The organism is Paraburkholderia sp. GAS38 (assembly GCF_050434965.1).
GTDB lineage: Bacteria > Pseudomonadota > Gammaproteobacteria > Burkholderiales > Burkholderiaceae > Paraburkholderia > Paraburkholderia phenazinium_A.
On the sequence record NZ_JBNDJO010000001.1, the window covers coordinates 344,668 to 402,338 of the forward strand.

Here is a 57,671-nt window from a genome sequence, read left to right on the forward strand (position 1 = left end):
TGCGCAGGCATCGCGACGCGCGGCCGGCCCGCTGAAGTGGCGACGATCGTCGCGTGTCTGCGCGCGCAGACGCTGCCGCCCACGTCGATCATCGTTGCCTGCACGAGTCCCGACGATATCGGCACGCTGCAAGAGGCCGACGACCTGCGCATCGTGTACGTCAAACCGGGCCTGACGCGTCAGCGCAACGCGATTCTTGATCTGATGCCGGCAGAGACCGACTACGTCGCATTCTTCGATGACGATTTCGTTGCGCACCCGGACTGGCTGCGCGAGGCGGCCAATGCCTTCCATGCCGATGCTGCGATCGCGTGTGTCACAGGCCATGTCGTCGCGGACGGCATTCTCGGCCCCGGCCTTACGGTCGACGACGCGCGGCGTGAGCTCGCCACGGCGCAGCCGGGACGTCACGGCTGGATCCACGACGGCTACAGTCCCTACGGCTGCAACATGGCGTTTCGCGCGTCGGCGGTCGAGGGGTTGCGCTTCGACGAGCGGCTCGTGCTGTACGGCTGGCTCGAGGATCGTGACTTCGGTGCGCGCGTCGCGCAGGCGAGAGGCCGGCTCGTGAAGCTGGGCAGCGCGCTCGGTGTCCATCTCGGCGTGAAGCGCGCGCGTGTGCCGGGCCGCCGTCTCGGCTATTCGCAAGTGATGAATCCCGTCTACATGATGCGCAAAGGCACGATGTCGCGCGGCGAAGCGTGCGTGCAGATCCTGCGCAATGTGGCCGCCAACGTCTCGAAGTCGATCTCCCCGGAGACGTATATCGACAGACGCGGCCGGCTCGCCGGCAATCTGATCGCGTTCGGCGACGTGCTGCGTGGACGCCGCACACCAGAACGCGCGGCGCGGCTGTGAGCCACGCCCGCGTATGACACCCGCTAACCTGACTGCGATTCCCACGGGGACACGATGAATTCGACGGACCACCGCGCCATGCCGCCGCTCGTCCCCGACACAATGCGCGTGCCCAACTGGCCGTCACGGGCGCGCGAGCGGCACGCGCCGAGCGTCGCACTCATCAACGTCAAATACAGTCCGAATCTCGGTGACGGTCTTCTGTCGGAATGTCTCGAAGCGGAGCTGGCCAGCGTGTTGCCGGCGCTGGCGATTCGCGTGATCGATCTTGCCGGCCGCACGGAATATGACCCGGGTACGCGCTCGCGCAAGTCGGTGCTGACGCTGATGCACCACAGCCCGCGTGTCGTGCGTCACGCGATCGCGCAATCCGTGCTCGGCTCCAAACTGCACATGCATCTGCGCCCGCACTGGCGCGCCGCGCTGCGCGGCGTCGATGCGGTGATCGTCGGCGGGGGCAACCTGCTAAGCGACGCGGATCTCAACTTTCCGCTCAAGCTCGATGCGGTGATGGCGGAGGTACGCAGTCTGGGGCTGCCGGCGGCGGTATTTGGCGTCGGTGCATCCGACAACTGGACGCTGCGTGGAGAAGCCTTGTTTCGACGTGCATTCGGCGGACCGGCGCTGTTCCATGCGTCGGTGCGCGAACCGCGCTCGGCCGAGATCTGGCGGCAGCGGCTGAGTCCCGCCGGGATCCCGCCGGCGCAGATCGTGCACGATCCCGGTCAACTGGTGTCGCGGCATGTCGCGCGCAGTCGCGCGCCCGATAGGACGGGCACGTACATTGGCCTCGGCATCACGCATCCGATCGCCCTCAAGTACCACGGCGGCAACACGCATGTCTCCGCCGCCGCGCAGGCGGCGTGGTACAGCGCGCTCGTGCGGGCGGGCAGCGCGCGCGGCTGGCGCTTCGTCGTATTCGCAAACGGCAGTCCGGAGGACGAAGCGTTTCTCGCCGAACTGCGTCCCGCGCTTGCCGCGGCGGCAGGGCGGGAGCAGGTCACGTTCGCGCCGCGCGCCGCAACGCCGGCGGATCTCGCGCGACTGATCTCGTCGTTCGATCTGCTGATGGCTCACCGGCTGCACGCGAACATCGCGGCATTTTCGTATGGCATCCCGCAGATCGGCTTCGCGTGGGACGTCAAGCTCGAGACGTTTCTGGCCCAGGTTGGGCGACGGCATTGTCTGTGCCGGGTGGGCGCCGACCCGATCGATTCCGTCGTCGCTCTGGCCGTCCAGCAGCTCGGCGAGGGCGTCGATGCGCGCATGCATCGCACCGTGCTCGCCGAAGCGCGCGCGCATGTCGCCGATCTGGCTAACGCGCTCACCACGGCCGTAGCGCCGGCGCGATGCACGGACCGGATCGCGCAGGTCGCGCTGGAGGTGCGCGCATGACTGCGACGCCGCCGGAGCGGCTCGTGATCGTCAACGACGCGTCGATCGCGCACGGCGGCGCGACGGCGCTTGCCTTACTCGAGGCGCGTCTGATGCGGGAACGTGGCATCGAAGTCACGTATATCGCCGGTGACGATGCCGCCAATCCCGAGTTCGAGGCGCATGGCATTGCGACTGCCGGGCTCGGGCGAGCGCGGTTGTTGCAGGCCGGAGCGGCCGCACTGCGTGAGGGTGTGTACAACATGGGCACCGTGAGGATGCTAAACGGCTGGATGGATCGACACGACACACCCGGCACCGTCTACCACGTGCATGGCTGGAGCCAGATCCTGTCGCCTTCGCTGTTCGCGGCGCTAAGCCGCGTGCGCGAGCGGACGGTGATCACCGCCCACGATTTTTTCCTCGTCTGCCCGAACGGGGCCTTTGCCGACTATCGGGCGGGCACGGTATGCACGCGTGTGCCGCTTGGCGTCTCGTGCATGACACGGCATTGCGACAAGCGGCATTACGTCCACAAGCTGTGGCGGATGGCGCGGCAGGCCGTGCAAGCGCAGACGCTGCGCTTCGATCCGGCCGGCCCGCGGGTGCTGATGGTGCATGCCGCGATGCGCGAACCGCTCGAGCGCGGCGGCATTCCCGCAGCCTGCCTGCAGACCGTGCCGAATCCGGTCACACCCTGGAGCGATACGCGTATCGCCGCGGAACACAACGGCGAATTCGTCTTCGTCGGACGTCTCGCCCCCGAGAAAGGTCCGGACCTTGCCGCGGCCGCCGCGCGGCGGGCCCGCGCGCGGCTCGTGGTGATCGGCGACGGCCCGATGATGCCGGCGCTGCGCGCCGCTTATCCGGAGGTCACGTTCTGCGGCAGGCTCGCGCCGGAGGAGGTCGCGCGGCGCGTGCGGTCCGCGCGGGCGCTGTTGATGCCGTCGCGCTACCCCGAGCCATACGGGCTGGTGGCGGCGGAAGCGATGTGGAGCGGCCTGCCGGTGATCGCTTCCCGATCGGCGCTGCTGGCGGCGGATATCGTCGGCAGCGGGGCGGGGGAGGTATGCGACCCGATCGACGAAATAGCGTTTGCCGGCGCGATTGCCCGTATCGCCCGGGACGACGATGCGACGCGGGCGATGAGCCTGGCCGGGCACAGCGCGACGCGTCATGTGGGGCTTTCGCCGGATGCGTGGGCCACGCGGCTGATCGCGGTCTTTGCAGACTGCGGTCACCCCAGCAGGGAACTGGGTGAATCGATGGATGCTGGGGTGAGCGGTGAACCCGTTCAATCCCTTTAGGGGAAGCACGCGATGGAGCGGATCTTCAGGCTGGCTAAAAGCTTGTACCTGGCGGTGTTCACGATAGTCGCCTATCGAGCCATGCGCCGCGAACAAGGCGACCGGTCGAATGAGCGGTCGCCCGGATCCATCAAGATCGTCTGCCGGTACGGCTTGAAGAATGGCCTGACGAACGGAGCCCTCTACAACGGTCTGGCGCTGGAGACACTCGGATACGAGGTGGAGCAGCCCGACGTCACGTTGGCGATGCGAAATCCGTTCAAAAGAATCTTCTGCAAGAAAGGCGGCCTGTTCGTGTTCCATTGTGCGGCACCGCAGTTCCTGCTGCTCGCCTGGCCGCTGCGGCGCCTCCTGCGCAGCGGGAAGCTGATTGGTTATTTCGCGTGGGAACTTGCTGAACCGCCTGGGAACTGGCCGAAATACGAAGACCTTTGGGACGAGATCTGGACGCCGAGCCGGTTTTCGGCGCAGAGCCTGGCCAAGCTGTATGCCTGTCCGATTCGTGTCGTGCCTCATGTGTTGTTGAAGAACCGTAGCCCACGGCGATGGCGCAAGGATGAAGAGCCTTTGACCTTCCTGACCATGGCCGATGCGCGCTCAAGTCTTGCGCGTAAAAATCCGCGCGCCGTTGTTGCTGCGTTTCTTGAGGCCTTCCCGACCGAAGACGACGTGTCGCTTGTGATCAAGCTTCAGGCCAACCCGTCGTCCGAAGAAGTGAACGTGCTTCTCGCTGAAGTGGAGGGTGACGCGCGGGTCCGGGTCATCCAGGAGACGATGACGCGAACCGACGTCGACCGGTTGTTTTCGGGCGCCCACGTGTATGTTTCGCTGCACCGCGCCGAGGGGTTTGGGTTGCCGCTTCTGGAAGCTCGCCTGTTCGGACTGGCGACGCTCGCTACCGCCTGGTCGGGCAACCTCGATTTCATGAGCGAAGAGAACAGCGTCCTGATTCCCTACGAGCTCGCCACCATGCGCGACGAAGGTGGCGTCTACGGAGAGGTGACGTGGGCGAACCCCGATGTGGGTGCTGCAGCGCTTGCCATGCGCCGGTTTTATGAGGACCCGGCGCATCTCGCCGAGGTCGCAAAGGCCGGCTGGGAGGCCAGCAGTCCCGAGCGACAATTGGCTCGCCTCGCCGAGGCCCTGAGGACGCCTCCTCTCGACCCGCTCGCACTGAACGTAGCGGCGTGATGCAGACGAGACAGCGAGCGGATGTTGACGGCGCGGAGGTGTCGAGTTGAATCAGCTTGAACGGGTTGTGTGCGTCGTGTCGAGCGTCGCCGCGATGGCTTGCGGATCGGCCGCAGCCGCGGATCAGACCATGAGTGTGGACAGATTCGTAGAGGGCATTGCGGTCAACACCCACATCCATTACACGGACGGCGCCTACGCCAATGTGAAGAACGTGAAGGACGATCTGGTCTGGCTCGGCGTGCGCCATGTTCGGGATGCGGCGCCTGGAGGCGCGGCGCCCCTGTCTGCGTATGCCGACCTGGCCAGTGCCGGTATCCGGTTCGATTTTATCGTCCGGGAGGAGACGGCCCGCTCGCTCGCGCAGATCAAGGCCGTCGCGACGGCGTCGCCCGGCAGCGTCGACGCAGTGGAGGGATATAACGAAATCGATAACTGGCCGATCGCCTATGACGGTCTTAAAGGCGACGCGGCAGGTCTGGCGGCGCAGAAGGCAATCTATGCCTTTGTGCATGGCGATGCCGCCTTGAGCGGCGTTGCAGTCTACGACCTGACCGGATACGACCTCGCGTCGGTCACGACCCGAACCGGCTCGGCCGACTACGCCAATGTGCATGTGTATCCGCAGAACGGAGCGCAGCCCGGCTACACCGCCAACGCCGACTCATGGATAAAAAAGGGCACCCGGGCCATTCAGGGATTTGCTCTGCCGTTGGTCATCACCGAGTTCGGCTATTTCACCTTGCCGCAGAGCGGCTGGTACCAGATTGGCGTTGATGAGGATAGCCAGGCAAAGGGCATCCTGAACGGCCTGTTCGATGCGGCTATCTCGGGGGTGTCCAGAACCTACCTCTACGAACTGCTGGATGAAAAGCCGGACCCGCGCCAGGTCGACGCGGGTATGCACTACGGTTTGTTCACGTTCGACAACCGGGCGAAACCGGCTGCAATCGCGCTGCACAATCTCGTGGCGATATTGAAGGCAAACGGCAATACCGCCTCGAACCAGATGGACGAGGAGGGCAGGCGTTTTACCGTTTCGGATCTGCCGCCCTCCGGCAGAAGTGTGTACCTGCGCAAGGCCGACGGAACATCCATCCTCGCCTTGTGGAACGAAGTGCCGTTTTGGGACCGGGCCAGCGGGAAACCGGCGCTCTCGATGTCCGCACCGGTTCGTGTCGATCTGGGCGGCATGGCTGCGCGCGTGGACCTCTACGACCCGACGCGCGGCACGGCGCCCTGTCAAACGGAGCGCAACGTGAAACAGCTCCGGGTCGACGTTCCCGACCACCCCGTCTTGCTGGAAGTGACCTTCCCGAACTAGCTGCGGATCTTTTACGCATTGCCCACGGTCAGACAGCGGCAAGACCGTTGGTATATGCTGTCACCTCGCGTCGCCAACCGGCACAACCGGAACCACCGGAGCCCCACGAACGACGCCGGCTTTAGTTTTTCTATTGCCTTGCCATCAAATAAACCTATTTCCGCCTTAACTTCCCAGACACTACCATTGAAGCCCATTGCACGAAGTCGAGGCGCAGCCGGGTAGCTGAGCGCTCACGATCACAGGAGGAAGCACATGTCGACCGAAGCGAAATGTCCGTTCAACCACACCTCCGGCGACGGTACGTCGAACCGGGACTGGTGGCCTAAACAACTGAATCTGAAACTCCTGCATCAGCACTCGTCGCTGTCGGATCCGATGGGCGAGGGCTTCAACTACACCGAAGAATTCAACAGTCTCGACCTCGCCGCCGTGAAGAAGGACCTGCTGGCGGTGATGACCGACTCGCAGCCCTGGTGGCCGGCGGACTTCGGTCACTACGGGCCGTTTTTTATCCGTATGGCATGGCACAGCGCCGGCACGTATCGCACCGGCGACGGCCGCGGCGGCGCCGGTGCCGGCCAGCAGCGTTTCGCGCCGCTCAATAGCTGGCCCGACAACGTCAGCCTCGACAAGGCCCGCCGGCTGATCTGGCCGGTCAAGCAGAAGTACGGCCGCAAGATCTCGTGGGCCGATCTGATCATTCTCACCGGCAACGTCGCGCTGGAATCGATGGGCTTCAAGACCTTTGGATTCGCCGGCGGCCGCCCGGACGTCTGGGAGCCGGAAGAAGACGTCTACTGGGGCACCGAAACCACGTGGCTGGGCGGCGACAAACGCTATTCGGGCGTGCGCGACCTCGAAAACCCGCTCGCTGCCGTGCAGATGGGCCTGATCTACGTCAACCCGGAAGGCCCGAACGGCAACCCGGATCCGCTCGCGGCCGCGGTGGACATTCGCGAGACCTTTGCGCGCATGGCCATGAACGACGAAGAGACGGTCGCGCTGATCGCGGGTGGTCACACCTTCGGCAAGACCCATGGCGCCGGTCCTGCGACCCACGTGGGACCGGAACCGGAAGCGGCGCCCATCGAGCAGCAGGGCCTCGGCTGGAAGAGCAGCTTCGGCACGGGCTCGGGCGGCGACGCCATCTCCAGCGGCCTGGAAGTCACGTGGACCAGCACGCCGACGCAGTGGGGCGGCGAGTTCTTCAAGAACCTGTTCGGCTACGAATGGGAGCTGACGAAGAGCCCGGCCGGCGCGCATCAATGGAAGCCGAAGGGCGAGGCAGGAGCTGGGGCGATCCCGGATGCGCACGACGCCTCGAAGCGCCATGCGCCCTCCATGCTGACAACGGATCTCTCGCTACGCTTCGATCCCGCTTACGAGAAAATTTCAAGGCGCTTCTACGAGCATCCGGAGCAGTTCGCCGATGCGTTTGCGCGGGCGTGGTTCAAATTGACGCACCGCGACATGGGTCCGCGCGCCCGTTATCTCGGCCCGGAAGTGCCGGCCGAAGAACTGATCTGGCAAGACCCGATTCCCGCGGTCGATCATGCACTGGTCGACGCGCAGGACGTTGCCGCGCTCAAGGCGAAGATTCTGGCGTCGGGGCTGTCGGTCTCGCAACTGGTGTCGACGGCGTGGGCGTCGGCTTCCACCTTCCGTGGCTCGGACAAGCGTGGCGGCGCAGACGGTGCGCGCATTCGCCTCGCGCCGCAGAAGGACTGGGAGGTCAACCAGCCGGCTCAACTGGCGACGGTGCTGGAAACGCTCGAACGGATTCAGCGCGAATTCAACGGTGCGCAGTCCGGCGGCAAGAAGATTTCGCTTGCCGATCTGATCGTGCTGGCGGGCAGCGCGGGTGTCGAGCAGGCCGCGAAAAACGCCGGTCATAACGTCACGGTGCCGTTCGCACCGGGCCGCATGGATGCGTCGCAGGCGCAAACCGATGTGGACGCTTTCGCCGTACTCGAACCGATCGCCGATGGCTTCCGCAACTACCTCAAGGGACCGCTCGCCGTGTCGGCCGAGGCCTTGCTGGTGGACAAGGCGCAACTGTTGACGCTGACCGGGCCGGAACTGACCGCGCTGGTGGGCGGCCTGCGCGTGCTCAATACCAACTATGGGCAGAGCCAGCACGGTGTGTTGACTCAACGTCCGCAAGCGCTGACCAACGACTTCTTCATCAACCTGCTCGACATGGGCACGGAGTGGAAGCCGGTGTCGGAGGCCAAGGACGTGTTCGAAGGCCATGATCGCGCGACCGGCAAAGTGAAGTGGACCGGCACGCGTGTCGATCTGATCTTCGGCTCGCACTCGCAACTGCGGGCGCTCGCCGAAGTCTATGGCAGCGCGGATGCACAGGAAAAGTTTGTGCATGACTTCGTCGCGGCCTGGGTCAAGGTGATGAATCTCGATCGCTTCGATCTTGCCTGAGCGCAGACGCCGGACCTTGAAGGTTTGAGGTTGCAGCAGAACGGACGAACGGCCGGTCGCGAGACCGGCCGTTTTTCGTTCGCGCGTTTTTGCTGACCGCATGAGCCGATAACGCAAACGCTATCGGCTCATGCGGTTTCGACATTGGAGCCGCGCCGTCCCCATCCGTACACTTGTCGTTCAGTGCCTGCAGAAGAGCAGCGTGTCGCGCAACGCAACCGCATGCACGACACCCACGACAACGATGAATGGCCGCCACAGGCCATCTGGACGGAGACACACGTTGGACAAAGACACCTTTGCCGCATCGGCTGCGGCGGCGCAGCCCGCCCGCTTCAATTACCGCTGGCATGTCCTGCTCTGGCTGCTGGTAGGCGGCATCATCAACTACATGGACCGCGCCAGCCTGTCGATCGCCGCGCCCGGCATGATTCACGAACTCGGCCTGACGCGCACGCAGATCGGGCTGCTCGGCAGCGTGTTCGCGTGGACCTATGCCGTGATGCAATTGCCGGCGGGCTGGGTGATCGACCGTTTCGGCGCCAGGCGGGCCTACGCGCTCGGCATGATCTGGTGGAGCGTCGCCACGTGGCTGACCGGCGTGGTCGGTTCGATCTCCGCCTTGCTGGTGATGCGCGCCCTGCTCGCGGTGGGCGAGGCGCCGTGCTGGCCGACCTCGGCGAAAATCACCGCCGCATGGTTCCCTGCCAAGGAACGCGGCTTTGCGACGGGCGTATGGGATTCGTCGTCGAAGTGGGGGCCGGCGCTCGCGCCCGCCATGCTCGTCGCGCTGATGATCGCGTTCGGCTGGCGTTCGCTGTTTCATGTGACGGGCGCGGTCGGCATCGCGTTTGCCTTGCTGTTCCTGCTGCTGTATCGCAACCCGGTGGACAGCAAACGCCTCTCGAAGGAAGAGTTCGCCTATATCGAAGCGGGCGGCGGCGGTCACGAACGCTCGCTGACCACCTCGACGCTGCGCTGGCGCTCGCTGTTCACCCGGCGCAGCGTGTGGGGCATGATTCTCGGCTACTTCTGCACGATCTGGCTGTGGAATATCTTCCTCGTGTTCTTGCCGCTGTATCTGCTCGACCGTTTTCACATCTCGTTCACGCAGCTTGGCGTGGTGGCGGGCATTCCCTGGGCTGGCGGCGCGATCGGCGAAATCGCGGTCGGTTATCTGGCGAAGAAGATGGTCGATCGCCAGCTTGCCTCGCCGATCGACGCCAAGCGGTTGTTGATTGCGTGCTGCGCGGCCGGCGCGGCGGTGTGCGCGATCGCGCTGCCGTTCACCCAGGCGCTCAGCGTGACGCTCGTGCTGTTCACCGTGGGCCTCGCCTTCATTGCCGCCGTGGTCGGTTCGGCATGGGCGCTGGCGGCGGATATCGCGCCGTCGTCGATGGTGGCGTCGGTGAGTGCGATACAAAATTTCGGCGGCTATTTCGGTGGGGCATTTTCGCCCGTCGTGGCGGGCTTTATCGTCGACCGCACGGGTTCCTATGCGCTCGCCTTTATCTCGGGCGGCATCATCGCCGGATGCGCGGCGCTGTTCTACTGGTTCATGGCCCGTCAACCGATCCGCGAGGATGCCGCGGCGCCGGCTGGCTGACGCAGGCGAGTACAGGCAAAGGCGGGCAAAGGCGGGCAAAGGCGGACGCAAGCACGGGCAAACGCGCGCGGGCATCGGCATTCACTCAACGACCTCCGCGTCGTTTATGCTTCTGCTTGCCCCTTTCCACTGGAGATCCGTTTTGCCCAACTGGCCGCGCCTGGTCCTGATGAGCGTCCTCATCCTTTTCCTGCCGGTCTCCGCTCACGCGGAGCGATGCTGGCTGGTCGGGTGCGCCGGCAACATCGGCTACCTCTACATTCCCGACAGTCAAATCGCCCTGCAGCAGGACACCGGCTTTGTCACGGTCAACTCGGTTCGCTACAAGGTGGATCCGGCGGGCAAGCTTCTGCGCGAATACGGACTGCCGGCGCTCGGCTCTGTGATTACGCTCAATAGTTCGGCGGTGCTGCTGCCGTACAAGGCGATGGGCGACGCGTCCGTTCTCAAGGAGATCGCCCGCTGGCCGTACGACTACGACGCGCAAGCGAAAACCGCGTCGCTCTACCAGTACAGGATCGACGAAGCGCTCGGCAGTGCCATGCGTGGCGGCGCGACGCTCCAGGTGCTGGGTTATGTCGGCGATCGCGCCTGGGGCTATTCGCATCTGTTTGCGCTCGTCATGGTGAAGTCCGACTGAATGCCGCGGCGAAGTGCTTCGCCGCACTCGCCGCCGATATGGTTTATCTATCGGTGTCATAGGTAAGCCCGTCTTCCACTGCGAATTCACGCTCCGCCATCCGCATCCGCCGGTCTTCATGGCACGCCTGGAGCTTCGCGCCTTCCCACATGCATTTCGCGACGCCTGCCGCCGACTGGTCGCAAACGGCTGGAGAGCAGGGCGCCGATGCGCGAATATTCGTCTGTCGCAAGAAATTGAGGTCCGGCTCCAGCCAGCAAGGGGCTGCCAAAGGTGACCACCAGACTTTAGACGGTTTCGAAAAAAGCCTGGAATAAACCCTAAGGCCTCGTGTTCGCCCTGATGTAGACGCAGTACGGGGCGCGCAGTGAAAAGCCGGAACCGGACTGTTTATCCCCAGCCAGAAGACGGTTTCCACCGTCAGGTTAATTTAATTTTATTAAGGAATCTTAATCATGTCGAAAATGCTCGCAGGTCTCGCTCTCGCCGCTGTCACCCTTGGCGCTCCGGTTCTCAGCTTCGCCCAGTCGAATGCGCCTCTCACGCGTGCAGAAGTGCGTGCCGATCTGGTTCGTGTCGAACAGGCCGGCTACACCCCGTCTGCTAACGACCTGAACTACCCGGCCGACATCCAGGCCGCTGAAGCGAAGATCGCTGCGCAGGACGATTCGCAACTGACCAGCCAGGCAGTCGGCGGCGTCGCCCCGAACGGTAGCTCGGCATCGGGCACGGCATCGCATACGGCGATGCGCACCAGCGCCGGCTGTGTCGGTCCGGTCAGCTTCTGCAACATCTTCTTCGGTAGCTAAGTGATGCACGAGGGGGTCTGCGCCACGCGTTGTCTTGTGTGGGACCCCCAATCGTTCCTGTTGCAGAGGTAGACGGCTTGATAGACGAGTGCGCCGCGCAATCCTGTGTGGTTACCGGTCAAGCCAGCTACTTTTTGAATTTCACCCCCTTTCCCGTTTGATGGAGTTTCACCGTGAAGATCTCGCCTATCGCCGCATCGATTCTTTCCTTGTCCGCTTGCCTGTTCGCATCCACTGGTGCGATGGCGCAGGATACTCAGTCTGCTGCCGCCCCGATCAAAAACATCGTGCTGGTACACGGCGCATGGGTGGATGGTGCGGGCTGGAAGCCGGTCTACGACATCCTCACCAAAGACGGCTACCACGTCACCATGGTGCAGGAACCGTTGACCTCGCTGGACGACGACGTCGCCGCCACCAAACGCGTGATCGACCTGCAGGACGGCCCGGCCATTCTCGTGGCGCACAGCTACGGCGGCTCGATCATCACCGAAGCCGGTGTCGATCCGAAGGTGGCCGGCCTGGTGTATGTCGCGGCGCATGCGCCGGCTGTCGGCGAAGACGAGTCGGACCTGGGCAAGCAATACCCGAGCTACACCTCGAAGCAGCCGGGCGCCATCAAGAAGACCGACGACGGCTACACGTATCTGAATCCGGCGGATTTCCCGAAGGATTTCGCGGCCGACCTGCCGGTCAAGCAAGCGCAGTTCGAAGCGCAGTCGCAGATCCTGACGGCAGCGAAGGTCTTCTCGCAACCGATGTCGGTCGCGGCGTGGACCACCAAGCCGAGCTGGGGCATCGTGGCCGCCGACGACAAGATCATCAACCCGGATCTCGAACGCTTCTACTACCAGCGCGCGCATAGCCACACCACGGTGCTGGCCGGCGCGAGCCACTCGGTCTACGAATCGCGTCCGAAGGAAGTGGCGGCAGTGATCGAAGACGCGGCGAAGCACGCGCAACAGTAATACGCCGAAGAGTGGTCAAGGGCGCGCCCGTGGAGAAGGGCGCGTTCGTGTGACGGCCCGGAACCGGGGGCCGACGCATCGGCATGCCGGAAGTGAGCGGGCGGTTCGAGCGCAGTCCTGAGCAGACCAGTACCGTTAATACTAGTATGTCTGCTGGACTGGATGCGGAGCGTGCTACCCCGTAGCATCGCCCATGGCCGTCCCAGCGCAACGGAAACAACCGAAGCAACCTGAGGCAACACCGAACGTTGCGCCGGACCATGCAGCGGCTCGCGCTCCGTGAATGCCGCCAGAGGTCCATTGATCCACGGCCACCGTCTACTCCGGATCGAAACATGGCGAACCCGCAAGAAAGCGTCGCACAAGCCTCCACGCCGCCGTCGCAAGACGGCGCGACTCATTGGAAGCGCAACCTGTTTGTCTGCGTCTTCGGCTCGTTTACCACCATCGTGGCGATGACCTTGCTGCTGCCGTTTCTGCCGCTCTACGTGGAAGAACTGGGCGTCAAGAACCACGCGGCGATCGTGCAGTGGTCCGGTGTCGCGTACGGCGCGACTTTTCTGTCCGCCGCGTTCACCGCGCCGTTGTGGGGTAAGCTCGGCGACCGTTACGGCCGCAAGTTGATGCTGATTCGCGCCAGCCTTGGCATGGCCGTCGCCATGTCGCTGATCGGCATGGCGCACAACGTCTGGCAACTGGTGGCATTGCGCCTGCTCGCGGGGCTGCTCGGCGGCTACGCGTCGGGGTCCACCGTGCTGGTCGCCACCCAGACGCCGAAGGCGCGCTGCGGTTGGGCGCTGGGCATTTTGTCGTCGGGGATCATGGCCGGCAATCTCGCGGGGCCTCTGATTGGCGGTTCGTTGCCGCCGCTCATCGGCGTGCGGGCCACTTTTTTCGCAGCCGGCGCATTCATTTTCATCGCGTTTCTCGCCACGGCGTTCCTGCTCAAGGAAGATCCGCACCGCGTCGTGAAGAAGCGCGACGCGCAGCACGTCGATTGGCAAGCCATCCCGGACCGACGGCCGATCGTCGCCATGCTCGTCACCGGCGCGCTGCTGATGGTGGCGAACATGTCCATCGAACCGATCATCACCGTGTTCGTCGCGCAGATCGTCGAGGTGCGCCAGGTGACCTTCGTGGCGGGGCTCGTCATGTCCGCGGCGGCGCTCGGCAGCATCCTCTCGGCGTCGCGTCTCGGACGGCTGGCCGACCGGATCGGTCATTGGAATGTGATCGTCGGCTGTCTGGCGGCCTCGGCCGTGCTGCTGATTCCGCAAGCGTTCGTGACGGCGGGCTGGCAACTTGTCGCGCTGAGATTTCTCATGGGCATGGCGCTCGGCGGTCTCTTGCCGTGTGTCGCCAGTGTCATCCGGCACAGCGTGCCGCAGCACATCGCCGGGAAAATGCTCGGCTATTCCACCTCCTCCCAGTACGCCGGTCAGGTGCTCGGCCCGTTGCTGGGCGGTTTTGTTGGCGGACACTTCGGCATGCGCGCGGTGTTCCTCGGGACCTGTGTGCTGATGGCGATCGGCGCGATCTACAACCATATCAACCGGAGCGTGGTCGGCCGCAGCAGCGTCGCGCTTTAAGCGTCGAACGACAGGCTGCGCCGACGGTTTTCACGCTGTGCCGGCAATGCCCCCTCCCTGAAATCTCACCGCATCGTCTCGGACTGCTTAATTCAACTGATGCGGCGGCAAACCTGCTCACGGAGAGTGAACAGGTTTGCCGCCACTGCTTCTTGAAATAGCGTGCGCCATGTGCTTTTATAAGATCTAACTCACATACTTTGAACGGCGTGTGAGCCGGGGACTTCGCAAAATAGCGTATCAACGCCATCGTATTGCTAATCGTAAGCATCTAAGAACGACTCGCCAATAAGGATGAGGTTAGCCAATGAGTACGATAAACAAGGGGATATCCGTTGTTGCGTGCGTGCTTCTGTCCGGATGCGGAACGTTGCTGTCCGGGTTGAATGCGGCCAGTTCGAATCTGGTCAGCGCCGAGCCGTTGAAGATAGACCAGACGGCCCTTCAGACGGCGGAGGTGTGCACGGATACGGGTGCGAGTACTTGCCGAAAGAATTTCATTCGAGGCGTGGTGCTCGATTCGATGATGAAGTGTCAGAAATTCGCCAATCAGCTGGTACTGACCGAAAATACGGTGAATACCTCGGGCGATATAGCGACGACCATCCTGACCGCGCTAGGCACGGTCTTTACGCCGATAACGACGATTCATGCCATGACCGCCGGCGCGACCGTGGTGAGCGGCAGCAAGTCCGCCATCAACGCCAATATCTACGCCAAGGCGTCGATCAGCAGCATGCAGTCGGCACTTGATAAGGTGTACACACAACCGATGCTCGCGTATATCACCGCCCTGAAGAATGCGGGCAGCGACTCCGCCATCGACGTGGGAAGCGAAGTGCTGAATGTGCAAATGCTCCATGGGAATTGCGCGCTTGCCGAGGCGGAGATTTTCATCAACGGGACAGTGAGCAGTGCCTCGCCCCAGACCGTCAACCTCGTACCTGGCGTGATGCCCGCATCGGGCGTTCAGGCCGCCGCAGCGGCAGGCGGATGACGCGATGAAGCAACCGATACGACCAACCGACTCTGACCAATCCGAGACTCCATGAACGCAATCGCACCGGGCGGAACACCCATTGAACATGTGTTTGTGCTGATGCTGGAGAACCGGTCGTTCGATCATCTGTTTGCGCTGTCGGGCATACCGGGTATCGTCGCGGCGACTTCCGGCAATACCAACAGCTATAACGGCACGACCTACGCGTTCGGCGGCGGGGCGCCCGACCCCATGCCCACCGACCCCGGACACGAGTTCACGGACGTACTCGAACAGCTTTGCGGCGCGGGCGTGCCGTTCACCAAAGGCGCGGCGTATCCGCCTGTCCTGAACGGCGGCTTCGCCTCGAACTACGCGACGAGCCACACGGAAGGCGCGCCGCCGCCGGCGGCCAGCGTGGGCGCGATCATGCAGGGCGTCGACACCGCCGCGCAGTCGCCTGCCATGTACCGGTTGGCGACTGAATTCGCGCTATGCGACGGCTGGCGTGCGTCGCTGCCTGGTCCGACCTGGCCGAACCGGTTTTTCCTGCACGGCGCGTCCTCGGCCGGCCTGGACCATTCGCCGACCTCAGCGGAGATGGCGGCATGGGAGCCTTTGGGTGGCTTCGCCTACCCGAACGGTTCCATCTTCGACGCACTGGGCAAAGGCAACTACCGTCTCTATCAGGACGACTCGGGCCTGCTGTGTGGACGGGTGCCGCAAGTGGCGTCTATCAAGGGCATTGGTTTCTTCGACGTCGACGGCCTGTCGCACTTCGGGGCCGACCTCAACGCCGGCTACACCGCCCGCTACACCTTCATCGAACCTTCCTATGGGAACATCGTCCAGAGTACCTACGAGGGCGGTACCTCGCAGCATCCCATGGACCGTCTGGCGGCCGGCGACCAGCTCGTGGCCCGCGTCTACAACGCGATCCGCAATTCGCCGTTGTGGCAGAGCAGCCTGCTCGTGATCCTGTACGACGAGCATGGCGGCTTTTACGACTCCGTCGAACCCGGCGAAGCAGCGCGGCCGAACGACAACGCGCCTGCGACGCTGAACGCGAATGGATTCCTGTTCGACGTCTACGGCGTGCGCGTCCCGGCCATCGTGGTGTCGCCGTGGGTCAGGCAAGGCGTGATCGACCATACCGTGTACGACCATAGCTCCGTGCTCGCGACTCTCGAGCGCCTGTTCGACATCCCGCCACTGACCGACCGCGACCGTAACGCGACGGACCTGCTGTCGCTGATTTCGACGACTTGCCGCGTCGACTGCCCGGAGACCCTCTGACCATGGCCCGACAAATCCCACCGGATAACCGCCATCTCCGCGACAACGAGCCTTTGCGCGACGGCACCAGCCTGATGGCCTTCCTGCACGTGCTGAAAAAAGCCCATATCGAGCTGGATGGCCACGCTCAGGCCCATCAGCGTTTCCAGCGGGTGACGACACGCGGCGAAGCGCGGCAATACATCGAGGACCTGATGCCGCCACTGCTGGCCGAGCGTGACCGGCAAAGACGGGCGCGGCGCTAGCAGTCGTTCGGGATGGGGATTCAGGATCTGGAGCACGTCGGCCCGCTCGCCGACGTGCTCCAGCAGGAGGGCTATCGGGCGCTGGCGTCGTGGGCGCCTTCATCGCCGTGATGCGGGAGTTTGTGCGAGACCTCGTCGAGCTTGTCGCCGAGCACGCGCCGCACGACCACGTAGAACACGGGGATCAGCAGCAGCCCGAGGAAGGTCGCGAACAGCATGCCGCCGATCACGCCCGTGCCGATTTCGTGCCGCGACGAAGCCCCCGCGCCGGTCGAAATCACCAGCGGGAAGACACCCAGAATGAAGGCCATCGAGGTCATCAGGATCGGGCGCAGCCGCAGCTTGCCGGCGCTCAGCACGGCGTCGTAGAGCGTCATGCCCTTGGCCTGTCCCTCCACCGCGAACTCCACGATCAGGATCGCGTTCTTCGCCGCAAGGCCGATCACCGTCACGAGACCGATCTTGAAGTAAATGTCGTTAGGAATGCCGCGCATCAGGCAGAACGCCAGCATGCCGAGCATGCCCAGGGGCACCACGAGCAGGACGGCGACCGGGATCGACCAGCTCTCGTACAGTGCGGCAAGACATAGGAACACCACCACGATCGACAGGATCATCAGCAGCGTCGCCGAATTGCCGGCCAGAATTTCCTGGTACGACTGACCTGTCCAGTCCGCGGCGAAACCCGATGGCAGCGCGGTGTCGACGATATGCTGCAGGGTCTTCATGGCCTCGCCGGTCGAATAGCCCGGCGCCGGGTTGCCGACGATCTCGATGGCGGAGTAGCCGTTATAGCGCGGCAACGCGACCGGACCCACATCCCAGTGCGTCTTCACGACGCTGGACAGGGGGACCATGTTGTACGGACTGAGCGAGGTATTGCTCGCGGAGGGATTGACGGTGGTCAGATAGCCGCTGGTGTTGGTGGTATCGGCGTATGAGCTGGCCGCGCCGGTCGAGGCGCTGCTGATTCCGCTCGGCGTATAGATGTGCTGGAACGCATCCACGCCCATCCGGTAGGGCGCGTCGGCCTGCAGATACACCCGCTTGACACGCCCCCCATAGGTGAACTGATTCACATAGTACGGGGCCAGCTCCATCTGGATGGCGTTGTAGACATCGGTCAGCGAGAGCCCCATGGCCTGCGCGTGTACGCGATCGACGGACATCTCCAGTTGCGGTGCATCGGGCAACGAATTGGGACGAATGCCGTAAAGCGTCGTGTTTTTGGCGGCGTTGCCCAGCAGAATATGTTCAGCCTGCGCCAGTTGCGCGCGCGACTGGCCCGCGCGAGCCTGCAGGAACATATCGATGCCGCCGAACTGGCTCAGGCCGCGGATGGTGGGGAGATTGACGACGAAGACCTGCGCGTCGGGAATCCCGTGCAATATCCTGTTGGCTTGCGGAATCAGTTGCATCGCGGTTTCCGGGCGCTTGTCCCAGTCGGTCAACTGGATGAACGCCATGCCCACGTTTTCGCTATTGCCCACGAAGCTGAAACCTTCAATCTGGAACACGGCGGCAATGTCTTTGCTGATGGGACTATGCTTGAGCTTGTCCGAGACTTCGGCCATGGCCTGGTCGGTGCGCTGGATCGTGGCGCCTGTCGGCAGGTTGACGAGCGCGAGCATGAAACCCTGGTCCTCATCCGGGACAAAGCTGGTGGGCAGACGTGTGTACAGAAGACCTGCCAGCATAGCCAGCAGCACGAAGACAATCATCCAGCGCGGCGCGTGACGCACCGCACCGCCGATCTGGCGAATGTAGGTCTGGTTGATACGTTCGAGACCGCTGTCGAACCAGCGGAAGACGACGTTCTTATGCTCGTCGTGCGTCGGTCTGAGAATCGCCGCACACAGTGCCGGTGTGAACGACATGGCAAGGAAAGCCGAAACGATCATGGATACGGCGATCGTCAGGGCAAACTGCGCATAGATGATGCCGGTGGCGCCCGGTTGCAACGCCGACGGCACGAACACCGCAGCCAGCACGACGGTGATCGCAAGGATTGCGCCGGTAATCTGGCCCATTGCCTTGCGGGTGGCCTCCCGTGGTGGGAGACGCTCTTCCGTCATGATGCGCTCGACGTTCTCGATCACCACGATCGCATCGTCCACCACAATGCCGATGGCGAGCACCATGCCGAACAGCGTCAGCTGATTGAGCGTGTAGTGCAGCAGCGAGAGGCCGATAAAGGTGCCCAGCAACGCCACGGGAATGACGAGCGTTGGAATGATCGTGGCGCGCAGGTTCTGCAGGAAAATCAGCATCACCACGAAGACCAGCACGATGGCCTCGAGCAGCGTGCGGACCACGTCGGTGATCGAGGCGGTAATGAACGGCGTCGTGTCGTAAGGCACATCCCACTTGACGCCGGCGGGCAGATCCTTGGCGAGAATAGCCATCTCGGCCTTCACGGCCTTGGCGACCGCGAGGGCGTTGGCGCCGGGCAGCAGATACACGCCCATGCCGCCGGCGGCCTTGCCGTTGTAGACCGAGGCCGAGCCGTAGGTTTGCGCGCCGAAGGTGATGCGGGCAACGTCGCTCAGCCTGACCACAGTGCCGTTGCTATTGGTCAGCAGGATGATGTCGCGGAACTGCTTGAGCGAGGAAAACAGCGTATCGCCGGACACGGTCGCGGTAAACGTTTGCCCCTTGACGGCGGGATCGGCGCCGAGCGAACCCGTCGCGAACTGCGCGTTCTGCGCGCTGACGGCGTTGAGCACCTGGGTGGTGGACAGGCCGTAGCCCTGTAGCTTGTCCGGATTCAGCCAGATGCGCACGGCGTATTCCGAGCCGAGCATGAAGGTGTTGCCCACCCCATTGACCCGCGCGATGACCGGCTGGATCTGCGAAGCGATGATGTCGCTCAGGCGCGAGGCGTCGATGGCCGGATTGTTCGACTGCAGCGACACGAACATCAGGATGTCGGGACTCGCCTTGGCGACGACGACACCCTGCTGGGTGACCTGGGTCGGCAGCAGCGGCTGGGCCAGACTGACCTTGTTCTGCACCTGCACTTCCGCCGTATCCGGATTGGTGCCGGTCGCGAAGCTCAGCGTGATGGTGACGGTGCCGTTGGAGTTGGACGCCGAACTGAAGTACAGCAGGTTGTCGATGCCGGTGAGCTGCTGCTCGATCACCTGGGTCACGGTCGACTCCATGGTCGCCGCGCTGGCGCCAGGGTAGGTTGCCGTGACGGTGACTTCAGGCGGCGCGATGTCCGGGTAGGAATCGATGCCGAGATTGAGCATCGAAATCACGCCGAGGATACAGATCAGAATCGGGATCACCCAGGCAAAAACCGGGCGATCGATAAAAAAGCGGGGCATGGGGCGGCTTCCTTATTGTGCGTTGCCGGCGCTCTGCGCGCCTGCAGCAGGGGCAGAACCGCCTTGCGGCGAGGCTGCTGCCGGGGCGTGCCACGGGCTTGCCTTGACCTGGGCGCCCTCATGTGCGCCTTGCAGGCCTGAGACGATCACCTGCTCGCCGGCCGTGAGACCGCTGGTGACGATCCAGTCGGTGCCGGCGTTGTCGGTGGCGGTGACGTCCTTGCGCGCCACCTTGCCGCCGGCGTCGACGATCATTGCGTAGGCGCCGACCGTGTCGCGTTGCAGCGCCTCTTGCGGCACGAGGAAGACATCGTGCTGCTGGCCGAGGTTGACGTTCAGCGTCACGTACATGCCGGGCAACAACATGTGCTGGGCGTTCGGCACCCGCGCGCGCAGGTTGACGGCGTCGGTGGTCGCGTTGACGGTGACGTCGGAGAAATCCAGTACACCTGACTGATCGTACGGGGTGCCATCCGGCAAGACGATCTGCACCGTGGTCTGATCCTGCTGGGCGAGCGCGACATTGCCGCGGCGGTTCGCTTCCCGCAACGTCAGCAGATCCGCCGCGCTGATGGTGAAGTTCACGTAGAGCGGATCGATCTGGTTGACGGTCGTGAGGAGGGTGCCGCCGGAGCCGGCGTCGCTCGTGCTGCTGCCCACCACGGCGCCGACGGTCACCTGCTGCTGGCTGGCGACGCCGCCGATCGGCGAGGTCACTTTGGTATAGCCGAGGTTGACCCGCGCGCTGTCGACCAGCGCCTGGTCTGCCTTGACCTTGGCTGCGTCGGTGCGCACGGTCGCGTCGGCGTTGTCCACGGTCTGTTGCGACACGGAGCCGGCCGGCAACAGCTTGTGATAGCGCTCCGCGTTGACGCGGTCGTTCAACCAGGTAGCCTCGTCTTCGCCGAGCACGCCGAGGTCGTTGTTGAGCTGGGCCTGATAGTAGGCAGGGTCGATTTCGAACAGCACCTGGCCGGGCTTGACCTCGCTGCCTTCGGTGTAGACCCGCCTGAGCAGGACGCCGGAGACGCGCGCGGTGACGTTGGCGCTGAGGTAGGGCGCGAGCCGTCCGATCAGGGGGCGCGTGAGCGCAATGCTTTGCGGTTCGACAGTGACGACGCCGACCTGGGCGGGCGGCGGTGCCGGCGGCTGACCGTGACCGCTGCAGGCGGAAAGCGCGGCGAGTGCCGACAGCGCGAACAGGCCAAAGCACAACGTGTGATGTTTCATTGCGACAGGACTCCTGATGTTTGTTCCAACGGCTGCTGTGGGGAGGACGTATTGGCGCTTACCGCGGCGCCTTTTGCGTCATCCCACTGCCAGCCGCCGCCGAGATTCTTGACCAGCGTGACGCTGCTTTCGGCGAGCGAAGCCTGCGTGTCCTTCAGGTTCTGCTCGGCCTGTAACAGCGTGAGCTGCTGGGTGAGCAGGCTCTGCTCGCTGGCCGTGCCGGCCTGCAACTGGGCCTGTTCGCTCGCGAAGAGCTGGCGGTTGCGCTGGTAGATGTGGGCGAACGCCTGTTCCTGCTGCTGCAGATGGTTATACGAAGACAGACTGTCCTCGACGTTCTGGAACGCCGTCAGCACGGTTGCGCGGTAGGTCGCAACCTCTTCGTCGTAGGTGGCTTCGGCCTCGTGGACCGCCGCCGTGCGCGCGCCGCCATCGAAGATCGTCGCGGCCAGATCCGGGCCGAGCGTCCAGAAGCGGCTCGGCAGCGAGAACAGGTTCGCCAGTGTGTTGTGCTCGAAGCCGCCTTCCGCGGAAAGCGTCAGGGTCGGGAAGAAGGCCGCCTTGGCGACGCCGATCTTGGCGTTGGCCGCCGCCGCCGTGCGTTCCGCGTTGACCACGTCGTAGCGCCGTTCGAGCAGTTGCGAGGGGAATCCGAGCGGCACCTGGGGCGTGGCGAAGGCATAGTCGCGCTGCGGCGGCAGGGAGAAGCTGGCCGGCGGCGTGCCGATCAGCACGGCGATGGCATGCTCGTCCTGCTCGCGCGAGGTCTCGGTGGTTTGCAGGTCGGCAATCACGGCTTCCAGCGTGTCCTGTGCCGTGAGCACGTCGTCGTTCGACGCAGTGCCCTGCAGAAAACCGGCCCGCGTCATCTCCAGAATGCGGGCGTCGAGTTGTTGCTGCTGCTGGAGCGAATCGATGTCGATATCGGCCTGGCGCAGCGCGAAGTAGTCGGAGGCTACGCTCGCCGCGATCGACAGGCGCTCGCCGGCAAGCTGCGCGTCGCTCGCCTCGGCGCTGGCTTTGGCCGACTCGATCTCGCGCCGGACTTCGCCCCACAGGTCGAGCTCCCAACTCGCGGAGAGATCCGCGGTGGCGAGGTTGGTCACGCTGCCCGCGCCTGTCGTGCTGGCCCCGGCGCCGGTGCCGCTGCGCGATCCGGAGAGGCCCGCGCCGACGGTCGGAAAGAGGCTCGCGGTGTTGGCGTCGACCGTGGCTTTGGCGAGCCGGTAGGCGGCTTCCGCGGCGGCGATCGACTGATTCGCCTTGAGCGACTGCTCGATCAGATGAGACAGGGTGTCGTCGCGATAGTCGAGCCACCAGGTGCTCGAAATCGCACCTTGCGGGTTGGCCTGCGCGCGCTGCCAGTCGGCTCCTTCCTTGAAGGTGGCGGGAAGGTCCAGTGCGGGCCGGCGGTAATCGGGACCCACGGCGCAGGCCGCGATGCAGAGCGTGGCAACGAGGGCGCAGCCGAGCCGCAGGCTGCGCCCTGATGACCGCACCGGCTTGCGGCGGTGCGTGTCGGGCGATAAAACGGTCGGGCGCAAGAGGCGATCTTTGCGAATAGGACTACTTATCTTCGAAATAGAGCGCGCAAGTCGACCGGGTGGAAACAGGTTGCTCAAGTGAACTCCGTTTGGCCGTATACAAGACTTCGATGTCGTCCGGAAACGGATGAGCACCGCAGGGCTTTCGTGCTCGACATCGGGCGAGCGCAACGGCAGGGTGAGCGGGTCGTCTTGTCCGATGAACCGAACGCACGAGCACGTTAAATGAAATCGCGGCTGGATAAATTTCAGTTTGAAATAATCGGAAAAACGCGCTAATGCCGGCTTGCGCGAGGCCAGTTATGATCCGGTCATGTGATTGAATGGGCGGCCGGTGTGTCGCAAGACATGTCGTGGTGTTAAACAGGCCTGAAAGGAGCGTGTGCGTGGAGGGTGAAACGATTCAGGTTCTGCTGGTAGACGACGACGCCGGCCTGCGCGACCTGCTCAGAAAGTTCTTTCAGCAGCGCGGCATCGAGTTTTCGGTCCTGCATAACGCCACCAATCTGGCGAACCGGCTGGCACTGGAGCGGCCGTCGATCGTGGTGCTGGATGTGATGATGCCGGGCGTCGACGGACTGACCGCACTCAGGCAATTGCGCGAGATGGGCGATGCGATTCCCGTCATCATGCTGACGTCGCTCGCGGAAGACCTGGACCGGGTGGTCGGTCTCGAGTTCGGCGCCGACGACTATCTCGGCAAGCCGTTCACGCCGCTCGAATTGCTGGCGCGCATCAAGGCGGTGCTGCGCCGCCATTCGAGCCGGGCGCCGCTGGTTGCGAGCGGCCGCGCAACGTACCGCTTCGGCAGGTTCCGCCTGGATACGGCGGCGCGGGCCCTGTTCTGCGACGACAAGCGGATCAAGCTGACAGGCACGAACTACGCGCTGCTTGAAGTGCTGGTCACGCATCCGATGGAAACCTTGTCGCGCGCGAAGCTGCTCGATTTGCTGTACGGCCCGGATGTGGATATCACCGAGCGCGGCATGGACCTCTCGGTGTGGCGGCTGCGCAGACTGCTGGAGGAGGATCCGTCGCAACCTTGCGTGATCCAGACGGTACGCGGCGTGGGGTATATGTTCGTGCCGACCGACAGCGACGATGAAAAACCCGTTTAACACGATCTTCGGCCGCGCTGCGCTGATGACGACGAGCCTGCTGGTGCTGGCCTACATGGCGTCGCTCGTCGTGCTCGGCTTCGAAGCCAACGAGATACACGCCGAACATGCCTCCCGCGGCGTGCAGGTGGTCGAAGAGGCGCGGCGCGACAGTATCGAGGCGGCCCGGCACATTGCGGCGACGCTCGGCTCGACCTATCTGGATGCGGACGATGCGACGCCCGGTAACGAGCCGCCTTCGCCGCGGGACACGCACGGGTTCTACGAGAACGCGCTGCGCAAGAATTTGCCGCCGGGCAGTCAGGTCGTGCTGGCCGCGGATACGGGCACGGTCTGGGTCCGTTACGCCGGCGACACCCGCTGGCTGCGGATACCGGACGCCACCCTGACCAAGGGCCGCGTGCATACCGCGCTGGGATTGATGCTTGCACTGGCGATCCTGGTGGCGTTCCTCGGCGCATGGCAGGCGCAACGGCCGCTGCGCAGGCTGGCCACTGCGGCGCGCGAATTCCGTATCGGCGTCAGCACGCCGGTGGTGAAAGTGAGCGGCCCGCGCGAGGTGGCGGAACTCATCACCCGTTTCAATGAGATGATTCGCGAAATCAGCGAATACGAACAGGAGAGGGCGATGATGCTGGCGGGCGTCGCTCACGATTTGCGCACCCCGCTCACGCGCATGCAGGTGCGCGCAGACCTGCTGCCGGACGGCGCGGAACGGATCGGTTTTCTCGGCGACGTCGAATCGCTCGGCAGAATTGTCACGCAGTTCCTCGACTTCGTGCGCGACCGTGCGGACGGCTCGCCGCTTGTGTCTGTCGATGCCTTTTGCCAGAGTCAGTACGGCAGCGTTCCCCATGACGAGGACGCCGAAGACTCGCTGGTGAAACTCGATCTGCACGCGGGCGGCCAGTTCAGATTGCCGCTGGTCGATCTCGACCGCATTCTCGCCAACCTGCTGGAAAACGCCATGACGTATGGCGAGCCGCCTGTCGAAATCACCACGGTCGTGCAGCACGGCCTATATACGATGACGCTGCGCGACCACGGCCCCGGCATTCCCGACGATCAGCTTGACCACGCCATGCAGCCGTTCGTGCGTCTCGACACCGCTCGCGGCGGCGACGCCCATTGCGGCCTGGGACTCGCGATTGTGCGACGACTGGTACGCCGCAACGGCGGGACGCTGGGTGTCGCCAATGCGGCGGACGGTGGGTTGGTGGTGACGTTGGTTTTTCCGGATCGGATGGGGTGATCGGGTATCCCTACGTTTATCCGGCAACGTGACGTCCCGACGCGCGTTGCAAGTTGACGATAGCCGAACGTTTGCGAAGGGGTGGTTGGTGCCGGGCGGCGCTCCGTAATTCACGGGGCCAGGAATGGTTATCGCAGATTCAGGGGAAAGCAAGTTATTAATTCTTTCTTCGTAAGGAGATGCAGTTTGATTAACATCACTGCTCCGGTCCGCGATATCGACTACCCGTCCACTCAACTCCTCCCATCATGGGCAGTCCACCCGAATCCCCTCGCCTGATATCGCTCCCGGACAGCGAAAATAGCGCTATCTCCATCCGCGCCAAAGCCCTGGTCTTCGTCGATCCCGCCTCGGTCGAAATTCTGCGCGTCATCGAGCAGGTGGGACCCAGTTCGGCTTCGGTCCTGATTCTCGGCGAGACCGGGACGGGCAAGGAACTGGTGGCCCGTCACATTCATCATGTCAGCGGCCGCAGCGGCGCGTTCATCGCCATCAATTGCAGCGCCATCAATCCGCAACTGGCGGAGAGCGAACTGTTCGGCCATGAGGTGGGGGCGTTTACCGGGGCGCATAGCCGGCGTACCGGATACTTCGAAGAGGCCAACGGCGGCACGCTCTTTCTCGACGAAATAGGCGATCTCGCACCGGAACTGCAGGCCAAGCTGTTGCGGGTGCTGCAGGAGGGCGAAGTGACGCGTGTGGGGACGAACCGCGCCAGGCCTGTCGATGTTCGTGTGGTCGCGGCAACCAATGTCGATCTCGAACGCGCGGTACTGGCGGGCAACTTCCGCATGGACCTGTTCTACCGGATCAGCCTGGTACGGTTGAGGCTGCCGCCGTTGCGCGAGCGGCCGCAGGACCTGCTGCTGCTCGCCGAATACTTCCTCACCCGCTATTGCACCCAGTTGAAGCGACCGCAGCCCATGTTGTCCGAGGCGACGGTTCAGGCGCTGCAGGCGTATCCGTGGCCCGGCAATATCCGGGAACTGGAAAACGTCATTCATTTGGCCTTGCTGGTGTCGACCGGCAACCTGGTCCGTCCGGAGCATCTTCAGTTCTCCGAAGCGCTGGCAGGCTATGCGAAGCCCGCCGGCCACGGTGAAGGTCCGCCGCAAGCGGAAATCAAGGCCGGCGTACTTCGGCTGTTCCGTTCGCCTGGCGAGAACCTGCTGCGCGACATCGAAGAACTGGTGGTGTGCGAGGCCTATGCCTATTCCCGCTTCAGTCAGGTACGAACGGCCCAGCTCCTCGGTGTCACCCGTAATACGGTGCGCACTTTGCTGGTTCGACACGGTCTGCTGCAGGAAAGCCGCGCGGAATCCGCGTTGGACGAAGCCGAAGAATAGTCTTCGGCCATCCGATTCAAGTGGCGCTGCCTGTCGCTAGGCGGGGGACGCACGGGCCAGTTGCCGGGCGCGCGGCAAAACATGCTCGCCAACCCGGCTCGCCTCCTCGAGATTCGGATACGACGACAGCAGGAACGTATGAATGCCAAGCCGGCGATACTCGTCAAGCCGGGCCGCGACCTGATCGTAACTTCCCACCAGCGCGGTTGCCGCGCCGCCGCGGATCAGACCCACGCCAGCCCAAAGATTCGGATAGACCTCCAGCCTCCGCATGGACCGCTCCGTCGACAGGACACGGTGACTCAGTTCGGTCTGGCGCCGCTGTCCCACCGATTCGTAGGAGGCGAGTTGCCGCTGCGCATCGGCAAACATCTGCTCGGAGATGTCGTCCAGCAGTTGATCGGCGCGCGCCCAGGCTTCGCGTTCGGTCTCTCGCGCGATCACGTGAACCCGCAGACCAAAGCGAATCTGCCGCGCCAGTACGCCCGCTAGTGCACGGATCCGGTTGATCCGTTCGCGCACCATGTCCGGCGGCTCCCCCCACAAAAGGTAAGAGTCCGCCTGGCTCGAGGCGACCTGCTCGGCCAGGGCCGAGGCGCCGCCGACGTGCAGCCAGGGCGGCGTGTCGAGCGGCACGCCGGGGTGATTCGGGCTCAACGTATAGTGTTGTCCGGCAAAGCTCTGACCCGGGCCGAGCCACAAACGCTTCATGACGCGCAGGAACTCGCCGGTACGGCGATAGCGCTCGTCATGGTCGAGAAAATCGCCGACCGAACGTTGCTCGTAAGCACTCGATCCCGTCACGGCGAACAGTTGCAGACGACCCTGACACATCTGCTGCAGGGTCGCCGCCTTGCGCGCCACATGGACCGGCTGCTCGAGCCCCGGACGAAACGTCACGAGGAAGCGGATCCTTTGGGTTGTCCCTGCCAGCAACGCGGAGACCAGCCACGGATCCTCGAAGCCGGCAGCCGTCGGTACCAGCAGGCCGTCGAATGCCGCCGCCTCGGCCGCCAGCGCGACACGCCGCAGGTAGGCCGGTGTGGCCGGCCGATAGTCCCGCATGAAGTTGGCCGGACGAGGCAGGCCGCTATTGGCGAGATGCGGGCCATCGCCGTTGGTGGGCAGAAACCAGTTGAACTCGACTGTCACGGTTGACCTCGGATGACACCGCTCGGCATCGTCCCGGGACTTGCCTCGGGACCCTCGACCGATACAGCGTAAAAGCATTCGCGCGGGTTCGGCATGGCCGCGCCAAAGCGGCGCCAGGCATCGGCCAGGTCATGTCGAACGGCGGCCGGCGGGAAGCAGCGAAACAACAGGCCATCGCAGTGGCGGGCGGCTATCGCATACTCGTGCGCTGACTGCGGCAACCAGTAGACCGGAGGCATGGCCGCCGCCAGATCGGGAAGCTGCGCGTTCTCGACCTGGAAAAAGGTGCCGCGATATTGCAGCGGCACGCCTTGGCGTAAGGCCCGAAAGATAGTCAGGAACTCGACACACCGTTCGAGCCGCTGCGCATGGTTCAGATAGTCGCGTCCGGTATCGGTGGGCTCATCGAGTTCCATCTGCAGGATCAGGCGGCCCGCGCTTAGCGACTGCATACTCTGCGCAAGATGGGCGGCCACCACGGGCAGCATCGAGCCTACGCGCAGCCCAACCATCACGCGCAGATCGGGAATCTCGGCGGCGAGCGCCGCGGCCAGCATCCACGGGTCGGGCTCCTGCGGCTGGGTGGGCAACAGCACCGTGTCGACCCCCGCGGCTTGCGCGGCGCGCGCAAGCCCGATCCGGTCGGATAGCGCCAACGTGGCGCCGTCGTTCGTGGCAGCCAGTCGCAGAATGAGGTGCGGTGGAGTATGCGTCGCCAGCACGGGATCAGAACTTATAGGAAATACGCACGCCGATGGTTCTCGGCTCACCCACCGCCGCCACGCTATCGCCCGGCAGGAAGAAGTTCTTCGTCAAGTCGTACTGACGATTGAACAGGTTGCGCGCCCAGAACGTGAAGTCCCAATGTCCGCCCGGTGGCGTGACGGACACGCTCGCATTGACGAGCCAGTACGACTCGACGGTGTAACCCGGTCCGAGCAGCAGCAATTGCGAATACGTGTCGTGGAAGCTGTAGTTCGTCTCCGCGCGGAACCGGTACCCGTCGGTACGCCAGTTGTAGGACACTTGACCACCGTAGCTCAGGCGCGGAAAGCTCAGCGCCGTTCCCTGGTAATTGGTAAACACATTATGACCGGCCGCCGCCGATGCCTGCGTATCGTACGTGACAAACGGCGCAGTGTATTTACCTTCCTTGTAGCCTACGTATTGGGAGATCGTGAGTCCTGCAATCGGATCCCATTCGAGCTCGCTTTCGAAACCGTTGATCTCCGATTTGGGTGCGTTCACGAAAGTGCCGATCAGCGATTGCGAGTTGCTGTCGTACACCGCCGACAGCACCTGCTGGTCGCGGTAATCATAGTGGAACACTGACGTGTTCAGGCGCAAGCTGCGGTTCAGGTCGCTTTTGAAGCCGGCCTCGTAGGCGGTCAGCGTTTCCGGCTTGAACGGCGCAAGCGCATCGGAATCCGTCGTGTTGTGCGCTGTGAAGCCGCCGGACTTGTAGCCCCGGCTGATGGTCGCATAAAGCAGGGTCTTCGGCAGCAGGTTGTATTCGATGCCGATCTTGCCGGATGTCCCGTTCGAGGTGACCGACTGGTTCGGCGCGCTCGGACTATAAAACGGGCTGAACGACGAGTCCGTCACCGAGCCGGACTCGAAATTGGTCAGGTCGCGGGTTTCGTGTTCCTGGCGCAAGCCGAAGATGCCGTGCAGACGGCTTGTGATGTCGTAGGTCGCCTGGCCGTAGACCCCGAGTGTGTTGACCTGCTGGTCGTACGCGGTCAAGGCCATGATGCCGAGGCGATCGGTGAAGTCCGAGTAAAACTTCTCGTCGAGGCTGTCGTGAGAATAGAACGTGCCCGCTACCCAGTGCAGCCGAGATTGCGGATTGTTGGAGGACACGCGGAATTCCTGGGTAAATTCGTTGACCGTGTCGTTGAAGTACTCGTCCGAAGCGCTGTAGCTTGTAGCGTCCCAGTCGGCGTATTCGCGGCGGTGCAGGAAGTTGTAGGCGGTGATGCTGGTCAACTGAACCAGACCGAGGCTGTACGTGGCGGTCAGGCTGATGCCGTTGCTGTCGTTGTCGCGGCCGGGTTTGGCATCGGGCGAGATTCCAACCAGGTGGGCAAACGCCGGACTCAAACCCCAGCCCGTCGCCGTGTAGTTCGTATCGGCCGGCACCAGGACCTGGCCGGCCCCGCCGGACAACGACGTAAACGGCTGGATCAACGATAGCCCTTCGTTGTCCGACTTGTCGAAACCTGTATGGGCTTCAAGATGGAATTTCAGGTCGCGTGTCGCATCCCAGTCGAGTTGTCCGCGTACCGCCGCGGTGTCGTTGTTGCCAAGCGATTGACCGGTGGCACGATTGGTCTGCCAGGCGCCGAAGTCCGAGGTCGAAAAGGCCAGGCGTCCACGCAAGGTGTCGCTGATCGGCCCTGAAATATAACCCTCGTTGTTGAACAGATTGTGCGAGCCGTACTCGGTCGTGATGCCCGCCTCGAACTCGTTGGTCGGCTTGTTGGTAATGAAGTTGATCGTGCCGCCCGTCGTATTGCGGCCGTACAGCGTGCCCTGCGGACCGCGCAGCACCTCGACGCGATCGATGTCGAAGATCTGTCCTTGCGTCTGGATCGGCAAGGCGTAAGCCACGTCGTCGACATTGACGCCCACCGTCGACGAGTTGTTCGCGCTGTAGTCGATAAAGCCCACGCCGCGGATTCTGAATTGAGGCTGGCCACCGCCGAACGCCGGCTCGACCTCGACGCTGGCCGTGGCGTGCTGGAGATCGTTGACGTTGTTGACGTTCATGTCCTTCAGGTCGCGACCCGAGAGAACGGACACGGAAGCCCCCACATCCTGGGCGGACTGCTTGCGCCGCTCCGCCGTGATGGTGACGCTCTTTAGCGTGGCAACCGGTTTCTCCGCGCTCGCGCGTGATGCGCGAGTGGCCGGTACCGCGCTAGCGGCTTCCGCTTGCGATGCCGGCGGTGAACTTGTCTGTGCATGCGCGGCAAGCGGCAGCGTCAGCAGTGCGGATGCGCTGACCGATGCGCTCAATAATTTTTGTTTCATCTCAATCCCCGAGGAACACGCTGCGTGGGCCAGCGCAAACACACGGCATACGCCGCGTGAAGACATGACTGGCCCTGTTGTGATCCGGCTCGCACCGGAAAGGCGGGGGCACCTTATGCAACTGCTGTGCCAATTCATTTAAGGCCTACGGCACGGGGATTTTCTGCATCGCAAGCAGGGGCGATGCTGGATTCGCGATCATCCATGCAACCCGCCTGCTGACTTTCCAGCACAAGCGCGGCGCGCGATCACGTCTGCTGCTTTTCCAGCACATTGCGTGGAAAACAACGCGCGGCGTGCGACGGTATTCGTGCAAGCCCATGAAAAGCCGGGGAATGCAACGTTGGCTCGCGTCTTGCTCATGGGGATCCCGTTTGAATCCCGCTTCTCACTTCAGGATTTTCATGAGCACTGCTTCGTCATCCGATACGCCGCTGCACGCGTCCCTCCAGGCACCCGACGCGGAACCTCGCTCCGTGCAGCGCCGCCAGTTCATCGCAGCGGCAGCCGCCGCATTGGCACTCGAATACGCGCGACCTGTCCTCGCGGCAGCCAATTCGACGCAGCAGGCGGATGCCTCGACGCCAAAACACGGCGGCACGTTACTGCTGATCGCACAGCCGGAGCCGCCCTCGCTGATTAATGCACTGACGCCGCATGTGGCTTCGCAATACGTCGGCGGCAAGATCTTCCAGGGCCTGTTGACGTTCGATACCCAACTGAAACCGGTGCCCGTGCTTGCGAGCAGCTGGACCTCGTCGCCTGACGGACTGCATCATGTCTTCACCCTGCAGGAAGGCGTGCGCTGGCATGACGGCCAGCCCTTCGATGCCCAGGACGTCGTGTTCACGTTGAACGAGATTGCGCCGCAGGCATTGCCGCGCATGAAACTGACGGCGGCCAAATACTTCGAGTCGATCGAAGCAAAGGGCGCCGGGCAAGTGGAAATCCGCCTGAAGAAGCCGTATGGCGGCCTGTTCGATCTGCTCGGCAGCGGCTTGCTGCCGATCTTGCCGCGCCATCTGTATGCGGGCAAGGATGCGCGCAGCAATCCGGCTAACCAGCATCCGGTGGGGACGGGGCCGTTCGTGTTCAAGGAGTGGAAGCATGGCGCCTATATCCGGCTCGAACGCAACCCGAACTATTGGAAGAAGGGCCTGCCTTACCTTGACGGCATCGTCTACAACATTCTTCCGGATGCATCGGCACGGGCGATTGCGTTCGAGCAGAACAACGTTCATGCACTGCGTGCGGGCGACGTCGATTACGCCGACGTCAAGCGGCTCTCGAAGCTGCCCGGTGTCGAGTCCACCACCAGCGGCTGGGAGTTGTTCTCCGGCATGGCCTTCCTCGAACTGAACCAGCGCAAGCCGCCGTTCGACAACGTGCTGGTTCGTCAGGCCGTGCTGCATGCGCTGAATCGCCAGTTTATCGTCGACAACATTTTCTTCGGCTTTGGCAAGGTCGCGACGAGCTCGTTCATTTCGACCACGCCGTTCTACGACCCAAATACGCCGCAGTTTCCGTATGACCCCGACCGCGCGCGGGCGTTGATCCGGCAATCGGGTGTCGACGTCGGCAAGACCACGCTGACCCTGGTCAACGGCGAGAAGGGCGGGGCGTGGGAGCGGGTGGCGGAATATACGCAACAGGCACTGAATCAGGTGGGCTTCAAGATCCGGGTGGAAACCACCGATGCCGCGAGTTGGTACGCTCACGTGGCGAACTGGGATTTCGATTTGAGCTACAACTTCCTGTTTCAGAATGCCGACCCGGAGTTCGGGGTGGCGCCGCTATATCGCGCCGACGGCATCTCGAAGGGCTCGCCGTTCAATAACGCCGAGGGATACAACAACCCGAAGGTCGATGCGCTCTGGGATGCCGCTGCGCAATCCACCGATCCGCTCAAACGCAAGCAGATCTACGGAGAAATCCAGACGCAGCTCGCCAACGATGCGGCGATCGCCAACATCTTCGAGATGGTCAACCCGACGCTGTATCGCAGTAACGTGCATAACCTGCTGCGTACGGCGACCAGCCTGAACGACAGCCTCGACACTACGTGGATCGGTTAACCATGCGCGGCGTGGTCTTTCCTGTTCTGTCGCGGCTCGGCAAGGCGTTCCTCGTCGTGCTGGGCGTGGTGGTGGTGAACTTCTTTCTGATCCGGCTGGCCCCAGGCGACCCGGCAATGGTGCTGGCCGGTGATGCCGGCTCGGGCGACGCCGCCTATGTGGCTCACCTGCGCGATGCCCTGGGTTTGAGCCGGCCGCTTGCCGAGCAGTTTTTCGTGTATCTCCGCAATCTGGCGTACCTCGACTTCGGCTACTCCTACCGCAGCCAGGAGCCCGTGTTGACGCTGGTGCTCGAGCGACTGCCCGCGACCCTGCTATTGATGGCGGCCGCGTTCGCCGTTTCGCTGGCAGGCGGCGTAGCGGCGGGCTTGATCGCCGCTTACGGCGAAACCCGCGATAACCGGTGGCAACGCTGGTTATCGCGCGGCATCAGCGCCGGCTCGTTGCTGATCTATGCCACGCCGCTGTTCTGGCTCTCGCTGATGTTACTGATCGTGTTTTCGGTGGTACTCGGCTGGCTACCTTCCTTCGGCATGGAAACCGTCGCGGCCGGCTATACGGGCTGGCGGCACCTTGTCGACGTCACCGCGCATCTCGCCTTGCCCGCGCTGTCGCTCGGCGCCGTGTACGGCACGGTCTACGTTCAGTTGACCCGTGCGGCCGTGCTGGATGTGATCGGCCTCGAGTTCGTCAAGACGGCACGTGCCAAGGGCGTCCCCGAGCGTCGCGTGCTGTTCGCGCACGTTCTGCGCAATGCACTGCTGCCGGTGATCTCGTTCGGCGGCATTCAGTTGGGACAGCTTGCAGGCGGCGCCCTGATTACCGAAACGGTGTTCGCGTGGCCCGGTCTGGGTAGCCTGATGTTCGACTCGCTGTTGCAACGCGACTACCCGGTTCTGTTAGGCATCCTGATCGTGGTGTCGGCGCTGGTCGTGGTGTTCAACGTGTTGACCGATCTGCTCTACCGGTTGGCCGATCCCCGCATTGCAGCTGGGGTAGCAGCATGACGCGACTCTTCTGGCGCCGGTTTCTAGGTGCACCCCGGACGCGGGCCGGCATGGCCGTGCTTGCCGTGCTCGTCGTACTTGCGTTGATCGCTCCGTGGTTCGGCACCTCGCCATGGAACATGGTTGCCGCACCTCTGATCGATCCGCTTACGCAGTGGCATCATCCGCTGGGCACGGACATGCTGGGCCGCGATGTCCTGACCGGACTGGTCTGGAGTACGCGTGCGTCGCTGGCGGTCGGTCTTGCAGCGACTGCCGCCACCTTGATGATCGGCGCGGTAATCGGTGTGCTCGCCGGCTGGTTCGGCGGGTGGCTCGACGATCTGTTGATGCGGGTCACCGAACTCTTTCAGACGATCCCCCAGTTCGCGCTTGCCGTGGTGATCGCGGCCGTACTAGGCGCCTCGCTGAATTCGACGGTCGCCGCTATTGCGATCGTCTCGTGGCCGGTCGTCGCACGGGTCGTGCGGGGCGAGTTTCTGAGCCTGGCGCAGCGTGAGTTCATTCTGGCGGCCCACATGGTCGGACAGCGTCCGTTCACAATCGTCTTCAGACAACTGCTTCCCCATGCGCTTTCCCCCGTCGCGGTCCTTGGCTCCCTGATGGTCGGCAACGCGATCCTGACCGAATCGGCGTTGTCGTTTCTGGGTCTTGGAGATCCGGGTTTGATGAGCTGGGGTTTCATGATCGGCGCCGCGCGCAACATGATTCGCGAACACTGGTGGCTCAGCGTGTGGCCTGGGCTTGCGATCGTGGTGACGGTCCTCGCCATCAATCTGGTTGGCGAGGGATTGCGGCAAGCGCTTGCGGTGTCGCAACCTACGTGGCGGGGTGGTCGATGAGCATGGACATCAAGGCGCCCCTGCTGTCGATTGAGCACTTGACGCTGGCCTTACCCGGCGGGGCCGACCGTCCTCATGCCGTGCGAGATATTTCGTTGAAGCTTGAGCATGGCGAGGTGTTGTGCCTCGTCGGCGAATCGGGATCGGGCAAATCCATGCTCGCCGGCGCGGTAACGGGACTCCTTCCGCATGGCGCGCACCGGCAGACCGGACGTATCGTGTTTCGCGGCGAAGACCTCACGCAACGTAGCGCGTCGGCCATGCGCGAAATCCGCGGGCGTGACATCTCCATGATCTTTCAGGAGCCGATGTCGGCGCTCAACCCGTTGCAGACGATCGGCAGTCAGATCGAAGAGACGATGCGCGTGCATGGTGTACTGGCAAGACGGCACGAGAGAAGTGCCCGCGCCGCGCGCGTCGTGGAGCTGCTTGAACTCGTCGGTCTTCCGCAACCGGAACGGCTGCGGCACGCGTACCCGTTCTCGCTGTCGGGCGGCCAACGGCAGCGCGTCCTGATTGCGATTGCGCTCGTCCTCGAACCCTCGCTGCTGATTGCCGATGAACCGACCACCGCACTCGACGTCACGACCCAGGCCAAAATCCTTGAACTGATCAGGCAGGTTCAACGAAAAAGGCACATGGGGATCCTGTTTATCACGCACGATTTCGGCGTGGTGGCCGAGATCGCGGATCGTGTCGCGGTGCTGGAGCGAGGCGTGCTGGTCGAGTATGGCGAGGCGCATCAAGTGCTGAATCATCCGCGCCATCCGTATACGCGCCAGTTGATCGACGCCATCCCGCATGGACGTTTCCATGGCCGCCCCATTGCTGACGACATACCCGTGTTACTGGATGTGCAAGGCCTGAAGAAAGCTTATCCGGCACGAGAGGCGTCGTCCTTTGCCTTCTGGCGACAACGCGCAACGGTACCCGCGCTCAGCGACGTGAGCTTTACGCTGCGCCGTGGCGAAACGCTTGGCGTCGTGGGCGAATCCGGATCGGGAAAGTCGACGCTGGCCCGGGCGTTACTGCGCTTTAGCCGCTTGGAAAGCGGACATATCCGCTTCGAAGGACAGGACTTCGCCCATCTGGCAAACAAGACGCTGCGCCCGTTGCGCCGCCACATCCAGATGGTGTTTCAGGATCCGGTTGCCTCGTTGAACAGCAAGCAAACGGTAGGGCAGATCATTGCTGCGGGTCCGATTGCGTATGGCGTCCCGCCTGCGCAAGCCCATCGCGATGCGCGCGACCTGTTGACCCTGATCGGCCTTCCCGAACAGGCCGCCGAGCGCTATCCGCATCAATTCTCCGGCGGACAGCGGCAACGCATCAGCATCGCGCGCGCACTCGCGCTCGAACCGAAGATTCTGGTAGCCGACGAGGCCGTATCGGGTCTCGACGTCTCGGTGCAGGCCCATGTGCTGGAACTTCTGCAAACGATCCAGCAGAAGATGGGGATGGCGCTCATCTTCATCACGCACGATCTGCGCGTCGCCGCTCAAATCTGTCACCGTATTGTCGTGATGCGTGCCGGACAGATCGTCGAGACAGGGGAAGTCGCGCAGATTCTCGAATCACCCCAGCACCCGTACACACAGCAGTTGATCGGCGCCATACCGGGCAGACAGTCGCAACGGGGTGAGCGCACGAATGCCGCGACGGAGCGCGCCTGCTCCGTCGTCACACTGGATGAACAGAGAATACGATGAGCAATGCCTTCGACGAGAATCTGCTGACCGCGAACGTGGTAACCGGAACGGACATTGAAATCCGTCCCGGACGCGTACTCAATCTCACGAGCCACGAAGCGCACTCCGGTTCGCCGCATGCCGGTAGCGTGGTGTTTCTGGCGCACGGCGGAGGAGGGAATAAAAACCAGTGGCGTTATCAATGGACCTACCTGGTCGAGGCGGGCTACAACGTCGTCGCATGGGACTTCCTTGGGCACGGCGCCAGCCCACGGCCACCCGCCAACACGCCGCTGGCGTATCAGGGCGAGCAGACGCTACTCGATTACCTCGCCATTTTCGATCGCTATAAGCGCGCCCACAACGTGCTGGCCGGACACTCGCTGGGTACGCGAAGCACGCTTGGTGTGTTGCAAAGACTTGCGGCGCAACAACGGCTAGCGGAAGTGAACGCTGTCCTGCTGCTCGGCACGCAACTGGCCGCGCCTTCTCTCGGTGGCCTGCTGAATCTGCCCGCGTGGCTGTTCAGCCTGCTAAAGCCGGTGTTGGCAAAGCGGTTCCGTCGCCTCGCCTGGCATCCCGATAGCAATCCTGTTCTGATCGACTACGAAAGCCGGATATCCGACAGAAATTCGACGGCTGTGATGCAGGCGGTGATACGCGGCGCGTGGCAGGTCGATCCGGCCCAGCTCGATGCACTGCGCTTGCCCATCGCTATCGTGTCGGGAGACCGTGACGGACTCACGCCGGCGGCCGGCGCCCGAGCCCTGGCTGAGAAGCTGCCGCAGGCAAGCTTCATCGAGCTGAAAGACTGCGGCCATCAGATCATGCTCGAGAAGCCTGACCAGGTGAACCAGGCGCTGCACGATCTTCTTGCCGTGCGGCAGCCGGCCTAGCGCGTGCTGTCCTCACGCGGCTCCGCTTCACTCAAGTGAAGCTGCGGAGCCGCGAATCGGTGAGCCGTTAGATCGGTTAGATCGCGTTGAACGCAAAGTTTCCGGCGCCGCAGACACTCGCGTAGTGCTGCCGGGTGCGTTCGGTCGGCCTCACCGCAATCCGCTCGGCAAGGAGCGCACGGGTCAGGCTGAGTTGCCCGGCGCGCTCGGCCGCGGCAATGAGCGTTTGCGTGATGAGATCCCGCTGCGCGTGGCTGCCGCCGATGCGATACGCGTGGTAGCGCACCGGCACAATGAGCTCGACGGCGCGAGCGTATTCGCCTGCGGCAAAGGCCAATACGCCGTCGATCAGGCGACGACCCACCTCAGCCATCACTCTGTGGCTGTCTCCCTGGCCTTCACGCTTATAAAGCTCAAGCGAGCGGCGCAGGCGTTCGATATCCAGCGGGTTGCCGGCCCGCGCAACCGCGAGCGCAATATGCAGGTCGTTGAAGACCAGCACGTGATCGTCGACATGGGTCAGCCATTGCGCGGCCACGGCGCCCCAGCGATCTCCCACATCGGCCCCCGCCAGTTCCAGGCGCCAGAGCAGGGCGGAGGCATCGACGAGATCGAGCAGGAAGTCGCCTGGCAGTTTCGGCGCCACGTACTGATCGTAGTCGGTCAGCACCTTGTCGAAGCGTTCTTCCTCAATCAGATACAGGGCGAGATGCCAGCCATTGTGGACGGCGAGCGCATGGGCGCGACGCCAGGACGGCCGGCCCGCCTGCAGGAACGCAATGCCCTCGGCCTGGCGGCTTTCCGTTTCCAGCACGTGTGCCACGGCATGAATCGCCCAACCGTCTTCGGCATTGCGTGCAATGGCGGCGTGAGCGATTTTTTCCGCGCGCCGCAGTTCGCCCGCTTCCTCGAGGCCGAACGCATACTGTCCGAGGATATAGCCGTAGTTTTCGCCTTGCGGGTCCCAGTGCGGCAGAACCCGCGCAATGGAATCGCGGATGCTGACCGATTGACCGAGGCAGAAGTAAGCGTCGTGAGCAAAGCGCAAGGCGAGCGCGTCGGTCGGATGGTCGACGAGGATGCTTTCCCAAAGATCGATCGCGCCGGCGATGCCACCTGCGGCCAAGGTCTTCACGGCGGCGAGGTGGCGGGTTTCGCGCGACGTTGCGCCGGCGCCGGCACGCTCGGCTGCGGCGAGGGCGGTGGCAACGCGCGGGTGGTCGGCACGAAATCCGCCCAGCAAAAACAGCGAAGCGATCGCGCTGCTGCCCAGACTGAAGTCGGGATCTTCATTCACCGCGTCCTGCAACCGGCCGACCGGGTCGCCCTTCCAGCCGAAGTAGTCCGAGATGGCGTGGTCGAGCGCTACGGCGGATTCTGCCGCTCCTGTCACCTGCAGGCCCTGGGCGTCCGTGACCATCAGAAGTGCGGAAGGATCGATACGAAATGCTGCAGGACGCCGCCGGCATATCCCGTGAAGACGGACAGCAGCGAGCCATCGACCGTGCCGGAAATTTCCCTGTGGAGGCAGGCCAGAACGGCAGCGACCAGCAGCACGGTGCTGACCTGCCTAACGGAAACGCGATGCGGGTCCGATGGCGTGGTGGTGCTTTCCGTCGCGTCGTCGAGCGCGCTATGAGGGTGGTAGCCGATTCCCTTCATGGGTGGTCCGTAGGTGGGTTTCAACCTGTCGAGTGTCCGCAATCGCGCGACCGTACCGAACTAATCTTTTCGCATATGCATAGCAGTGCCACGTCTTTGGAATTTCACCACGAAGCGCGCCGAAGCGGCCGCCGGGCCTTGATTCGTTTTCCGAAAACCAATCCATAAAAGCTTCTTTGCGCTTCCTTATCGAGGCCGCTAGATTCATTGAAGCAACAATGAATCGACGGAGGCGGTATGGCCACACATTCAGCGGCACTTTTCTGGGACGGCGTTCGACATCCTGTGCGCAGTGTCTTGCAGCGCCTGTCGAAACGCGCGCCGGTTGCGTCTGATTCGTCCGCGGAGCGCGCGGCCGACGCGGCCTATCGCTGTCAATCTCCCGAGCGGCTCGAACGCATTGCGGCCTACGCACGCTGCGGTTATTTCCACATGGAATACACTGCCGGCATGTTCGTCGTACCGCTCGATATTCCACCGGAGCGATTCTGGCGATGACGACGATGCATAGGAGAACACGATGACTGAAGCGGTTGGGCAAAACCACGCGCGCAAGCGTCTCGCGTGGGTTGCGGGAGTCGGGGCGAGCGCCGGACTCGGAGCGGCGCTGGCGCGCCGCTTCGCGCGCGAGGGCCTTGGCGTCGCGGTGACAGGGCGTTCGCGCGACCGGCTTGATGCCGTCGTGGATGAAATTCGCGCCGCGGGCGGCGCTGCTTTCGCAGCCCCTGGCGACGTCACCAGCGAGAGCGACCTGACTGCCATTGCACGGCAACTCGCCGGGACGGGTACGCTCGAAGCGGCGATTTTCAATGCCGCCGGTGCGACGCGCGCCGCGACGCTCGAACTGAGCGCGGAGCAGTTTGAGGCGGCATGGCGCGTCACGACCCTGGGCGGCTTTCTGTTCGCGCGAGCGGCATTGCCCGCCCTGCTGGCCACGGGCCGAGGTTCGCTGTTATTCACGGGCGCCACCGCGTCGTTGCGCGGCCGTCCGCCGTTTGCCGCGTTCGCGTCCGCCAAAGCCGGTCTGCGCTCGCTAACGCAGAGCCTCGCGCGCGAGTTCGGGCCACGGAATATCCACGTCGCGCATGTGGTGGTCGATGGCGGTATCGACGGCGAACGCTTGCGGACGTCCTCGCCACAGCGCGTGGCCGAACGGGGACCGGACGGTCTGCTGAATCCCGACGAGATTGCCGACGCCTACTGGCATCTCCATCAACAGGGGCGCAGCGCATGGTCGCAGGAGATCGATCTGCGGCCGTTTAACGAATCGTTTTAAGGTGACGACAGGAATTCTTTTGACAGGTTGGTGAAAGAACCGGTCATTGAAGTACCGCATTGACGTACCGGTGCGTCTGGCTTAGCTCGCCTGCAGACGAAAAATCCCTCAAGCCTCGGCCTTCTCGTGCCGTTAGCACGGCATACGTATCCATAAAACGGACCGGCCGAGCGTCCACTGAGAATGCAGAGCACCGAGACATCTATCAAATGGGGTGAGGTTTTGGCCGCGCACGGCCTACGAGCGCCTGTCCATGGTTGACGCTTCCACGCGCCGCAACGCGGCCGACAGCGTTGCCCCGGGCGCGCCGACCATCGAAGCCCAACTGGAAGCGATGCGGGACGGCGGCCGACCGTGGGCTGCGGCATGGGCGTGGTATCGCGCCGGGGAACGCTTGCACCTTGCCGGCCAGGGCGGCGCGGCGCCCGAGTGGCCGCACAACGTCTCCCACGAACGGCTGGCGGAACTGTGCGCCGAGCGCGGGTGGCACCGCTGGCCCACGGGATTCGGCGAGAGCGTGCTGGGCTGGCTCGTCGCGCCCGCCGAATTCGGTGGCGACCCATCCCTGGGGGACTGCGCCCGGAGCCTCGGCGAGCGGGCGCAGACCGATGCGCTCGCGCGGGCCCAGAACACCCAGCGCGTGCTGTATGAGATCGCCTATCTGGCCAGTTCGGTGCCCGATCGCGCGGCGTTCCTGCAGCGCGTGCACGAGCGTCTGGGTACGCTGATCGACGCCGAAAACTTCTATCTGGCGCTGTACGACCGCAAGAGCGGCAAGATCACCTATCCGTATTACGTCGACGTGATCGATGCGGACGTCATCGAAGCGGAGAACTACGACATACTCAACCCCGACCGCCTGTCGATGACGGCGCAGGTGCTGACCACCGGCGAACCGCTGCTCGTCGATGCCGCGATGATTCGGGCCGCGGCGGCTGAAGGCATTTTGTATCCCATTGGCGATCTGCCCGAGTTCTGGATGGGCGCGCCACTGAAGAACGCGTCGGACGAAGTGTTCGGCATGCTCGCGATGCAGGTCTACGACGTCGCGCGCATCTACAGTGCCGAGGACCGCGCGCTGTTTCTCGTCGTGGCGCGACACGTGGCGATGGCGTTGGACCGGATCCTCCACCGGGCCGACCTCGAGGAGCAGGTCGCCCGGCGCACCTCCGAACTGTCGCGCGTCAACGCGGCGCTGCGCGAGGGCATCGCCGAGCGCGGGCGCGCCGAACACCTGCAGGCCACGCTCTTCCAGATTGCAGAGCTTTCCAGCCGTCCCGGCGACATGGTCGAGTTTTTCCGCAGCCTGCATCGAATCGTCGGAGAGCTGCTCTATGCGCATAACTTCTACATTGCGCTGTTCGATACGGAGAAGCAGACCGTGTCGTTCCCGTATTACGTCGACGAACACGTGCACGAGCCGCCACCGCCGCGTCTCGGCCGGCGCGGCCTCACCGAATATGTGATTCGCCAGCGCAGTCCCTGCCTCATCGATGCGGACGGCGCGTTACGCCTGATCGCCGATGGCGAGATCGACATGAGCAGCCAGAATGTGCGGCTATGCTCTTGGCTCGGTGTGCCGCTGTTCGACGGCGAGGACGTGCGCGGGATGCTCGCCGTACAAAGCTATGCGCCGCGCGTGCGCTACTCGCAGCGCGATCAGGAGTTGCTGACCTTCGTGTCGCACCATATCGATACGGCGCTGTCGCGGCGGCGGGCCGCCGACGCCCTGCATGCGGCGAACGCGGAACTCGAAGCGCGGGTACAGATCCGTACGCGCGAGCTCGACAATGCCAATGCCCGGCTTCTCCACGAAAACTCGCACGACACGCTAACGGGACTGCCTAACCGCAGTCATCTGCTCGACCGCCTGCAGGCCGCGTGGAGCGCGTATTGCGAGGACGGCTGCCAGGTGACGGTGATGTTCATCGATCTGGACCGCTTCAAGATCGTGAACGACAGTCTCGGCCATCACTTCGGCGACCTGTTGCTGGTGCAGGCCGCGGAGCGCTTGCGGGGCTGCCTGCGTCCGGCCGATCTGCTGGCGCGTCTCGGCGGCGACGAATTTGCCGTGCTGTCGCGGGATGCGCCGTTGAACGATGCCGTCGCCGTTGCGCACAGAATCCTGGCGGCATTCGATCTGCCTTTCGATATCGACGAACACGTGGTGTTCTCGTCATGCAGCATCGGCATTGTGAATGCGGACGGTCAGTACCATAGCAAGCCCGCGGATCTCCTGCGCGACGCCGACATCGCGATGTATCGCGTGAAAAACGCGGGCCGCGATAGTTTCGTGGTGTTCAACCATGAGCTGCGACGGGAGGTGCTGGACGAGGTGGAGCGTGAGGGTGCGTTGCGTAATGCGCTCAAACGCGACGACGAACTGCTGCCGTTCTTCCAGCCCATCGTCGACATTGCCACGGGGGAGGTGGTCGCGCTCGAAGCGCTGATTCGCTGGCGGCAGCCCGATGGACGCATCATCGGCCCGGGCGAGTTTTTGCCGAGCGTCGAAGGGTTGCGGCTGATAGGGCGGCTCGACCTTTACATGCTCAGCCGCGTAGCGGTCATTCTGTCGGCGCCGCAGCATGCGAACTGGCCGCCCGTCCACGTGAACTGTTCGAGCTTTAGCATCACGCGGCCGGAGTTCGCCGACGAGGTGCTCGCGCTGTTGCACCGCTACGGTGTGGCGCCCTCGCGCGTGTGCCTTGAACTGACGGAAGGCGCGCTGGTGGCGGAACCCGATCTCGCGCGCAACACGATGCAGCGTCTCGCGGATAACGGCATGTCCGTGGTGCTCGACGACTTCGGGGCGGGCTTTTCGTCGCTGAGCTATGTGCACCAGTACCGCTTCAGCGGTCTGAAGATCGACAAGTCGTTTATCCTGGCGCTCACCGGAAGTCCACGTAGCCGCGCCATTGTGACGGCGATTGTGCGCATGGCCGAATCGCTCGGTTTGACGCTTGTCGCGGAAGGCGTCGAGGATGCGGAAACACTCGCCGTGCTGCGGGACATGGGAGCCGCACAGGCGCAAGGCTATTTCTTCGACAGGCCGATGCCGCTCGAGGCGCTGTTGCGTTCGGCGCATTGGGTGCGTTGGGTGGGCGATGCGGCTGAAACGCCGGCGTCCTGACGCGGCAGGCGGCGCAGGCCGGCGCTTCGCATACGCGATCAAACCGTCACGACAATCTTGCCGAATTGTTCGTTCGACTCCAGAAAGCGATGCGCCTCGACAATCCGGTCGAACGGAAAGGTTCTTGCAATGACCGGCCGGAATGAACCCGATATCAATCCGTCGAGGATGAACGTCTTGGTCGCTTCCAGTCGCTCCGGATCGCTGAGAAGCTCGTGAACGAGGTAGCCGCGCAGCGTGAGCGACTTGCTCAGGACGGCGAACAGCGGGAAGGGCGTCGGCTCGGGGCTCAAGCCGCCAAATTCGATGAGAATGCCGCCTCGCGACATGGCGGCCGTCAGGGGTTCGAAGATCGGTCCGCCGATTGGGTCCAGCACCACGCGCACCCCCTTTGGGCCGGCGATTTCCGCCAGCCGGGCTGCCAGATTTTCTTCCGCTGAGGCAATCGCGTGGGCCGCGCCTGACTCAAGCAAGGCTGGCTTCTTGGCGCCTGTTCGCGTCACCGCGATCGCGGTTGCGCCGACCCGGTTGGCAATCTGGATCGCGGCAAGTCCGACACTGCTCGATGCCGCCGTAATCACCACACAGTCTTCCCTGTGCAGTTTGGCAATGTCGATCAAGGCGCCGTATGCGGTGAGATACGACATCCAGACAGCGGCGGCCGCTTCCCAACCCAGCGAGGGGGGATGCTTGACGACCAGCCCGGCAGGAAACGTGACGAGTTCGCCATAGGCGGGCCAGCGGACCATCGACACCGGCGGCACGACGCTGACGGCGTCCCCTGGCGCGAAACCTTCGACACCTTCGCCAACCGTTTCGAGGATGCCCGCCGCCTCAAGGCCAAGACCGGAAGGGAAGGTCGGAGTTTCGATGTAGGCGCCCGCGCGCAGCAGCGCCTCGGCCCGGTTGAGACCTAACGCCTTGACGCGGATCTGGATCTCGCCGCGGCCAGGCCCGGGAACGTCGACATTCTCGATGCGCAGAACCTCGGGACCCCCGTGCTCATGAAAGCGAACCACTCGTGTCATCTCGCCGAACTCCAAAGTAACCGAACCGAATACACTATGCCGGTGCGCTTCAGGCGGATAAATAGCGTCGTAAACAGAACAGTCGAAACCAGGAGTTTTTAAACATGGATCGCCTTACGAGCATGGCCGTGTTCGTCAAAGCCGTCGATCTGGGTTCGTTCGCGGCCGCCGCGGACGCGCTCGCGCTATCCGGACCGATGGTAGGCAAGCATGTCCGGTTCCTCGAAGAGCGCCTGGGGGTGCGCCTCATCACCCGGACCACGCGCCGCCAGAGCCTGACCGACTTCGGGCGCGCCTACTACGACCGCTGCCGGGTGGTCCTCGCCGAAGCGGATGCCGCGGATGCGCTCGCCGCCGATCAACTGTCCGAACCGCGCGGCACGCTGCGCGTCACGATGCCGGTGCACTTTGGCCGGCACTGCGTGATGCCGGTCCTGCTGCAGCTCGCGCAGCACTATCCGGCGCTGGAGCTTGATCTGTCGTTGAACGACCGGTTCGTCGATCTCGCCGAGAACGACTACGATCTGGCGATCCGAACCGGCGATCTGGAGGATAAGGGTGGGGTGATCGCGCGTCGCATTGCGCGGCAGCGCATGGTCGTCTGCGCGTCGCCCAGCTATCTCGATGCGCATGGCCGGCCACAGCGGATAGAGGATCTCGGCAGGCACGATGGAATCATCTACCGGCGCTCGGGCCGGGTTCGCCCGTGGCTGTTTCCGCGCAATGATCAGCCTCCGATGGAAGTGACGCCGGCGCACCGGTTGCGGCTTGACGATCTCGATGCCATCGCCGACGCCGCGACCCTCGGTATGGGGCTTGCATGGCTTCCGTACTGGCTCGTTCATGAGCGCATTCAGGCTGGCGCGCTTGTCCAGCTACTGCCGGATCAGCCGGGATTTTTATACGACGTCTATGCGCTGTGGCTGCAGACGCCGCACTTGCCGTTGAAGGTCCGGGTGGCTGTCGACGCCCTGGCGGCCGCCTTGCTCAACTTCATGGCCTGAGCGGCGCAGACCTTGCTGGTCGTGACGCTCAGCGCTGCGCGCCGCAAACGGGTTCACCCGCGCTGTGGCGTCTGGGCAATCGAGGACCGGGACGGGCGGCGATTCAAGGAGCAATTGGCTGCCAGGCAGCTCGCCCCTATCAGTAAGGCGGCCAGGATCGCAATCACGAGTTGATAGGTCAGGATGGGGGTCAGCGCATGGGTGTAGTCGAGCCACACCAGCCAGCCTAGCGGACCGAGCGCCGCACCGAATGCCACTACACAAAGCAGACCGAGGACGGATTTCATCGCGACTCCCTCTCTGGGATGCCAGCCGGATACTCAAGGGTGGATTATCCGACAGAACCTGGCATCTTGTCGCTCGTGCACGCGAAGTGTCGACATATGCCTGAATGGAAACGCTTGGCGGGCACGGCCATCACTTCAGGAAGCGTGCGACGGGACCCGTGCAGCACGCACGGACAGAGGGTTCGCTGCCGGCACCAATTTGCCCTGTGTATCGACGAGGCCACTCGGATGTCCATCGGCATCCTGTAACCCGGAATTGTAGGAATAGAAAAACATCGGACCTATGGGTACCCGCGTGCCGAGGTCATCAAACGCGTTGAGAACCGCTTGCATCCCCTGGCTTGCCGATTGTCCCTGTTGATTGGGAAACTTCGTGGCGTCCGTAAATCCCCATTCTGTAATCCAGAAAGGCTTGGCCCGGCCAAGCGCCCATACGTCCGGACGCAGGAGCGCCGTCGCACTTGCCCCCGGATTGCCCGGCGACGCGTAAATGTGAGTACCGTAACCGTCGACGTGATAGCCGCTGTTATCCAGGTAGTTAAAGCCATCGACATCCTTCAGCATCGCGACGGCTTTTGCCGGATCTGAAAGACACTGTGGCGGACGGCCAGGCGCCGTATATCCATGAGCGATGCCAAACGTGATGATTTTCGCCTGCGGATAGTAGCGAGGATCATGCAAGATTGTCGCGCCGGTCTTCAAAAACTGTCCATAGCCCTGAAGCCATGCATGCAGCTCGACCTGATTCGCGCTGTGGCCGTTCGGCACGTCTGCATCGTAATAGTAGCTGTCGTCCTCGTTACCGAATTCGACCGCATCGATCGTCAGGTTGGCGTGCTTTAAAGCCCCCAGCAGATTACTGAATCGGCTGGCGAATTTATTCAGGTCTATTTCGCTCAATTTCTTGGATCGCCAGCCGTGATCGTTCATCGGCAGCGCACGATCGTAGTCTTCGTCCATCTGCAGAATGTTGACTAACACCTTGAGTTTCTGCTGCTTGGCCTCCCGAACCTCTTCGACGAAGTTGGCAACGCCCTGAGCCGATCCGGAAGTCGGTTCGTCACGAAACCAGGTCGCATGAAGCGCACGAATATCCTCAAACGTCTTTTGCCGCGTGGCTTCGTCCTGGCTGCTCAGCCCTGAACGGTCAATGCCGATTTCTGAAATCGCATGCGCGGAACCGCCTGATGTCGCATCTTGCGCGATTGCCGAACCGGACAATAGCGAACCGAGGAAAGCCATAGGAATGATGAACGCGCTGCATCGCTTCGTGACACGCATGATCAACCTCGGCGGGAGCGTTGCTCCGGGGCATGTCGCGCGAGAGTGGAATGCTTCGCTCAATGGCATGCTATCTCCCCGCGCAATGGCGTGCGAAAATCGGAGACGATGCTACCACAGCCATTTCGCCTCGTTTGGAGCGCGTCTTTGATGGAGCACGAGCGTTATTAGACCTCCCGGGCAATCCATCCGCCAGGCGGCGCCGTGAATCGCGACCGCTCCCGCGTCAAACGCCTCAAACAAGTGTGCTGGCCGCAATCGCCGCCAGAATGGCCGGAAGTTGCGCCGGTTTGACGAAATGATCGTCGAAGCCGGCCTTGAACGATTCAGCCCGCTCGGCGGGCGCGCTCAGCGCGCTCACCGCCAGCAGCAAGGGCGAGGAAACGACGTTCATGCGGCGGATTTCCCTTGCCACCGCTCGGCCGTCCAGTCGGGGCATCTGAATATCGAGCATCACCACGTCAGGACGCCAGACGCGGTACACAGCGAGCGCGCCGGGACCGTCTATTGCTGTCCGGATGGCGTAACCGTAAGCCTCGAAGAACAGGATGTACACCGCGAGCAGATTCGGGTCGTCGTCGGCGATGAGTAAGCGTTCAGCTTTTCCATTGGACATGGGGTTCCTGTAGGGTTGCCCCATGTGTCACGCAATTTAGGGACCCGATACAGTTAAAACAGCCATTTGCGCGTAAGATAAATTCAACCGATGCCCCATACTGATCTTTTCACGCTTATTTAAGGGCAAACATGCGATTGGCTGACTATATCTTGCGTGACATGGAAACGATCCTGGTGCAATGGGAGGCATTCGCCGCCACCCTGTTGCCGGCGGCCGTGGACATGAAATCGCTTGCCCTGCGAGACCATGCGCAACAGATTCTGCTGGCTGTAGCGAAGGACCTGTCGACGGTTCAGAGCAGGGAGGCGCAGGCTGAAAAATCAATGGGCCGGGCCCCCATACTGATCGGCGCTCCGGAGACGGCGGCCCAGACGCACGCGCTGCTGCGGGCGCGGGGTGGATTCGACATCAATCAACTGGCTGCCGAATACCGCGCCCTGCGCGCCAGCGTCCTTCGTCTGTGGATGGATGAGTGCCAGCCCGACGCGTCTCATGCGGATGACATTATCCGTTTCAACGAGGCCATCGACCAGGCCATCGCCGAATCGGTGGGGTTTTTCAGTGCGCAGATCGAGCAGGCTCGTAACCTGTTGCTCGGCATGCTCGGGCACGACATGCGCAGTCCGCTGCAGACCATCCAGATGACCGCGACGTACCTCTCGGCGCTGAACGCCGGTGAGAAAGTGTCGGTCGCCGCGGCGCGGTTGATCCGAAGCGGAGCGCGCATGCATGCGCTGCTGGACGACATGCTTGATTTCAATCGAACCAGACTGGGTTTGGGGATCAATATCGTGCCCGCCGAGGCCAACCTGGAGAAGCTGCTTGCCGACGAACTCGACCAGGTGAGGGCATCGCATCCCGACCGCCGGATCGATCTGGACGTGGCGGGCGACGGTCAGGGTGTTTGGGATGGCCGCCGTCTCCAGCAGTTGCTTGGCAATCTGGTTCTGAATGCGCTCAAGTACGGCGCGCAAGACGCGCCGGTGCGCGTGGTCATGACCGGCGCGGAGCAGGAAGTTCGTTTCGAGGTCAGGAACCATGGGTCGGCCATCGAGCGAACGGCGCTGGATCGGATTTTCGACCCGCTCCAGCGTGGCCTCAATCATCAGGACTCGTATAACGCAGACGGTAGCCTCGGGCTAGGGCTGTATATCGCGCGTGAGATTGCCAAGGCCCACGGGGGCGAGATCGAGGTGCGCTCGGACGAGAGCGAAACGGTGTTCTCTGTGTGTCTGCCGCGCCGCCAGCCAGGGCGCTGATAGCGTCGACCCAGGTCTCGACTGCCTGAATTTCTACTTTCAGATATGATGCGCGGCGTCGAACACGGCGCAGCCGCAAACAACGATTCCTTCAAGATCGCACTCGGTTCCTGCGCCACTGTTTTTATACTCATACCTGAAGAGAACCGTTATGACGACAGTAAACGAAAGACTTGCATGGCGTTACGCAACCAAGAAGTTCGATGCGACCCAAAGCGTGTCGGCCGACAAGCTCGAACGTATCGTTGAAGCTGTGCGGCTGGCTCCGACCTCGAGCGGGCTCCAGCCGTTTGAACTGCTGGTAGTCAGCAATGCGGATATCCGCGCGAAGATTCGTGCCGTGGCCTGGGACCAGGCCCAGGTGACCGACTGTTCGCACCTGCTGGTATTTGCCGCATGGGACGACATCACTGCTGACCGCGTCAATATGATGTTCGATCTGACCAACGAAATCCGCGGTTTCAAAAACGAAGGGTGGGAGAGCTACCGCCAGAAGTTGCTCGGTATTGTCGCCGCTCGAGGAACGGAGGCTAACTATCAGGCCGCCGCGCGGCAAGCTTATATCGGCCTGGGCGCGGCCTTGATTGCTGCGGCTTTCGAAGAAGTTGACGCGACTCCGATGGAAGGATTCGACCCGGCAGCGGTCGATGAAATCCTCGATCTGAAATCGAAGCACCTGCGTAGCGTCGTCATGTTGCCGCTGGGTTATCGGGCGGCCGAAGGCGATTGGCTCGTGAACCTGAAGAAAGTCCGGCGCAGTCGCGATAGCTTCGTCACTGAAATAAAGTGAACCAGACGTTACCCGCTTCTACACAGTACGCCCTCTAGTATCCCTACGCCGAGCGCTGCTTTTGGCAGCGCGTCGGCAAGACAAATAATGCAATGGTATCGTGGCGCGTCGTTCTCAGGATCGCGCTGTACACGCCTGAGACAAAGCGTTTTCATCACGAACCCAATGGTGCGGCCGGATTAGTTCGCCAATCCGCACCAATTCAATCATTGTCCGTTAAGGACAAACAAAACTATGTTAGTCGAAAGCAGTCCGGCGGCGGATACGCGCGCATCGGAGCAGGGTGATTCGTCGTCTCTGCGTCAGTGGCTCTCTGTCGGCGCCGTGGCAATCGGCGCATTCGCCTTTGTCACCACGGAATTTCTGCCGGTGGGTTTACTGCCGCATGTCGCCAAAGAACTGGATGTCCTGCCAGGTACGGCCGGTCTGATGGTCACTACGCCGGGTGTCATTGCCGCGCTCTCCGCGCCGGGCCTCATGCTGGGCGCGGGGCGTATGGACCGTCGGCACGTCTTCCTGTTACTTACGGCCCTGTTGCTGGCGTCCAATCTGTTGTCGGCATTTGCGCCCAATTTCGCCGTCATGCTGGTGGGCCGCGCGCTGCTGGGCGCGGCATTGGGCGGTTTCTGGACGCTCGCGACAGCCGCCGCGGGCCGCCTCGTGCAGCCCAAAGACGCAGCGAGAGCAACCGCCATGATCCTGACGGGCGTGACGTGCGCCACCGTGATCGGCGTACCTCTCGGCACGTTCATCGCCGGCTTCTCTTCCTGGCGCTTTTCGTTCATGGCTACCGGCGTGCTGGTTGCCGTCGCGCTGGTCGCGCAACTGCTGCTGGTCCCTTCGCTGCCCTCCAGCGCAGCGCTACGCCTGGCAGACCTGACCGAGTTGCTAAGGCGTCCTCATGCGCGCCGAAGCATGCTGATGGTGGGACTCGTGTTCGGCGCCCACTTCTGTTCCTACACCTACATCACGCCGTTTCTACTGCATAACGCGAGCTTCGGCATGTCGACCATTACATGGCTGTTGCTAGGCTTCGGCGTGATTGGTTTCTTCTCCAATTTCGCCGTTTCGAGCACGGTCAACCGCAACCTCAAGGCATCGGTGGCGGTGATGGTATCGCTGATGATGTTCGCGCTTTTGTCGATGCCTTTGTTGCGGCATTCGCAGCTGGCGGTGACGGTCGATGTGCTCGCGTGGGGTATTTCGTTCGGCGCGTTGCCACTCTGTTTCAGCGTGTGGATTCAGCGCGCGACACCCGATCTGCCGGAGGCCGGTTCAGCGCTGTTTGTGAGCATCATTCAGGTGGCTATTGCGGTGGGGTCGCTGGTCGGCGGGACGATTGTCGATTCGATCGGCATTCCGCCTGACTTCCTGCTGGGCAGCGCGCTGGCGCTGCTCGGTCTGGCCGCGCTGGCGAGCTTCGGAAGAAGCCCGGTGGCGAAGGTCGACTGCGACTGTCTGGCGACGCCGGAATGATTCCACGCCATCGCGATCCCGCCTTCTATCAGCTCCTTGCCGATAGCTACGCCCGACTGCTGGGTCACCCGCTGGTGCCGCGGGCCGTGCCCGTGGTCGAAGCAAGCGAATGGCTCTACGAGCATGCGCCGTTCGCGGTGCTGGCGCACAACACCGATCCCGACCCGCTCTTCATTTACGGCAATAAGGCCGCGCAGCGCCGCTTTGAATACAGTTGGGATGAAATCACCCGGCTGCCGTCGCGGCTCTCAGCCGAAGCACCGAATCGCGAGGAGCGGCAGCAGTTCCTCGCGCGCGTGCAGCGAGTCGGCTATGAGGCGGGCTACAAGGGTGTGCGTATCACGAAGTCAGGCCAGCGCTTCATGATCGAGGAAGCGACACTGTGGCAACTGCTTGACGCGAACGGCACGCTGCACGGCCAGGCCGTTGTCATTCCGCGGACGCGCGATATCTGATCGCACCTGTCTACGGTTAATGCGTGAGGCAGTCGGGTACCGCTCAGGCTTGAGCGGTTGCTTTTCCACAGACTCGATTGTCCCGATTTCCGCGAAAGAGATTCCCCTTTCCGCTCTGTGTCTCCACCGTTGACGAATATACACTCGGGCCAAATTACACGAGAACAACGTTGGAGGCCCATCTTGCCGCAAGCGGCACTCTACCTGGCATTTTCCCGTACTTCGACGAAGCGCATTCAGCGGACGCATTCAGCAACCGCCGGGGCGCAAGTGTCGCCTGACGAATAGCGGCCAGCTCGCACATCGAGGGCTGTCGTGGCATCAAATCGCCGGAGCCGGAGTCTCATCGGGCCGGCGATTAATATAGTGGTACTAAATATATAGGAGATACGATGAGAAAGGTTCTGTTTGGAATGCTCGCGATGACGGCTACGGTGTCTGCCAGTGCGCAAAGCAGCGTTACGCTGTACGGCATCGTCGACAACGGACTGGAGTATGAGACCGGCATGCCGAAGGGGCACGTGTTCGGCGCGCAAAGTGGCGGGTGGGCGCAATCGCGGTTCGGCTTCAAGGGGACTGAGGATCTCGGCGGCGGCACCCAGGCCATTTTCCACCTCGAGTCTCGCCTGAACACACAAAACGGCACCTTTTCCAACGGCAGCTTCTTCGAGGGGCAGGCGACCGTCGGTTTGCATAACGACACGTGGGGTCAAGTGAAGCTGGGCAATATGGGCTCGGCCGAAATCAGTCAGTATTCGGGCGACGTCGATCCACAGCAGACGAAGAAATATGCGATCGGGACGCTGGTGCGCGGCCGGATCTTCTCGCAGGCGGGCAACGGTGTCGAGTACCTGTCGCCGCTGGTCGGAGGATTTACGCTGCAGGGGCAATACGACCTGACGAACTCGACGAAGTGGAACGCCGGCAGTCCGGGAAGCGCGCCGGGCCAGTTGGGCACCTCTACCGGTCTGGGGAGTGCGCAGGGGCGCTCCGACGGTATCAAACTCTCTTACCAGGTGGGCAGCCTTTACTGGCAGGCGACCTATGACGAAGTTCGCGATCCCAATGGACAGTTCAGCAATGTGTACCTGGCCTCGCGCTCCATCCTCACCGGTGCGACCTATGCGATCGGTCCTGTGGTTGCGTATCTGGGCTATCAGCATTTGAGCGCACCCAACGCATCCAATGCCGGATACTTCGGGACAGCCACGCCGACCACGCTGCCGGCAGGCACGTCGCTGCCGACAGCGGTCGATCACGAATGGATCGGGGCGATCTGGAATGCGACGACGGCACTCGCCATCACCGGTGCGGTGTATCACGCAAACGCCAATCGCGGCAACGGCAACGCGACGCTATACACACTGGGCACGAACTACTTCCTGTCGAAGCGGACGCTCCTTTATACCGAGCTCGCTTACGTGCGGAACAGTTCGACGTCCAACCTCGGGCTCGACAGCGGTCTGTATGGCGCGAACAGTAACAACGACCCGACGAACAGCGGCGCGTCCAGTACCAATCCGGACTATGGCAAGAGCCAGTTCGGCGTCATCGCGGGTGTCGCGCACCAGTTCTAGGCGGAACGGAAGGGTTCGGGGCGAGGTGTCGCCCCGAAGCCGGTCTGGCTCGCCGCCATCAACGGAAACGGCTCGCGATATGCGCCGGAATATTCTCCGGCGTCACGACGACGACGGATGACGAGGGCGACACGGCTGCCGCCGGCAGCAGTTTGTGGAAATGAACGATGTGCTGGCACGCCGAGCGCATGTCCTGACGCAGATCGTGATGGAGAATCGCCTGCACTTTGCCCTCGCGCAGCAGACGCACATTGTCCCGATCCAGATCGTGCCCAATGAAGCAAACCGGAGCTTGCTGCTGCGCTTCGAGTGCCCGAAGGATGGCGACGTTTCCGCCTCCCATGGAATAGACCGCGGAGATCTTCACATGAGCCGTGAGCACCTGATGGACCCGAGCTTCAGTGAGCGTGTCGAGGCCGTGGCCACCGCTGGCGTCGACCAGCGTCAGTTGCGGATATCGGAGCCGCAGCGCTCGCCGGAAGCTTATTTCACGTTCCTCTTCGCCTCTGAAGCGTTCATCGCTCATGGTGATCAGGATGTTGCCGGGCTGCGGCCGCAACCACTGCGCGAGAAGGTAGGCGGCGGTCGCGCCGGCGACGCGATTGTCCAGTCCCGCATAGGCGATGCGGCCGGACAAAGGGATATCGGTGAAGATCGTGATCACGGGAATGCCACGGCGCTGTAGTTCGCGAATGGCTTCGGCAATCTCAGGAACGTCGCGAGCCTTGAGGAATACTCCGTGGCTTCCGCGACGGCCAATGGACTGCAGCGCGTCGACCACCTCGGCCGTTGTCATCGTTTCGCGCATCAGGAACCGTGGCCGGCAGACGACCGGATGCAGCCCCGGCAGTTCGGCTTCAAGGGCTTCCTTGATCTCGTCGGCAAAGCGCGCGGGCGCTTCGACCAGCACGTCGATCATGAGCTTTCGTCCCGCGGTAGCCAACTGGAGTTCCTGTTTTTCGAGCTCCTTGATTGCCTGCTCGACGCGTTTGCGCGTGTGCTCGCGAACATGGGCCCGCCCGTTGAGGACCCGGTCCACCGTGGCCATGCCGAGGCCAGCCTGGAGAGCGATCTCCTTGATAAGAAAGCGGTGGGCCATCTCCGGTACCTTCTTTTTGATGTCTTTTTGATGGATTAATGATACTCCGCCACCGACTCCTGCAACTATGCTTGACAGATAGTTTGCGGATGTTTGATGGTTTTTTGATGTGTTTCTGTCTTTCGACGACAGAAATCGTGCCGTAGCATTGACGCCTCCTGGCGAACAGGCGGCGCTTTAATCAAATCGTGGAGTGAGACAAGGAGATGGACCAGTTCAAGGAACTACAGCTCTTCGTCGAGGTTGCCGAGACTGGCAGTATCAGCCGGGCGGCGGAGGCGGTGGATCTGTCCATTTCAGCGGCAAGCCGCTATCTGATCTCGTTGGAGACGCGCCTTGCCGTGCAACTGGTGCGCAGGACGACCCGCAATCTCTACCTCACCCAGGCTGGGGCCGAGTTCCATCGCCGCTGCAAATCCATTCTGGCGGATCTCGGCGAGGCTGAATCGGTCATCAAGGATGCGACTGTCCGGCCGAGCGGCGTCCTTCGTGTGACTGCGTCGCTCTCGTTCTGTTTGCTGCACATTGCACCCATGCTGCCTGACTTTACCGCACGCTATCCGGACATCACGGTGGATGTGGTGGCGGCCAATCGTTACCACGACATCATCGAGAACGGCATCGACGTCGCGGTTCGTACCAAGGTTCTTGAAGCGGACAGCAACATCACGGTCAGACGGCTCGCCGCGACCCGGCGGATCCTGGCCGCGGCGCCTTCGTATCTCGAAGCAAACGGTTCGCCGCGCTTCCCGGCCGAACTGGTGAAGCACAAGGTATTGAACTACGGCCTGGCCGACAATCCACGGGAGCTCGCCTTCTGCCGTACAGGCGAGTCGGTTCTCGTCAAGGTCAAACCGCTTCTCGAATCCAACGACGGTCAGATACTGCGGGTTGCTGCGCTCGACGGTATGGGCATTCTCGTGCAGCCGAAGTACATCGTGTACGACGACCTCAAGGCGGGCCGCCTGATTCCCGTGCTGAACGATTGGGACCTGCCACGCCTGACGATCAATATCGCATTCCAGACCCGCGCACATATGCCGGTGAAAGTGCGTTTGTTCATCGATGCACTCGTTGAGCGGTTTCAGCAAAACGAGTACGAGCGCCACTGGACCGCTTGACGGCCACGATCGCGCTGGCGCGGCGATCCCGCGCGTCTTGCCGCACTTTCCCGATTTCCGCGAAAGAGATTCCCTTTTTAGCTCTGTTTTGCCGACTTCGGGGAATATAGACTCGTTTCAAAGCTGCACGAAAAACATTGAAGGAGACGCTTGATGCAACACGCCGCACCCTCTGTTTCGCCATCCCCATCGCCGTATTTCGATGAAGCGCGCTCCGCCGAGGTCGTCAACGCTCGCATGGGTCAGGACACCGACGAGAGGCTGCGGCACGTCATGGCTACGCTGGTCAGGCATCTGCATGCGGCGGTGAAGGAAATCGAGCCGACGCACGAAGAATGGTTCACGGCAATCCGGTTCCTGACTGAAACGGGCCAGATGTGCACCGACTGGCGTCAGGAGTACATCCTGCTGTCGGACATCCTCGGCGTCTCGATGCTCGTCGACGCCATCAATCACCGCCGGCCGAGCGGGGCGACCCCCAACACGATTCTCGGCCCGTTTTATGTTGCGGATTCACCCGGCTACGAGAATGGCGCGAACATCTGTCTTGACGGAAAAGGCGAGCCTCTGGTGGTCTCCGGGCGTGTGACGGACATCGAGGGTACCCCCGTGCCGAATGCGAAGCTCGAGGTCTGGCAGACCAACGACGACGGCTTCTACGATGTTCAGCAAAAGGGGATCCAGCCGGACTCGAATCTGCGTGGCACCTTTACTTCGGACGCAGAGGGCAAGTACTGGTTCAAATCCGTCAAGCCGCGCCACTATCCGATTCCGTCGGACGGTCCCGTCGGGAAGTTGCTCGGAGCGATTGGCCGCCACCCGAACCGTGCTGCGCATCTGCATTTCATCGTGACCGCGCCGGGCTATGACCCGGTCATCACGCACATTTTCACGCCCGACTGCCCGTACCTCCCGGAGGACGCAGTCTTCGGCGTCAAGCGCGAACTCATCGCCGGGTTCAACAGGATCGACGACCCGCAAGCGGCTGAGCGCGTCGGCTTCCCAGCGCCGTTCTGGTCTGTGTCGTGGGACTTCACTCTCGCGACGTCCACCACGCCCACACGGGCAATTCCCTGATCGTTGGGCACACGGGAGCGTGTGCCGTCGACGAACCGATGAACCTGAGAGACAGGACTGCTACACATGAGCGCGAACAACATTGAACTGGTGGCTGCGTACTGGACGATTGCCGGTGACGTCTATCCGTGTGGGCCGGTCGAAATCAGTCCGTTCCCATTGCGAGACCGTTGCGAAGCGGCATCGCGCGCGGGCTGGAGCGGCGTCGGTCTCATCCTGGACGACCTCGAGCACAGCATCGGGAAATACGGGCTGTCCGGCGTCAGGCAGATTCTGAACGACACGGGCATGAAGTACTTCGAGCTCGAAATTCTCATGGACTGGTATCTCGATGGCGAGGCGCGGGCCAAATCGGATAGCTTCCGTCGCCGCGTCATTGAGCTGGGCGGCGAGCTTGGCATGCGCAACCTGAAAATCGGCGCGAACCCGTTCGACGAAAGTCCGCCCAACTTTGCGCGCATGACCGATGAATTCGCCAGACTTTGCGAAGACGTGGCGTCGGTCGGTGCGACGGTGGCAATCGAGTTCATGCCTTTTTCGCCCATCCGGAATATCGCCGAGGCACTGCAGATCGCGGAAGGCGCCAACCAGCCCAACGGTGGTCTGATGGTCGACCACTGGCATGTGGCGCGCGGCGGCAGTCCTTATAGCGAGGTCGCGCGAATCCCGGCGCGTTTCATCAAGGGCGTCGAACTGGATGACGTGGGCGCGCAGATAAGAGGGTCGCTGTTCGAGGACTCGAGCTTTAACCGCCAGCTTTGCGGTGAAGGTGCGGGCGACTGTCCCGCCTTTATCGATGCGCTGCAAGCGGCAGGTTGCACGCTGCCTTACTACGGTGTGGAGCTCATCTCCGAGTCGCACCGGAAGTTGCCGCTCGACGAGATGGCAAAGCGTGCCTACGACACCACCCGCGCACAGTTCTCAGCGAAAAGCGCGACTTCCGCCTGACGCGCCTGACCTTAAATCACAACGTACTTCTGGAGACTGACATGATTCGAATCGCCGTACTCGGTGCCGGCCGCATTGGTCGCATTCACGCCGGCAACGTTGCCGCGAACCCGAACGCCCAACTGGTCGTAGTGGCAGACCCGGTTGAAAGTGCAGCCGGATCGCTGGCGAGCCGCCTCGGCTGCGAAGCGTCGACCGACGCCGCAGGCGTGCTCGAACGCAACGACATCGACGCCGTGGTGATCGGTACGCCGACGGATACCCACATCACGTTCATGTTGCAAGCCGTGGCGAAGGGCAAGGCTGTGCTGTGCGAGAAGCCGATCGACCTGGATATGGAAAAGTCGCTCGCCGCGGCAAACGAAGTGGAGCGCCAGGGTGGCCGCGTCATGCTCGCTTTCAACCGCCGTTTCGATCCGACGTCCCAGGCCTTCCGCAA

The 57,671-nt window shown here is 62.9% G+C and carries 48 protein-coding genes (2 of these 48 only partly in view); 35 read left to right on the plus strand and 13 right to left on the minus strand.

All coding sequences use genetic code 11. The features are described 5' to 3' along the window. The 14 genes from P3T42_RS01445 to P3T42_RS01510 form a co-directional block, all read left to right on the plus strand. Positions 1 to 858, plus strand: the 3' portion of a protein-coding gene (locus P3T42_RS01445) for a glycosyltransferase family 2 protein (protein WP_429304958.1). It extends 78 nt beyond the left edge of the window; the window shows 858 of its 936 coding nt (coding positions 79–936); its start codon lies beyond the left edge, outside the window; it ends in the stop codon at positions 856 to 858. Positions 859 to 912: 54 nt separating this feature from the next. After that, entirely contained in the window at positions 913 to 2,253 is a 1,341-nt protein-coding gene (locus P3T42_RS01450; RefSeq protein ID WP_429304959.1) for a polysaccharide pyruvyl transferase family protein, read from the plus strand. Next, positions 2,250 to 3,539, plus strand: coding sequence for a glycosyltransferase family 4 protein (locus P3T42_RS01455; protein WP_429304960.1), 1,290 nt, complete (start codon positions 2,250 to 2,252; stop codon positions 3,537 to 3,539). Before P3T42_RS01450 ends, P3T42_RS01455 begins: the two co-directional genes overlap by 4 nt. Positions 3,540 to 3,551: 12 nt before the next feature. Beyond that, positions 3,552 to 4,730: a glycosyltransferase gene (locus P3T42_RS01460; RefSeq protein WP_429304961.1), complete on the plus strand. Its 1,179-nt coding sequence runs from the start codon at positions 3,552 to 3,554 to the stop codon at positions 4,728 to 4,730. Positions 4,731 to 4,776: 46 nt separating this feature from the next. Next, positions 4,777 to 6,054: a calcium-binding protein gene (locus P3T42_RS01465; protein WP_429304962.1), complete on the plus strand. Its 1,278-nt coding sequence runs from the start codon at positions 4,777 to 4,779 to the stop codon at positions 6,052 to 6,054. A gap of 255 nt (positions 6,055 to 6,309) precedes the next feature. Next, positions 6,310 to 8,493, plus strand: a complete 2,184-nt coding sequence (gene katG / locus P3T42_RS01470) for a catalase/peroxidase HPI (protein ID WP_429304963.1) — start codon at positions 6,310 to 6,312, stop codon at positions 8,491 to 8,493. A gap of 283 nt (positions 8,494 to 8,776) precedes the next feature. After that, entirely contained in the window at positions 8,777 to 10,099 is a 1,323-nt protein-coding gene (locus P3T42_RS01475; protein WP_074299158.1) for an MFS transporter, read from the plus strand. 169 nt (positions 10,100 to 10,268) lie between these two features. Next, entirely contained in the window at positions 10,269 to 10,739 is a 471-nt protein-coding gene (locus P3T42_RS01480) for a hypothetical protein (protein WP_429304964.1), read from the plus strand. Positions 10,740 to 11,194: 455 nt separating this feature from the next. Further along, on the plus strand, positions 11,195 to 11,548 hold the full coding sequence (locus P3T42_RS01485) for a DUF4148 domain-containing protein (RefSeq protein WP_074299154.1): 354 nt from the start codon (positions 11,195 to 11,197) through the stop codon (positions 11,546 to 11,548). Between the two features lie 242 nt (positions 11,549 to 11,790). Further along, positions 11,791 to 12,516, plus strand: coding sequence for an alpha/beta fold hydrolase (locus P3T42_RS01490; protein ID WP_429305248.1), 726 nt, complete (start codon positions 11,791 to 11,793; stop codon positions 12,514 to 12,516). A 335-nt stretch (positions 12,517 to 12,851) separates the two neighbouring features. Beyond that, entirely contained in the window at positions 12,852 to 14,105 is a 1,254-nt protein-coding gene (locus tag P3T42_RS01495) for an MFS transporter (RefSeq protein WP_429304965.1), read from the plus strand. A gap of 511 nt (positions 14,106 to 14,616) precedes the next feature. Then, positions 14,617 to 15,102, plus strand: a complete 486-nt coding sequence (locus P3T42_RS01500; RefSeq protein ID WP_429304966.1) for a hypothetical protein — start codon at positions 14,617 to 14,619, stop codon at positions 15,100 to 15,102. Positions 15,103 to 15,153: 51 nt separating this feature from the next. Continuing rightward, the gene (locus P3T42_RS01505) at positions 15,154 to 16,380 is read left to right on the plus strand and encodes an alkaline phosphatase family protein (RefSeq protein WP_429304967.1); all 1,227 of its coding nucleotides are present in this window, start codon (positions 15,154 to 15,156) and stop codon (positions 16,378 to 16,380) included. A gap of 2 nt (positions 16,381 to 16,382) precedes the next feature. Further along, positions 16,383 to 16,625, plus strand: coding sequence for a hypothetical protein (locus P3T42_RS01510; protein WP_074299146.1), 243 nt, complete (start codon positions 16,383 to 16,385; stop codon positions 16,623 to 16,625). Between the two features lie 71 nt (positions 16,626 to 16,696). Here the strand turns inward: P3T42_RS01510 and P3T42_RS01515 are convergent, their stop codons facing one another. The 3 genes from P3T42_RS01515 to P3T42_RS01525 are packed head-to-tail and all read right to left on the minus strand — an operon-like array spanning position 16,697 to position 22,731. Then, entirely contained in the window at positions 16,697 to 19,957 is a 3,261-nt protein-coding gene (locus tag P3T42_RS01515; protein ID WP_429304968.1) for an efflux RND transporter permease subunit, read from the minus strand. A gap of 12 nt (positions 19,958 to 19,969) precedes the next feature. Continuing rightward, a complete protein-coding gene (locus tag P3T42_RS01520; protein WP_429304969.1) occupies positions 19,970 to 21,187 on the minus strand; it encodes an efflux RND transporter periplasmic adaptor subunit in 1,218 nt (405 codons plus the stop codon). Continuing rightward, entirely contained in the window at positions 21,184 to 22,731 is a 1,548-nt protein-coding gene (locus P3T42_RS01525; protein WP_429304970.1) for an efflux transporter outer membrane subunit, read from the minus strand. The genes P3T42_RS01520 and P3T42_RS01525 overlap by 4 nt, the downstream gene beginning before the upstream one ends. A gap of 386 nt (positions 22,732 to 23,117) precedes the next feature. On the opposite strand from P3T42_RS01525, the gene P3T42_RS01530 reads away from it, so the two are divergent. The 3 genes from P3T42_RS01530 to P3T42_RS01540 all read left to right on the plus strand — a co-directional run bounded on the left by P3T42_RS01530 (position 23,118) and on the right by P3T42_RS01540 (position 26,447). Then, on the plus strand, positions 23,118 to 23,849 hold the full coding sequence (locus tag P3T42_RS01530) for a response regulator (protein WP_429304971.1): 732 nt from the start codon (positions 23,118 to 23,120) through the stop codon (positions 23,847 to 23,849). Further along, positions 23,833 to 25,101 (plus strand): ATP-binding protein, encoded by a 1,269-nt coding sequence (locus P3T42_RS01535; protein WP_429304972.1) that lies wholly within the window; start codon positions 23,833 to 23,835, stop codon positions 25,099 to 25,101. Before P3T42_RS01530 ends, P3T42_RS01535 begins: the two co-directional genes overlap by 17 nt. A 248-nt stretch (positions 25,102 to 25,349) precedes the next feature. Continuing rightward, positions 25,350 to 26,447 carry a sigma-54 interaction domain-containing protein gene (locus P3T42_RS01540; protein ID WP_074299135.1) on the plus strand — a complete coding sequence of 366 codons (1,098 nt, stop codon included), beginning with the start codon at positions 25,350 to 25,352 and terminating at the stop codon, positions 26,445 to 26,447. Positions 26,448 to 26,483: 36 nt separating this feature from the next. On the opposite strand, the gene P3T42_RS01545 is transcribed toward P3T42_RS01540, so the two are convergent. The 3 genes from P3T42_RS01545 to P3T42_RS01555 all read right to left on the minus strand — a co-directional run bounded on the left by P3T42_RS01545 (position 26,484) and on the right by P3T42_RS01555 (position 30,635). After that, positions 26,484 to 27,599 (minus strand): LLM class flavin-dependent oxidoreductase, encoded by a 1,116-nt coding sequence (locus P3T42_RS01545; protein WP_074299133.1) that lies wholly within the window; start codon positions 27,597 to 27,599, stop codon positions 26,484 to 26,486. After that, a complete protein-coding gene (locus P3T42_RS01550; RefSeq protein WP_429304973.1) occupies positions 27,596 to 28,255 on the minus strand; it encodes an LLM class flavin-dependent oxidoreductase in 660 nt (219 codons plus the stop codon). The genes P3T42_RS01545 and P3T42_RS01550 overlap by 4 nt, the downstream gene beginning before the upstream one ends. A 70-nt stretch (positions 28,256 to 28,325) precedes the next feature. After that, a complete protein-coding gene (locus P3T42_RS01555; protein ID WP_074299129.1) occupies positions 28,326 to 30,635 on the minus strand; it encodes a TonB-dependent receptor in 2,310 nt (769 codons plus the stop codon). A gap of 404 nt (positions 30,636 to 31,039) precedes the next feature. Between P3T42_RS01555 and P3T42_RS01560 the strand changes: the two genes are divergently transcribed. The 5 genes from P3T42_RS01560 to P3T42_RS01580 are packed head-to-tail and all read left to right on the plus strand — an operon-like array spanning position 31,040 to position 37,143. Continuing rightward, on the plus strand, positions 31,040 to 32,710 hold the full coding sequence (locus tag P3T42_RS01560; protein WP_083640544.1) for an ABC transporter substrate-binding protein: 1,671 nt from the start codon (positions 31,040 to 31,042) through the stop codon (positions 32,708 to 32,710). Between the two features lie 2 nt (positions 32,711 to 32,712). Beyond that, positions 32,713 to 33,717, plus strand: a complete 1,005-nt coding sequence (locus P3T42_RS01565; RefSeq protein WP_074299127.1) for an ABC transporter permease — start codon at positions 32,713 to 32,715, stop codon at positions 33,715 to 33,717. Beyond that, on the plus strand, positions 33,714 to 34,559 hold the full coding sequence (locus P3T42_RS01570; RefSeq protein WP_429304974.1) for an ABC transporter permease: 846 nt from the start codon (positions 33,714 to 33,716) through the stop codon (positions 34,557 to 34,559). Before P3T42_RS01565 ends, P3T42_RS01570 begins: the two co-directional genes overlap by 4 nt. 2 nt (positions 34,560 to 34,561) lie before the next feature. Beyond that, on the plus strand, positions 34,562 to 36,268 hold the full coding sequence (locus P3T42_RS01575) for an ABC transporter ATP-binding protein (RefSeq protein WP_429305249.1): 1,707 nt from the start codon (positions 34,562 to 34,564) through the stop codon (positions 36,266 to 36,268). Further along, positions 36,265 to 37,143 (plus strand): alpha/beta fold hydrolase, encoded by an 879-nt coding sequence (locus tag P3T42_RS01580; protein WP_429304975.1) that lies wholly within the window; start codon positions 36,265 to 36,267, stop codon positions 37,141 to 37,143. The genes P3T42_RS01575 and P3T42_RS01580 overlap by 4 nt, the downstream gene beginning before the upstream one ends. Positions 37,144 to 37,219: 76 nt before the next feature. Here the strand turns inward: P3T42_RS01580 and P3T42_RS01585 are convergent, their stop codons facing one another. Both P3T42_RS01585 and P3T42_RS01590 read right to left on the minus strand, forming a co-directional pair. After that, complete coding sequence (locus P3T42_RS01585) at positions 37,220 to 38,563, minus strand: tetratricopeptide repeat protein (protein WP_429304976.1); 1,344 nt, start codon at positions 38,561 to 38,563, stop codon at positions 37,220 to 37,222. After that, positions 38,563 to 38,805 (minus strand): hypothetical protein, encoded by a 243-nt coding sequence (locus P3T42_RS01590; protein WP_429304977.1) that lies wholly within the window; start codon positions 38,803 to 38,805, stop codon positions 38,563 to 38,565. Before P3T42_RS01590 ends, P3T42_RS01585 begins: the two co-directional genes overlap by 1 nt. 237 nt (positions 38,806 to 39,042) lie before the next feature. On the opposite strand from P3T42_RS01590, the gene P3T42_RS01595 reads away from it, so the two are divergent. The 3 genes from P3T42_RS01595 (at position 39,043) to P3T42_RS01605 (ending at position 43,211) form a co-directional block, all read left to right on the plus strand. Continuing rightward, entirely contained in the window at positions 39,043 to 39,303 is a 261-nt protein-coding gene (locus P3T42_RS01595) for a hypothetical protein (protein WP_429304978.1), read from the plus strand. Positions 39,304 to 39,325: 22 nt separating this feature from the next. Next, on the plus strand, positions 39,326 to 40,081 hold the full coding sequence (locus tag P3T42_RS01600; RefSeq protein WP_429304979.1) for an SDR family NAD(P)-dependent oxidoreductase: 756 nt from the start codon (positions 39,326 to 39,328) through the stop codon (positions 40,079 to 40,081). A 253-nt stretch (positions 40,082 to 40,334) separates the two neighbouring features. Then, entirely contained in the window at positions 40,335 to 43,211 is a 2,877-nt protein-coding gene (locus P3T42_RS01605; protein WP_429304980.1) for a sensor domain-containing phosphodiesterase, read from the plus strand. A 38-nt stretch (positions 43,212 to 43,249) separates the two neighbouring features. On the opposite strand, the gene P3T42_RS01610 is transcribed toward P3T42_RS01605, so the two are convergent. Beyond that, positions 43,250 to 44,239, minus strand: a complete 990-nt coding sequence (locus P3T42_RS01610; RefSeq protein ID WP_429305250.1) for a zinc-dependent alcohol dehydrogenase family protein — start codon at positions 44,237 to 44,239, stop codon at positions 43,250 to 43,252. A gap of 104 nt (positions 44,240 to 44,343) precedes the next feature. Here P3T42_RS01610 and P3T42_RS01615 point away from each other — a divergent pair, with 104 nt between their 5' ends. Beyond that, complete coding sequence (locus P3T42_RS01615; RefSeq protein WP_429304981.1) at positions 44,344 to 45,243, plus strand: LysR family transcriptional regulator; 900 nt, start codon at positions 44,344 to 44,346, stop codon at positions 45,241 to 45,243. 53 nt (positions 45,244 to 45,296) lie between these two features. On the opposite strand, the gene P3T42_RS01620 is transcribed toward P3T42_RS01615, so the two are convergent. From P3T42_RS01620 to P3T42_RS01630, 3 genes are all read right to left on the minus strand, one after another. Further along, positions 45,297 to 45,530 carry a hypothetical protein gene (locus P3T42_RS01620; protein WP_074299105.1) on the minus strand — a complete coding sequence of 78 codons (234 nt, stop codon included), beginning with the start codon at positions 45,528 to 45,530 and terminating at the stop codon, positions 45,297 to 45,299. Between the two features lie 135 nt (positions 45,531 to 45,665). Then, positions 45,666 to 46,811, minus strand: coding sequence for a hypothetical protein (locus P3T42_RS01625; protein ID WP_429304982.1), 1,146 nt, complete (start codon positions 46,809 to 46,811; stop codon positions 45,666 to 45,668). A 235-nt stretch (positions 46,812 to 47,046) separates the two neighbouring features. After that, entirely contained in the window at positions 47,047 to 47,451 is a 405-nt protein-coding gene (locus P3T42_RS01630) for a response regulator (RefSeq protein WP_253190178.1), read from the minus strand. A gap of 107 nt (positions 47,452 to 47,558) precedes the next feature. Between P3T42_RS01630 and P3T42_RS01635 the strand changes: the two genes are divergently transcribed. The 5 genes from P3T42_RS01635 (at position 47,559) to P3T42_RS01655 (ending at position 52,987) form a co-directional block, all read left to right on the plus strand. Further along, complete coding sequence (locus P3T42_RS01635) at positions 47,559 to 48,689, plus strand: sensor histidine kinase (RefSeq protein ID WP_429304983.1); 1,131 nt, start codon at positions 47,559 to 47,561, stop codon at positions 48,687 to 48,689. Between the two features lie 151 nt (positions 48,690 to 48,840). Continuing rightward, positions 48,841 to 49,479 (plus strand): nitroreductase family protein, encoded by a 639-nt coding sequence (locus P3T42_RS01640; protein WP_074299098.1) that lies wholly within the window; start codon positions 48,841 to 48,843, stop codon positions 49,477 to 49,479. A 234-nt stretch (positions 49,480 to 49,713) separates the two neighbouring features. Beyond that, entirely contained in the window at positions 49,714 to 50,955 is a 1,242-nt protein-coding gene (locus P3T42_RS01645) for an MFS transporter (RefSeq protein WP_074299095.1), read from the plus strand. Beyond that, positions 50,952 to 51,410 carry an MEKHLA domain-containing protein gene (locus P3T42_RS01650; RefSeq protein WP_429304984.1) on the plus strand — a complete coding sequence of 153 codons (459 nt, stop codon included), beginning with the start codon at positions 50,952 to 50,954 and terminating at the stop codon, positions 51,408 to 51,410. The genes P3T42_RS01645 and P3T42_RS01650 overlap by 4 nt, the downstream gene beginning before the upstream one ends. Before the next feature lie 392 nt (positions 51,411 to 51,802). Then, positions 51,803 to 52,987, plus strand: a complete 1,185-nt coding sequence (locus P3T42_RS01655) for a porin (RefSeq protein ID WP_074299091.1) — start codon at positions 51,803 to 51,805, stop codon at positions 52,985 to 52,987. Positions 52,988 to 53,045: 58 nt separating this feature from the next. Here P3T42_RS01655 and P3T42_RS01660 read toward each other — a convergent pair whose 3' ends face one another. Further along, positions 53,046 to 54,086, minus strand: a complete 1,041-nt coding sequence (locus P3T42_RS01660) for a LacI family DNA-binding transcriptional regulator (protein WP_074299089.1) — start codon at positions 54,084 to 54,086, stop codon at positions 53,046 to 53,048. 206 nt (positions 54,087 to 54,292) lie between these two features. On the opposite strand from P3T42_RS01660, the gene P3T42_RS01665 reads away from it, so the two are divergent. The 4 genes from P3T42_RS01665 to iolG form a co-directional block, all read left to right on the plus strand. Beyond that, the gene (locus P3T42_RS01665) at positions 54,293 to 55,207 is read left to right on the plus strand and encodes a LysR family transcriptional regulator (protein ID WP_074299087.1); all 915 of its coding nucleotides are present in this window, start codon (positions 54,293 to 54,295) and stop codon (positions 55,205 to 55,207) included. Positions 55,208 to 55,360: 153 nt separating this feature from the next. After that, positions 55,361 to 56,284, plus strand: a complete 924-nt coding sequence (locus P3T42_RS01670; protein WP_429304985.1) for an intradiol ring-cleavage dioxygenase — start codon at positions 55,361 to 55,363, stop codon at positions 56,282 to 56,284. 66 nt (positions 56,285 to 56,350) lie between these two features. Continuing rightward, complete coding sequence (locus P3T42_RS01675; protein ID WP_429304986.1) at positions 56,351 to 57,232, plus strand: sugar phosphate isomerase/epimerase family protein; 882 nt, start codon at positions 56,351 to 56,353, stop codon at positions 57,230 to 57,232. Positions 57,233 to 57,273: 41 nt separating this feature from the next. Beyond that, a protein-coding gene (gene iolG, locus P3T42_RS01680; RefSeq protein WP_429304987.1) for an inositol 2-dehydrogenase crosses the window boundary here: on the plus strand, positions 57,274 to 57,671 show its 5' end (the start). 595 nt of this gene lie beyond the right edge of the window; 398 of the gene's 993 nt are visible here — the first part of the coding sequence; it begins with the start codon at positions 57,274 to 57,276; its stop codon lies beyond the right edge, outside the window.

Excerpts from the sequence above, each read along its gene's own strand:
- P3T42_RS01635 (WP_429304983.1), top strand. The coding sequence starts at position 47,559 with ATGCGATTGGCTGACTATATCTTGCGTGACATGGAAACGATCCTGGTG.
- P3T42_RS01575 (WP_429305249.1), top strand. The coding sequence starts at position 34,562 with ATGGACATCAAGGCGCCCCTGCTGTCGATTGAGCACTTGACGCTGGCC.
- P3T42_RS01675 (WP_429304986.1), top strand. The coding sequence starts at position 56,351 with ATGAGCGCGAACAACATTGAACTGGTGGCTGCGTACTGGACGATTGCC.
- P3T42_RS01535 (WP_429304972.1), top strand. The coding sequence starts at position 23,833 with ATGAAAAACCCGTTTAACACGATCTTCGGCCGCGCTGCGCTGATGACG.
- P3T42_RS01620 (WP_074299105.1), bottom strand. The coding sequence starts at position 45,530 with ATGAAATCCGTCCTCGGTCTGCTTTGTGTAGTGGCATTCGGTGCGGCG.
- P3T42_RS01485 (WP_074299154.1), top strand. The coding sequence starts at position 11,195 with ATGTCGAAAATGCTCGCAGGTCTCGCTCTCGCCGCTGTCACCCTTGGC.
- P3T42_RS01670 (WP_429304985.1), top strand. The coding sequence starts at position 55,361 with ATGCAACACGCCGCACCCTCTGTTTCGCCATCCCCATCGCCGTATTTC.
- P3T42_RS01625 (WP_429304982.1), bottom strand. The coding sequence starts at position 46,811 with ATGCGTGTCACGAAGCGATGCAGCGCGTTCATCATTCCTATGGCTTTC.
- P3T42_RS01510 (WP_074299146.1), top strand. The coding sequence starts at position 16,383 with ATGGCCCGACAAATCCCACCGGATAACCGCCATCTCCGCGACAACGAG.
- P3T42_RS01515 (WP_429304968.1), bottom strand. The coding sequence starts at position 19,957 with ATGCCCCGCTTTTTTATCGATCGCCCGGTTTTTGCCTGGGTGATCCCG.
- P3T42_RS01490 (WP_429305248.1), top strand. The coding sequence starts at position 11,791 with ATGGCGCAGGATACTCAGTCTGCTGCCGCCCCGATCAAAAACATCGTG.
- P3T42_RS01565 (WP_074299127.1), top strand. The coding sequence starts at position 32,713 with ATGCGCGGCGTGGTCTTTCCTGTTCTGTCGCGGCTCGGCAAGGCGTTC.
- P3T42_RS01600 (WP_429304979.1), top strand. The coding sequence starts at position 39,326 with ATGACTGAAGCGGTTGGGCAAAACCACGCGCGCAAGCGTCTCGCGTGG.
- katG (WP_429304963.1), top strand. The coding sequence starts at position 6,310 with ATGTCGACCGAAGCGAAATGTCCGTTCAACCACACCTCCGGCGACGGT.
- P3T42_RS01505 (WP_429304967.1), top strand. The coding sequence starts at position 15,154 with ATGAACGCAATCGCACCGGGCGGAACACCCATTGAACATGTGTTTGTG.
- P3T42_RS01595 (WP_429304978.1), top strand. The coding sequence starts at position 39,043 with ATGGCCACACATTCAGCGGCACTTTTCTGGGACGGCGTTCGACATCCT.
- P3T42_RS01610 (WP_429305250.1), bottom strand. The coding sequence starts at position 44,239 with ATGACACGAGTGGTTCGCTTTCATGAGCACGGGGGTCCCGAGGTTCTG.
- P3T42_RS01495 (WP_429304965.1), top strand. The coding sequence starts at position 12,852 with ATGGCGAACCCGCAAGAAAGCGTCGCACAAGCCTCCACGCCGCCGTCG.
- P3T42_RS01520 (WP_429304969.1), bottom strand. The coding sequence starts at position 21,187 with ATGAAACATCACACGTTGTGCTTTGGCCTGTTCGCGCTGTCGGCACTC.
- P3T42_RS01460 (WP_429304961.1), top strand. The coding sequence starts at position 3,552 with ATGGAGCGGATCTTCAGGCTGGCTAAAAGCTTGTACCTGGCGGTGTTC.
- P3T42_RS01585 (WP_429304976.1), bottom strand. The coding sequence starts at position 38,563 with ATGGTCACGGACGCCCAGGGCCTGCAGGTGACAGGAGCGGCAGAATCC.
- P3T42_RS01645 (WP_074299095.1), top strand. The coding sequence starts at position 49,714 with ATGTTAGTCGAAAGCAGTCCGGCGGCGGATACGCGCGCATCGGAGCAG.
- P3T42_RS01665 (WP_074299087.1), top strand. The coding sequence starts at position 54,293 with ATGGACCAGTTCAAGGAACTACAGCTCTTCGTCGAGGTTGCCGAGACT.
- P3T42_RS01540 (WP_074299135.1), top strand. The coding sequence starts at position 25,350 with ATGGGCAGTCCACCCGAATCCCCTCGCCTGATATCGCTCCCGGACAGC.
- P3T42_RS01450 (WP_429304959.1), top strand. The coding sequence starts at position 913 with ATGAATTCGACGGACCACCGCGCCATGCCGCCGCTCGTCCCCGACACA.
- P3T42_RS01555 (WP_074299129.1), bottom strand. The coding sequence starts at position 30,635 with ATGAAACAAAAATTATTGAGCGCATCGGTCAGCGCATCCGCACTGCTG.
- P3T42_RS01640 (WP_074299098.1), top strand. The coding sequence starts at position 48,841 with ATGACGACAGTAAACGAAAGACTTGCATGGCGTTACGCAACCAAGAAG.
- P3T42_RS01660 (WP_074299089.1), bottom strand. The coding sequence starts at position 54,086 with ATGGCCCACCGCTTTCTTATCAAGGAGATCGCTCTCCAGGCTGGCCTC.
- P3T42_RS01455 (WP_429304960.1), top strand. The coding sequence starts at position 2,250 with ATGACTGCGACGCCGCCGGAGCGGCTCGTGATCGTCAACGACGCGTCG.
- P3T42_RS01570 (WP_429304974.1), top strand. The coding sequence starts at position 33,714 with ATGACGCGACTCTTCTGGCGCCGGTTTCTAGGTGCACCCCGGACGCGG.
- P3T42_RS01590 (WP_429304977.1), bottom strand. The coding sequence starts at position 38,805 with ATGAAGGGAATCGGCTACCACCCTCATAGCGCGCTCGACGACGCGACG.
- P3T42_RS01480 (WP_429304964.1), top strand. The coding sequence starts at position 10,269 with ATGAGCGTCCTCATCCTTTTCCTGCCGGTCTCCGCTCACGCGGAGCGA.
- P3T42_RS01560 (WP_083640544.1), top strand. The coding sequence starts at position 31,040 with ATGAGCACTGCTTCGTCATCCGATACGCCGCTGCACGCGTCCCTCCAG.
- P3T42_RS01650 (WP_429304984.1), top strand. The coding sequence starts at position 50,952 with ATGATTCCACGCCATCGCGATCCCGCCTTCTATCAGCTCCTTGCCGAT.
- P3T42_RS01630 (WP_253190178.1), bottom strand. The coding sequence starts at position 47,451 with ATGGGGCAACCCTACAGGAACCCCATGTCCAATGGAAAAGCTGAACGC.
- P3T42_RS01655 (WP_074299091.1), top strand. The coding sequence starts at position 51,803 with ATGAGAAAGGTTCTGTTTGGAATGCTCGCGATGACGGCTACGGTGTCT.
- P3T42_RS01605 (WP_429304980.1), top strand. The coding sequence starts at position 40,335 with ATGGTTGACGCTTCCACGCGCCGCAACGCGGCCGACAGCGTTGCCCCG.
- P3T42_RS01615 (WP_429304981.1), top strand. The coding sequence starts at position 44,344 with ATGGATCGCCTTACGAGCATGGCCGTGTTCGTCAAAGCCGTCGATCTG.
- P3T42_RS01580 (WP_429304975.1), top strand. The coding sequence starts at position 36,265 with ATGAGCAATGCCTTCGACGAGAATCTGCTGACCGCGAACGTGGTAACC.